Source organism: Bacteroidales bacterium, from assembly GCA_013141385.1.
Classification (GTDB): Bacteria; Bacteroidota; Bacteroidia; order Bacteroidales; family Tenuifilaceae; genus UBA8529.
Window position 1 is genome coordinate 115,343 of sequence record JABFRB010000019.1, and the last position, 57,671, is coordinate 173,013.

Consider the following 57,671-nt stretch of genomic DNA (forward strand, 5'->3'; position numbering starts at 1 on the left):
ATGTTAATTTTTCAACACTAACCCTTCCATTTATAACAGATATTGATAAGGTAATCATATTAATATCATTATTAATTGTTTTTGTTGTTGATTTTATACAAGAACAGGGGATAAAGGAAATAAAAGCATGGTGGGCATTTCCTGCAATTATAATTTTCTTGTTTTTTGTTTTATTGATTAATTTCGTAACGAGCGTAACGTCAACACCATTCATTTATACCTTGTTTTAGATAGGTTTTCCGAAGAATTAATTTTTTGAGTTCTTTAAAAGTCCTAAATTTAAAACCAATAATTGTTAGGTGGCTGTATTACAATAACTAATTCATGTAGAGTTAAGCAACATTTCAGTTTTATTGAGTTTTAACCTCAATTATTAATTTAAAAGTACTAGTTCGATACTTGAAAATAAGAACATGAATAAATCTAAATAATTACAAACTATGAGTAACGGTTTTTATAACAAAAACAAAACAAAAGTTAGAAAAATAATTATAGTGGTATTCATTATTATTATTGATCATATTTGTTCCATCTTTTTTATTCCTGAAAGTAGTTTTTACAACGACTTTAGAGTTCAACACTCATATTACCATCATTCATTATTACCTAATCAAAGTTGTAGAACTAATATTAATGTTCAAAATCAACTTAATGCTGGTATTCTGAATTTACCCTTTATTGCAGGTGAAGATTATGTTGTAAAAACAAACTCTCTAGGTTTTATCGATCACTCCGAACGAAATATTCCGCTTTCCACACAAAAAGACCGAATGTTATTCATCGGAGGATCTTATGTAGAGGGTTATGGTTGTACTTTCGATTCGTCTTTTGTAGGTCTTCTTTATAATAAATACGATCAAAACCAATATGAGATATTAAACGCAGGAGTAATAGCATATTCTCCTAAGCTTATTTATTTAAAAACAAAGTTTTTAATTGAAGTAACTAAATTAAAATTTAATAAATTAATTGTTTTTGCAAATACAGTTGAAATCTCAGATGAAATTATATACGAAAGTTTTGTCCCTAAAATCAGTAAAAATGATGCTGATTATAATTCACGCAAGAATAAGGCAATAAAGTACCTCCGAAAAAATTCTTTCTTATACTTCGCTCTTTCAGAAATTTATCGAGGAAGAAATTTTTTAAAAGATCCTACCAAACCATCCTCAACCTTGCCTCTTTGTGAAGATGTATGGCCTACTAAACAAGATTATATCAACCAAAGATTATATTGGGAAGATAGTGTAAATTATGAAAAATGGGGGAAAAAAGGATTTACTTTAGCACAAACCAACATTAGTTCTTTATTTGAATTATGCCGCAATTACAATATTGAAATGATTGTTGTAACCCATCCCTTACCCGAAGAGGTTCTTGAGCACCATATTGAATGTAAGTATGTTCAACTATGGGAAAATTATTGCAAGAAGTATAATGCCCAATTTATAAATCTGTATCCGGTCTTTATGAACAATTCACTTTCTCCAGAAGAAGTTGTAAACACTTATTATATTAAAGGAGACGGTCATTGGACTCACAAAGGTCATAAACTTGTGGCCGATTATCTTTATAACAATTTGAATATAAACTAAATAATTTATTTTATGAAAAATACAGATGTACAAAAACGCTGGGGAATTTTACTTGCGGCATTCTTTGTAAATTTGTTTCTTGGAGGTATTTATGCCTGGAGCGAAATTAAAATATCCTTAATAAAGGAATTGAATTGGAGTGCCGGATCAACTAAATTACCTTTTACCATAGCTTTAGTTATGTTTGTGGTATTAACCATCATTGGTGGTCGTCTACAGGATAAATATGGCCCTCGATATGTGGGTGTAATTGGCGGAATTTTATTTGGAATGGGCTTCATTCTTTCTGCATTTGCAGCAAATTACTTTATTATGTTATTAACTTTTGGAGTAATTTGTGGATCAGCAATGGGATTATGTTTCTCTACAACTATACCTAGTGTTATTAAATGGTTCCCTTTAAAGCAGAAGGGACTTGTTTTGGGTTTCGCTGTTTCTGGCCTGGGATTGGCTCCATTATACATGGACTTGTTAACAAACTATTTGCTGAAACTTTACGGAATACAAAATACATTTATCATTCTTGGAGTACTATCATCTATTTTCTTAGTAATATTTGCGTTTTTATTGACAAAACCTTCACCTGAAAACCTGTTTTCCGAAGAAAAACAGGTCGATTATAATTGGAAAACAATGCTTGGATCGAAATTTTTTTATGCTTTTTGGTCATTGCTTTTGCTATTTTCAGTTGCAAGTCTTTTAATTATTGGTTCTTTAGGAAGTATTGCTGACGCTCAAGCATCATGGAAAGCAGGATTTACCTTGGTTATTATTCTTGCAATATCTAATTTTATTGGGCGGGTGTTGAGTGGTTATTTTTACAATAAATTCGGTTTTAGCAAGGTTATTCTGACCATAATTTTCATCCAAATTGCTAATATATTGTTTTATTGGAGTTATACAACAGTTCCTCTCCTTGCTTTAGGAATTGCAATTACTGGGTTTTCTTATGGAGCACTCTTCACCCTGTTTCCATCATTAATGATCGATTCTTTTGGCTTAAAAAACTTTGGGCTAAATTTTGGGTTAGTCTATACGGCATGGGGAATAGCTAGTATTTTTGTTCCTATGTTTAGAAGTAATTTTATAGTTGCGACAGGAACCTTAAATATTCCTCATTTAATTGCAATCTTTCTTTTTGTAATTTGTATCAATATACTAATGAAATTAAAATCATTACAACCACTAAAATAAGCGAAGTGGAAAGAATAAATTATGTGTTTCCGCATGATAAAATCCTCAAAAGGTTCTTCGTTTTACTGAAAAAAATCAACTAGAAGTTTTGACAAGAATAATATGTAAAATAGAATAACAGTAATTCTGTTCGACTTACACGTAACAGGTCTTACCATTTAATGGCTTTCTTGTGTTTATAAACAGAGGAGGAAAGAGTTTGATATGAAAGAAATAAAATGCATATTGATTTTTGTTTTGTTTACTGCTTCAACTTACGCTCAAGTTAGAATATGTGGTAAGGTCTTTAATGAAACAGGAGAACCTTTAATTGGTGCAAACGTCTACGTTAAAGGTACGTATGATGGAGCCTCAACTGATTCTATAGGATATTTCAAATTCACTACTGATTCTACAGGTAAGCAATTATTGGCGGTTTCATTTCTGAGCTATAAGAACTTAGAAATTGAATTAGATTTATCTAAAAAAATAGAACCATTAACGATTACTTTGGTTGAATCAATGAAAGAATTAGATCCCGTTACGATTAATGTAGGTGCATTTGAAGCTGGCGATAAAAAGAGATCCGTTACACTTAAATTGCTTGATATTACCACAACACCGAGTGCTTTAGGGGACGTATTTGGAGCGTTATCGTCTTTTCCAGGTTCTCAGATTGTTGGTGACAAAGGAGGGCTATATGTTCGAGGAGGTGAAGGTTACGAAACAAAAACCTATATAGATGGATTACAGGCTACAAATCCATATTTTTCAAGTTTACCAGACCTACCAAGTCGTGGACGTTTTTCTCCTACTTTATTTTCTGGTACAGTATACGCCACGGGTGGTTATTCTGCCGAATTTGGACAAGCACTTTCCTCTGTAGTTAATTTAAATTCTATTGGAATAGCCGATGAAACGCAAAGTGCTGTTTCTCTTACGTCTGTTGGAGTGAATGCATCCCAAACTCAACGATGGGATAAATCTTCACTTGCTCTAACTGCAAATTATAGCAATTTGATTTTTACATATAAGATCTTAAAAAACAATATTGGTTGGGTAAAGTACCCAGAAAGCGTTGATTTTACTACCATTTATAGGCATAAACGTGGTAAATACGGGTTATTTAAATTATATGGTTTTGTTAATTTAAACAGTGCATCTATGCACTATAATCCAAGTGCTGATGAAGACGGCGGCACTGTTGTTAGTCTTAAGAACAAGGATATATACCTAAATACTATTTACACCGACAAATTATCAGACAAATGGAGAATTAGAGTAGGATTTTCTTTTACCAAAGATAATCTTAGTATTATGCAAGATACCTTCAAAGTCTCTGAACCCGTTTTCTCTGCTCATCAGAAATTAATCTTGACTAATAAATTAAATGATCATTTTTCTTTGAAATTGGGTGAAGACATATCAATATACTCTTTTAGTTTTAAATACTTTTCCTTTTTGGATTTAACCACTTTTAAACAAAGTTTTTTGGTTACTAATCCTGCTCTTTTTGCCGAATCTGAAATAAGTATAAATTCAAGGCTTGCTATTAGAACTGGGTTACGCGGTGAATATTTATCATTAATGAACGAGAAAAAACTCAGCCCTCGCATATCATTTGCCTATAAATATAGCAGAAATGCTCAGATATCCTTTGCGTATGGGCAATTTACGCAGCGTCCAGAAAATGAATATCTACTCTATAATAATAAACTTAAGTCAGAGAAAGCCTCACATTATATAATAAATTATCAATATGAAAAAAACAACCAGATTTTTAGAGTCGAGGGATACAAAAAAACATATAAGGATCTGGTAAAGTATTTAAACGAAAACAATATAGATCCATTAACTTACAACAATAGAGGATATGGGTATTCGATGGGCATTGATGTTTTTTGGCGCGATAGCAAAACTCTGAAAAATATGGATTATTGGATATCATACTCATATATCAACACAAAACGTGATTATAAAAATTATACTAAGGACGACACGCCTCCTTACATTTCTCCACATACCTTTTCCGTTGTTGTTAAGTATATGTTTCCTAAAATTGATACACATATTGGAATAAATTATACTTATGCTAGTATTAAAAACTGGTTTAATCCAAATTTGGGAGATAACATTCATGCTAAAGTTAAAGCATATAATGATATTAGTCTTAATATCATTTATATGACTTCGGTTTGGAAAAAACTTACAGTTTTGTATTTTAACGTAAATAATATTTGTGGATTTAATAACGTTTTTGGATATAATTACAACAAGGATACTTTATACCCTATTGTAAGCACACCCGAACGTTTTTTCCTTATAGGTGCCTTTATTTCATTTAAATAATTAAAAACTTTTAATCCTATGAAAAAACTATTTTTTCTTGCATTCTTTTTATTGTCTTGTATTTTAGGAAATGGGCAAGATGATAAGTTTTCTAAAGCAATGCTTGCTAACATGGAAAAAGCCAAAAGTGCGTATACTAGCTCTGATTTACAAGAGTTATCGGCTAATTATGAGCGCATTGCATTAGCAGAACAAACACAATGGACGGCATGGTATTATGCAGCTTATTATTATCTTGCTGCTAATTATATGGAAACAGATGTAGCGAAGAAAAAGAATTATCTTGACCATGCACAAAATTGTGTTGATGAAGGAGTAAAACTTAAACCGGAAGAATCAGAGCTTCTTGTATTGAAAGTAATGATTCTATATGGGCTAATGGCAGTTGATCAAACAATTGCAATGGAAACATATCCTAAAACAGTCGAATTGCTTGAGCAAGCTAAATCTTTAAACCCTGATAATCCAAGAATATATCTGACACAAGCTGAAGCAATATACAACATGCCAGTAGAATTCGGAGGTGGAAAGGAAAAAGCAAAATCGACTCTCCAGATAGCGAAAGAAAAATTTGATAAATATACTCCTGCAAATATATTAGACCCTAATTGGGGAAAAGAACGCTGTGAAATGCTTCTTGGAGAATGTCAAAAATAAGAGTGATAGACATTTGCTGATAAAGAATAACCTCTAAGTTCCAAATATTAGGGAACTCATAAGATATTCACAAAGTTGACTGCGAATATCTAAGACATACCAGCACATCATGGCCGAAACTATCAACAAGATAATATTGAAGTGCTTGTGGTGAAAATTGCCTTTCTGGTTCAAAGAGGCTACTTAACCTTGCTGGAAATTTCGTGAAAATGGTTTGTCTTTGAAAATGAATTTGTTTCCTATTAATTTTTCGTGTGTTCGATTTAAGAATAATAGTATGTTTATTGGCCGAGGTATATATTTTTTCGGTGCGATAGCGTAAGATTGGAATTGAACTTACAAACTCTGCAAGGTAAAAGGCGAGCTGTAGCTATTATACATGCTCGCCTTTCAAAAAAATTAATACAACAATATTGACAAAATATAAAGTCTCTGCTCCTTTGGAAGCAGATTGGTTAATATTGAATTCTTTTTAATATTGTTTGCCCTAATTCAATAAAATACGAACCTATCATAATAATTCATACCAAAAAGAACCGAGAGCACAGAGGTTTTTTGATTTTGCATAAATGCAAAATCAAAAATATGCAATACATCAAATCCTAAATTCTTTAATATAATTCCTCACTTCAAACTAACGTCAAAATATCTCCTTTTAAAAAAGAACGCCACATTCACCAGACCAATCATCACCGGAACCTCAACAAGTGGTCCGATAACTGCTGCAAAAGCTTCACCTGATTTTATGCTAAATACTGCGATGGCAACCGCAATGGCCAACTCAAAGTTATTGCTTGCTGCTGTAAACGAAAGGGTGGTTGATTGTTCGTAGGTAGCACCAATCTTTTTACTCATCCAGAACGATAGAACAAACATCACAATGAAGTAGATTAGTAATGGAATTGCTATTAACACTACATCTACGGGTATTTTAATAATATATTCCCCTTTTAGAGAGAACATCACAATAATTGTGAATAGAAGTGCAATCAGGGTTAACGGGCTGATTTTAGGTACAAATTTGGTATGGTACCAATCCTTGTCTTTTACTCTGATTAGGATGAAGCGGGTTAAAAACCCAGCAATAAAAGGGATTCCAAGGTAGATAAAGACACTTTTCGCAATTTGCCCAATGGTTATTGATTCAACACTGCTGTTGGTTGGAATACCAAACCATCCGGGAAGTACAGCAATAAAACAGTATGCGTAAACCGAAAAGAAAAGCACTTGGAAGATTGAGTTGAAAGCAACTAGTCCTGCAGCATACTGTGTGTCTCCCTTTGCCAAATCGTTCCAAACAATTACCATTGCAATACAGCGGGCTAGGCCAATCATAATAATTCCATACATATAGGGAAGATTGGCATTGTTCTCACCCGGAAACAACTTAAAAAAAGCTATTGCCAAAGCAAACATCAGAATTGGTCCAATTATCCAGTTCTGAACTAGTGATAATGATAATACCTTCCAATTACGGAAAACATCACCCAACTCTTCATACCGAACTTTTGCTAGAGGCGGAAACATCATTACTATCAAGCCAATCGCTATAGGTATGTTGGTTGTACCGCTTGACATGCTGTTCCAAAATTCAGCCACACTTGGGCTAAGCCAGCCAGCAAATACGCCAATAAACATGGCTAAAAAAATCCACAGGGTTAAGTACCTGTCGAGGAATTTAAGTCTTTTTTGTGAGGGCATATTTTTAAAATTTGAAAATAATACAATTTGAAAATTTGATAATGATGGATTAATGGGTTTTGGATGTACTAATGATTTTTGAGAAAATTTTGATTATTTCAGCTAAATCCACAAGCAATTGTTCGTTGAAAGGATACGAAGGAGAGTTTTTGCAGATTAATAGCCAATACTCTGTCTCATCGGCTTCTTTTGCTGCCACTTTGATTTTATGAATAAAATCGGCTTTGCTTTCAGCATTCTGTACCTCTCTTACATTCGCTCCAATCGAAGTCCCTGATTTTAGTAATTGTCTTGAAATTACAAATTTTCGATTCTCCTCAAGTATTTCGCAGAATTGTACAATATCAAGTGCAAATTGAAAAGTCTTATTAACTATAATATTATCCCTATCATTTCTCATATCATAGAAGTTAGATAGTTGATTACACAATTTTCAAATCCTCAAATTACCTAATTATCAAATTAATATGTTTTCAGCAACAATCACTCCCTGTACCTGAACAATCACACGAAGCCTCGGTACCTTTTAACAAACCGTTTAGAATTCCTGCAGCACATCCTACCCCAGATCTAACACTTATTGCTCCTTCGGGACAATTCTTTGCACATGCTCCGCACTCCATACACTGATCTCTATTCTGAATAAACGCTTTTTTATCTTTAAACTGAAAAACTTCATGCGGACATACGGTAATGCACATCATGCAACCAGTGCATTTATCTCGATTGAGTTGCAGTGTAACAACATCTTTTAAGTATTGCATAGTTTTCATATTATACCAGTTTCGAAATAATAAAAAGAATAATACCTATTGCAGCAAAAGCTATCTGAAGAGGAATAGACCATTTCATCTCCTTTTTAACCCCCGAAAGCGAAGTGTAGGTTGATGAACCAGTGAAATTCATTGCAGCAAACGAAGCAATGCTTATGCTGAAAAACCCCAAAGCGATAAAATTTAAATTTGATACATTAAAGAATTGTTTTATAACCAAAGTTGAAACTGTACCCCATATAGCCCCCTTTAAAGCAAAAGCACGAAAGGGGGTATAGGGTAGCATAAGTGGAGTAATCACAATCCCTGCAATGTAAGCCCACAAAACACTACATACCGAGAAAGAACCTGTTTCGATAATTCTGGAAAAAGAAAAGCCTGTTTTATCAATCCCTGATAGTATCAAAATTACACCAATAGCTATCATTAACTTATACTTGCCATACATCAAATCGACAGGAATAAGTTTTGCTCGTTCTTTCAATGTGAAATTGACTTTCCGCATGGAGGGAGTTGCTTTGTACCCATTTTCAATAAATGGTTTGATGTCGCAGGCAAGAACGGGTCCATAAATAACGCTAAACCCAGATTTTTCTTTCACTTCATGAGCAGCAACTCCGGGAGCACCTAATTGAGGCACAATAATTTTTCGGTGTTTTATTATTTGTTCAAGTGATGTGTTTTTAATACTTTTAATAATATTTTCTGTGCTAAATGTTTTCTTTCCTGCAGCACACCAAACGTTTATGCCTTTTGTATCAAGTACAAGTACCCAAGCATTCATGCCATGCAGAGCTCGACGAAGATGATCAAAGCTTAATTTATAATTAGCAGAAACAAAAATGTCCGAATCAGCATTGGGCGTTCCAATAGCATATAATCCTTGCTTCACGCTATAGTTCATCCTTCCTGTAGACCAACGCACCTTAATTGTGCTCCATAAATCTGAGCTACTCCAGAGGGTTGAAATCTGGTTTACTGTTCCAACAACAGTATCAACGGTTCCTATGATATACTTTTTATTCATGATGATTAAATTGTAATCAGCAAATAAAATCCTACAACAATCATAATTATTCCACCTGTATATTTCAACGCAATTCCGAGTTTTGTGAATGTTCTAGATGTTTTACCGAACCCAAGTCCAATTCCTATCATTATTGTAGTAATAGTTATACAATAGCCAAGTGCATAAGCAAACATCAATAGTATTCCCCAAATAAGGCTGCCTTTTACAAAAGAAACTGCAAGTACAATGGGGAAAACTGGATTGCAAAATGAACTTGAGGCTAGTGTCAACCCTCCAATGGTTAACCCAAAAATCACCGAAGAAAAAATTCCGCTTTTATGATTGGTAGGATTAAGTGAAATGTTAGGTATTTTAAACGAAAGTAAATCAAGAGTAAAAAGTCCGAAAAATATAACTATCAAACCAGCAATTATTTTCCAATATTTACCCAAAGATGCGCTTATCAACTCGCTTGCATAACCGATGATAGCTCCAACTACCATCATTGATATTATCATTCCAGTAAAAAAAAGCAAACTGTTTAATACTATTACTTTCGCTTTTCCCGTTGACCCGATGGAACCTGAATATCCTGCAACAATTGCGATTATAGAAAAATTACAAGCGCAAGTAAAAATGCTGAACAACCCGAATAAGAAAATCGCTATCAGCACAGTGTAATCTGCCTGATTAGAACTTAAAGTATGCCGTATCCACTCTTCCATTACTTCTTGGTTTGCTTACAACATGATTTAGTTTTTTCGGGGTTAGTTATTTTGATATCCCCTTTAATACCCGTTGTATCACAGCAACTTTGCTCAATTTTAGTATTTTTCTGAACTTCTTGGGCATTGTTTTTTCCAACAAGTTTAACACCTACTATAGTTACTGCAGAAAGGACAATTGCAGCAAATAAAATCTTCTTCCAAAGTTTTCCTTTAGGAGGTTCACAACAGTTGCTATTGCTATTGCAATTGCATTTAGCTTTTTCATTCATTTGAATTTCCATTATTTTATGGTTTATTTGAATTAAGGGTTGATAATTTAATCGCTACAGTTCAGTTATAGAAAAACGATGTTGTTTGGTTTTACTGTTAGCAGCACAGCCACATCCATGTTTTCCTAGTATTTGATTGTTATAAAATGCTTTAAACCCTTCACTTATCTCATCACGAACTCTACGAAAAACCACTAATTTTTCTTCGTCAGTTCCTGTTGCCTCGGCTGGGTCATCATATCCCAAGTGCCAGCGTTGCTTTACCTTTCCAATAAATGCAGGGCAGGTTTCGTTTGCACCACCGCAAACAGTAATCACATAATCCCATTCTTCGTTCAAAAATTTGTTAACATGTTTTGGATTTTGATGGCTAATATCTATTCCTATTTCGCTCATAACCTGAATTGCAAATCGATTGATTCTATAAGCAGGTTCTGTTCCAGCAGAAAAAACCTTTAAACTCTTATCGTACGATTGTAAGAAGGCTTCTGCCATTTGGCTTCGGCAGCTATTGCCTGTGCAAAGAATTAATATTTTCATACTATTTCATTTTAATAACTTGAAAATAAATTATAGAATAACTAATTTTTCAAATTACGACTTTTCCATTATTAAGTTTTATCCTATTACTACCATATTCTGCAGCCATAGGGCTATGTGTAACCATAATCACAGTGGTATTTTGTTTTTGGTTTATTTCTCTTAAAATACCAAGTATTTCTTCGGATAAATTAGGGTCTAGGTTGCCAGTAGGTTCATCGGCAAGCAATAGATCTGGGCTATTTGCCAATGCACGGACAATAGCAACACGTTGTTGTTGACCTGCTGATAGCTCCTTCGGGTAATGAGTGGTGCGATCATCCAAACCAACCCATTCTAGTAACTCTAACGCCCGTTTTCTATTGGCTGTTTTATCGCTGTTTTTTACATTTAATGCAATCATTATGTTTTCCAATGCAGTAAGGTATGGAACAAGAGCAAAACTCTGCATTATAAATCCCACGTGGTTACTACGGAAATTGGCAAGTTCTTCTTCATTTTGTAGGTCTATTTTCTTAAAGTTGTAAAACATTTCACCTGAAGTTGGATGCAGTAAACCACCTAGAATTAACAGAAGGGTTGTTTTGCCCGAACCAGAAGCTCCTGTAATGGTTACAAATGAACCTTTGGCTATGCCAAGTGAAAGATTGTCTACCGCATTGATAGCCCCTTCGTGGCGTTGGTATGTTTTTGTTAGATTTTTTAACTCTATAAACATAATTATTCCTCCTGCATGTTTGAGAATGGTTCGATTTTCCCTGCCATATAAGCAGGAATTACTGATCCAAGTATTGAAATGGTGATTGAGATGATAATCGAAATAAAAAATAGCATGTACAATGGGCTTACTTCAATTCCTGCAAATTGGGGCCCTAGCCAAATAGCCGCTAATGTTCCAACAATATATCCAGTAATTCCACCTACTATACCCATTATAACCGCTTTAAGAATGAGTATGAAATACACATGCTTTTTATGGTAACCAATCATACGAAGAATACCTATTTCTTTTCTACGTTCGTTTACATTTGCCCAAATGTAATTACCAATAGATATGCTACCTACGAATAGTATGATGATGAGAAATATCAGTGATATTTTATTCATCATGCGGTTAGTTTCAATTTGGGTTGAAACAATTTGCCCAATAGTGGTTATGCGTGTATCAGGTAAAATATTACGCATTTTGCTCAACAAGCCGTCTGAAATTGCACTACAACAACCCATAATTTCAATTGCGCTTATTTGCTCTCCTGTACCTAAAAGGGCTTGAACAGTATGTAGGTTTGCAAATACCCTATCATCATCAACAGTTCCTGTTTCGGGTAAAACCTTTACAATGGCAAAGGTTCTGTTTTCGATAGTAAGCGTACCATTTTCTTTTACACGGAGCCTTTGAGCAACAGCAGACCCAATAAAACAGTCGGATTCTGCAAGGGTATCAATTCCTTTACGCTGTAACTTCTCGTCTAAGTATTTTGCGGGTTGTGCATTGGGTTTAGGAGCACAACTTGCAGCTAACGGAGTTCCCAATAATCCACCTTTTTGCCAAATTGGCTTTGAGGCAATTTCGCTTTTAGGGAGGATACCCGTAAGCACAATACTTTCGTTGCCAATTTTTACCCTACGGGTTAATTTTGGCGACATATTATCAACACCAGACAGGGTAGAGGTTACAATTCTTTCAATATAACTTTCGGGAAAAGTAGGTGCATCAATATCGGCAGAGTAGTAATTGTCTACACTTGCTGCTTGAGGCAACACGAGAATGTTTGCGCCTAAGTTATCAAGATTCACGGCAACCGCTTTTTCCGATATTACTGAAATTGAGCGGATGCCAACAATTACTCCGATACCAAGTGTTATGGCGAGTAACCCCGAAATCAGTTGAGATTTGCGATGCCAAAGCTCTTTTAACGTTAAATCTATTAATGTCATGATTCTATTGCTTTTTTAACATGTTTATTTAACAGCCTTTAGAACCACAACTGGGTCCACACGTTTTTTTTACAGGAGTTTTTGCTGCTGTAACTAATTTTTCAACTTCGGGAATAGTTGTTGATGTTTCTACCACTTGCCCAAGTTTATTGAATACTATAGTAATTGATGCATTCGTTGATTTATCTATACTTAGCTGATTCATAAAACCAGTTTCGTCTGGGTCGTTCATATCTACTTCAACAAAAACGGCTTCGTCATTTAGCACTACAACTGCTACTTGGGCATTTTTTATTACCTCATTCCTATCAGCAAATGATTTTTTTGTAAATACAACTATTGATGGTTTACTTAAACCAATAGCCGTATACACCTCCTCCATTTTTGGAGTAGGGACAAGGGATGCAATTTTATCAGCAGTAGCTTGGCTGAGAATAAATCCCCCTGACAGAAGTCCTTTCGTGGATAATACTAGAATAATTGGAAGTGGTGCTCCTGAAAGTCTCCAAGCATCAACCAATTGTGCATTTGCAGCATCATCTCTATCCAGTTGAGCAATTACTGCGTTTTTATAGATGGTAACTGCACCTTTTGCTATTTCGATTGCTTTTTCGGTATCCATTGAGCCTGTTCCCATTACGACAACAAATACTGCTTTCCCATCTCTCTTTGCCCTATCAAGTTCGGATTGTAATTTTGTATTAACAGGTTGCACAGTCTGCTGACCTATTTCAGTTTTTTGCTGAAGGTTTTTATTATCATTAACTTTTTTATCATCAGCATTTGAATTGGTACATGCACTAACTGTTAAAGCATTTGCTATAAGTAGGCTTAATAGTTGCCATTTCTTTAGAATTCTCATATTATATCAATTTATAGGTTAAATTTTCTATTTTGATTCTGAATGACAATCAACATTACAATCAATGTTAATCAACTTTATGGGTTCAAAAAAACTATCGAACATTTGCAGGTATTTCTCAATTGAAGAGCCACAAAGGCAATAGTTAACCTTTAACCCATCAATCTCACCATAGATCAGCCCTAAATCTCTTAATTCTTTAAGGTGCTGCGAAACGGTGGTTCGACTCAGAGGTATAAAATCGGAAATATCACCCGAAATACAGGTTTTTGTTTCTGCTAGATATTGCAATATTGCCAATCTAGCAGGATGGGATATAACTCTAGCAAATTTCGCAAGGTCCTGCAATGATTCATCAAATTTTTTCGCTTTATTCATTTCTATTATTTCTAGTGTCGCAAACATACGACATTGTTTTTAATAAAAAAATTATTGAATATTAATTTTATGATATTTTTTTGAGAAAAGTAATGAATAGTGATATTTTATTCAATCTCAATACTTTGACAAACACTATAAATAGATTTTTTCCAACAACACGATTTTAACGATACCAATGAGTAATTAAATTATTTCTTAATTCTACTTTGACAGATTAGAAAAACACATGAAAAATCAACCTAATTTACCCCTGTCCCTAAAGGATAAGGGGTGAAAAAGCAGAAAAAGCAAGCACAAACGTAATCTGTCAAAGTAGAATTAAGATTGTTTTTTGACTCCCTTTTTGTGAAGAATAATATTTGCCTTTTCTACAGTAATCATACATCCCTTATTTAGGTCATCAAATATTGGTAGGATGACCTCAATAAATTTCTCGATTTTTTCCGACTCATCTAATATTTCCACAACAAGTGGAACTTTTTCGGTTAACTCCCAATTGGTTGGTGAATATATTGCACTGCTTGAGCCGTAGCCCATAATCCCTTTAAGAACAGTTGCTCCAGCAATTCCTTGCTGTTTTGCATTAAAAACTATCACCTCGTAAAGGGGTTGATGCTTGAATTTATCGGTTGAACTGATGAATATTCGTAATAGTTTGGCCTCACCTTTTATTTCCATGACTATAGAATTTTAGTGATAAGATTACCGAAATATGTAGCCATAAGCCCGAGAAATACACTTAGGCTAGTGTAGAGAGCAAAATAAAAAAAATCTCCATCCCTTAATAGAGCAATGTTCTCGTTGGCAAAAGTTGAAAATGTGGTAAACCCTCCACAAAAACCCACGGTTAGGAACATTCGCCAATCAGAATTCATTATATCCCCTTTCTCCGAAAGGCCAAAGAATAATCCAATTAGGAAACATCCGACAATATTGACAAGAAAAGTCCCGTAGGGAAATGCCGAAAGGATATGATTTTGAATATAACGAGATGCTAAAAATCTAGAAACCGTTCCTATAAAGCCTCCTGTACCGATTATAAGAATTAGTCGAAACATATATGCTGATATTTTACTTTAAAGATACAAAATCTAATGTAAGTAGGAGTTATCAGCTTTTAAAGACGGGCAAAGGCGAACTCCATCACCTATTCAAAAATAAAAAATCTCTTGAGTAAACTATGTTTTGAGTAAAAATCGTCACCTTAACTCTCTTTCAAATTCTCCTGGTAAAACTTAAACAATCGCTGCTTTATTTTATCCCTAGTATATCGGAATTCACTTAGTATTCGATCCTCAGAACCTGTAACCAAGGAAGGATCGTCAAAACCAATGTGAATACGATGTTTTACTTTACCATAAAAAATGGGACAAAATTCATTAGCACTGCCACAAACGGTAATTACATAGTCCCAATCCTCTCCAAGATAAACACTTACACTTTTAGGTTTATTTGAACTGATATCTATCCCAATTTCTGTCATAACTTTTATGGCATACTCATTAACACTTGCTGCGGGTCTTGTTCCTGCGGAATGAACTTCGAGAGAGGGGTCAAATGATTGCAAAAGACCTTGAGTCATCTGGCTTCGACAACTATTGCCTGTACATAAAACTAAAATCTTCATGATATTTTGAATCACTTAACATTTAATAAAAAAAGATAACAAATATATTTGAAAATCATATAACATAAAAGTCAATGAAAAAATAAATTACTCACTTACAATGCATTAAAACTCCGATCCTTTGTGCCGAGGGTAATCAATTGAGTAGTGTAGACCTCTACTCTCATGCATCTTTTGGGCATTTTTAATAATCAAATATCCAACATTAATTAGGTTACGAAGTTCACATAGATTTTGTGTTAATATCGACTTTTTATAGAGTTCTTCTGTTTCTCGATAAATAATCTCAAGGCGATGTAGTGCTCGCTCCAAACGAAGATTAGAACGCACAATTCCCACATAATTACTCATGATCTGCTGCATTTCCTTGTAACTTTGTGTAATTAGTACCATCTCCTCGGTATGGGTTGTACCCTCGTAGTTCCAATCAGGAATTTCCTCGTTAAAGTTGATTTTTTTAGCTGCTTCTAGTGAATGTTTTGCAGCCCTTTCGGCATATACAATTGCCTCAATTAGCGAGTTAGATGCAAGTCGATTTGCACCATGCAAACCAGTTGATGAGCACTCTCCAATTGCATAAAGACGATGAATAGAACTCTCCCCATCAGTGTTAACTTTTATTCCACCACAAAGGAAATGAGCGGCAGGAACAACAGGAATCATATCTTTAGTGATATCAATTCCTATCGAAAGGCATTTCTCGTAGATATTCGGGAAATGGTGCTTTATTTCGTTTGGATCCTTAAAAGTTGCATCAAGGTAAACAAAATCGTCCCCACGCATTTTCATCTCGTGGTCAATGGCTCGGGCAACAATATCACGGGGAGCAAGAGAGCCTCGCTTATCGTATTTACTCATCAATTCTTTACCATCCCTTGTTTTGAGTATGGCTCCAAATCCACGCATAGCCTCGGTAATAAGGAACGATGGACGTTCGCCAGGATGATAGAGTGAAGTTGGGTGAAATTGTATAAATTCCATATTCTCAACAACGCCTTTTGCACGGTATACCATGGCAATACCATCGCCAGTTGCGATAAGTGGGTTTGTGGTTGTATGGTAAATATTGCCTGTTCCGCCTGTTGCCATTACAGTAACACGAGCCAAGAATTTACCTACTTTTTGTGTTTTTAAATCGAGGATGTACGCTCCGTAGCAGGTTACATCGGGGTTTCCCTTTTTAATTTGTACCCCCATGTGGTGCTGTGTAATTATTTCAACAGCAAAGTAGTTTTCAAAAACCTGAATATTAGGGTGTTGTTTTACTTTTTGTGATAATGCTCGTTGAATTTCGAACCCAGTATTGTCTTTGTGGTGTAATATTCTATGCTCTGAATGTCCTCCCTCACGGGCTAAATCATACTGCCCATTTTGCTTACGATCAAACCTAACATCCCACTGAATTAGCTGGCTGATTTGTGCGGGAGCTTCCGATACGACCATTCTTACAATCTCTTCGTTACACAGTCCATCACCACAAATCAAAGTATCCTGAACATGCTTTTCGAATGTATCTGGATCATAAGTAACAGCGGCTATACCTCCTTGTGCATAGGCGGTATTGGTAACGTCGAGACTTGCTTTTGAAATTAGAATAACTTTCCCATGATCGGCTACCTTAAGTGCATAACTTAATCCCGCAATACCAGAGCCGATAATCAAAAAATCACAATTGTAGTTTGGCATATATGCCTATATTTTCTGCAAATATACACTTAACCGAAGGAAGGTGATGTGTACAGTGAAAAAATATTATTTGCGTTTTTGTGTCCTATAGTTAGATTCTTTATTCGTGGTTATTGGTGTACTTGGTAATTATTTGGTTTCGGAGATCAGTAAACATCTCGGTAACCCTATTCATCTTACCATTGGAGTAATTGGTTAAATGCTCACGTGCGGATTTAGGATCCTTTTTGTAAAGAGCCAATGCCTCATCCTCAATCGCCTTTTGATTGTTGAACATTTCTGCCTCAAAAGGATCGCGAACAGCACGAACATCCTTAACTATATCCTGAAAACGGAAGTTTGCAAGATTATCGACAAAATCTATTGCCCAACGAGCCGATTTTTCATCGTATTTGTTTGGATCGTAGGTATTATAGGTCTCAGCAACCGAAAGATTTCCTGAATAGATTGGTATATATGGGCTAAAGTAAGGATTATCGAGATAAACCCAGTATACGCCCCCAATTTCATTGGGTAGCCAACCACGAAGTTGCATTACCATCCCGTAGTGTCCACGGTGACGGGCAACTGGACGACGATATGTTTGCTTAATAAGTTTTCTCATTTCACTCCCCGGGAAAGGAGTTGCAAGTGGGCTTTTTACATATCCACCCTTTCCGTCGGGAACAAGCCATTCTGGGTACGATGTCATATCGTAGATTGTACCCTCAAAGGTTGAGCGTTGGAATGCCATTACATCTTGAACCGAAATTTTTTTCTCCGGAACTGCTGCAAATGGGTATAACGAAAGTGGCTCAACTACCTGATAGTATGGTTGCATCCCCTTAAATGGATTTGTAGGATCGAGCATTCTATCGGGCCAATTCTTTAAATTTGGAGTAAATGTATGATAGAATAGCCAGAAACGGCTTGTAGCGTACTCCTCAGGAAGTGGAGCATAAATATCTTGCCAAATAAATGGTTTCCCTGATTTTGGGTTATACCATCCACGATCAATAGCCTCCTGCATATAGTTTGCAGAAACCATGAAGTTCTCTTTATCCTTCGCATTTATCTCTTTAATGATGCTCCAGTTTGGAATCATAGTTCCTTGATCCTCTGGTAATCTTTGTGCTGCCCAAATTGCACCAAGTTTTTTGCTTTCAGGAGTCCAACCCGCACCAACGCCAAACACTTCAAAAACCCAAGCCTCTTCGGTATCAGCAATTACTAGGGTTTCAGAACCATCACCGCTTGAGGGGAGAAAACCATAGGTTGTTAGCAGATTACCAATGAATAGGGTTGCATCCTTTGCTTTTTTAAATCTTTGTAAAGCAAAAATCATTGCTTGCTCAATGGTCATTATTTGTTTACCATTTTCGAGGGTGCAAATTAGCTCATCCCTTTGTGCTGTGGTACTCTCGGCTATGCCAAGCTGATACTCATTTATATGTGAGTATGCCGATTGAAAATACCCATAAGTTTTTTCAACTTGGGGTATATATCCAAGTATTTTACCATCATCGTTTAGCGGACGATCAGCATCCTGAATTCCCCAAAAAATTGGAGCCATTTCACCTGCTTTATAGGTTTTGCCCGGAACATAGAAAATTCGTGAATCGGGGCCTGTATCGGTATGCGATATTATTACTGAACCATCGGCAGTAGCCTTTTTACCAACAGCAATAATTGTACACGAAAAGGCATTTGATGCTAGCAATGATGCCAAAAGTATTGTAACACAAATAATTCTTGGGGTTTTCATTATGCTATATTTTTAAGAGAATAATTAATGTTTAGTGACCATTCAGGTTTATATTTTAACAAATATTTTCTTTGAAAGTAAAGATTTCAAGTTATGGTAATCATTAAATATTAATACGTTAAGCCTTACTTGGTTCACGCAAAGTCGCAAAGCACGCCAAGGGATAAAAAACTAAAGGTTTTTTCTCTTTGCGTACAAACCATAGGTAAAATTTGGTGTATTCTAATCATAATATTTCAGCTATTTTTAACCGCATTCTTCTTTTATCTTCTTTGCTCCTTAGCGACTTTGCGTGAGAATATTTTTTATTGTAAATAGTTACAAAGTTTACAATATCTGAAAAACACGCTTTGTTCCAGTAAAATTGCCTCCTCCACCATGCTTTTTTGAAGAGAGATCTACTTTCAACCACTTTTCAAGTACGGTATAAATGCTATCCTGCATCTGAACCGGAAAACTGCTAATTCTTGTTTTATGGCTTCCTTCAGGGTTAATCATTAAAACTGCATTCGTTTTATTACCCGGATTCACTGCTGTTGATGACCATGCATCGTTCTGACCATAGATGTAAAGCATATTGTTCCCCGATTCTTTTACCCATGAATCAATATCCTTCATTATATCGGGATTGAATACCGCTTTGTGCCCATTGGGCATTGCAAAGTTAAAAATGATATTTGAAGTATCTTTCAAATATTTGCTGAACGGTTTAACCTGATACCCATACATCCCTATCTCGGTCATTGCTTGATAAAAGAATGGGCGGGTTTTTTCTATGTCCTCCTCATCAAAGAATGTAAACGGATTAATCATTTTCCAGTGAAGAAAGAGAATTTGGGTCGGTGATCCTTTTAATGGAATACTCTCGCATGATGAGCCCCATTGCCAGAAGGCAAAAGAATACTCTAAAACGCTTAAATCGTATGCCCTATCCAATCCCATTTTAAACTCCCAGTTATTCTTTTTTGCCAAGGCTTCAAACAATGGAAAAATCTCCTTTTTCTTTTCGAAAAGCTGTATCTGAAAATCGTAAATCTTAAGCCTACACTCATCAGTACCCACCTTGTTTAGGAAATCGTAAACCCTTGGATCTTCGCTCGAAAAATTTAGTGGAGCAACGTAGGGTACGCTAGCATCAACATCGTTGGGGTAAAACCGACGATGAAAAATTGTTGCCTGTCCGCTTTTGCTTATGCCCGTTGATACCCACTTGCCTTTGTAGAAAGGCTTAAAAGCCTCAATAATCTGATGCTGATCCGCAGCAGCCTGTTTCACATTTAAGTAGCTCCAAGGAATTGAATCCTTGGGACGGCTTCGATCAAAAAACCTATGCTCAATGGTTATCTGGTTTGCATCGAGAATTCGTGTAAGCTCATTGGCTTTTGAGGTATACATGGTGTAACCATCAATCACAACAACAACGGGTTTATTAAAATCTTTATGTGAATAGTAAGCCCTTAAGGGGAATGTTGGGCTGTTGGGATTATTATGATCGAGCGGCATTTTAAACCAAACAACGTAGGTTGATTTAAATAGCGTGTCATTGGCAATTGGTTTAATGCTATCGATAGTAGCAATTTGGGACAGCACTTCTTCTGGGGCTGAAATTTTTGGCTTGCACGATTCAAACAGTAAAAATAAGCAAGCAATTAGTGGGAGGTAGAATTTCATTCGCATACTTCTCTCATTTAGCAACACACAATCCTTCAAAGATATAATATTTAGATATTGAACCTCTATTTTAGTTTAAATTGATTAATGAGGTAAATGTTACTTTCCTTCGTTTGTAGGCAAAGGCATAAGCCCTCATCGAGTTCATATTTTTTTAGAATACCCCCAATAATCAATATTTCAAGCAACCGTTTTGCATTGGGTTAAACCAAGCTTGCTTTACAATAATCGCAAAATGCGATAATTTTATAGTTGGAGTTTCTAGGGGCGTTAAAGGGTACAGAGCATAAAAAATACGAAGAACCTAAGGTAAATGTCTTTTACGCAGGGTTCTTCGTTTCTTTGGTGGTTAATAATATTTTACGCTTGAAAAGCCCTACTACGTTCGGCCTCAACATCTCCTATTGTTTTAGCCAAGGGTTTTCCAAGAATTCTATGTCCTGTATCGGTAATTAGCAAATCTTCCTCGTTTCGAATACCTCCAAAATTGCGATATTCATTTACTTTTTTGAAATTAATAAAATCTTTGTTAGTACCATTCTGCTCCCACAAATCAATTAATTCAGGGATAAAATAAATGCCAGGTTCAATGGTTAAAACAAATCCTTCCTTAAGCTCCCTACCCAACCGCAATGATTTTAATCCAAACTGCTTGCTTTTAGGAACACCACAATAGCCAACGTATTGTTCGCCAAGATTTTCCATGTCGTGAACATCCAATCCCATTAAGTGACCTGTTCCGCAGGGGAAAAAGAGTGCATGCGCACCATTTGCAACAGCATCATCGGTATTGCCCTTTGTGAATCCCAGTGCTTTTAAGCCATCGAAAATAGTTCTCGCTACCTGTAGATGAACATCACGGAAGTGAACTCCCGGTTTTAGCATTTCAATTGCTCCGTTGTGCGCTGCTAGTGTGATACGATAGATTTCTTTCTGCTTTTCGGTAAAGGTTTTCCCAACGGGGAATGTGCTACTCATATCGCCTGCATACCCTTTTAGGGTTTCGAAACCTGCATCGAGGAGAAAGAGTTGGCCCTCCTGTATTACGTTTCCGTGATAATGGTTATGCAAAGTTTGCCCGTTTATTGTAGCAATAATTGGGAAGCTGATATCGCCACCTTCGGCAAGGGCAATCTCATAAACTTTAGCAGCAATCTGCGCTTCATTCATTCCCGGTCGTGCATATCGCATGGCTGTTTGATGCATCTCTGCGGTAACGGTTACGGCATAATCCAACTCGTTTATCTCCTCAACCGATTTAATATTCCGCTGCTCTCCAACGACTGTAATAAATGGAATGCTTGTTTTTGCATGAGCCTCTGCTGGGTTGATACCCAAAAAACTCAAAAGTTTAAGTTGATGCTCAGGTCTATATGGGGGCAAATAATTGATTTTGTTCTTGGGATAGCTGTTTATCTTTTCGGAAAATTGTGGTATATCCCCGGTATTCTTAACACCAATGGTTGAAGCCATATCCTTGATGGTTGGTTGAGAGCCCATCCAAACTATGCTATCGATTGTAAAATCATCGCCATAAATGAAATCGTTACCACTCTCGATATCCATTATGGCATAAAGTCCGGGTTTTTTCAGTCCAAAGTAGTAAAGAAATGTGCTATCCTGCCGAAAGTGATAGGTATTATCCTCGTAATTCATTCCACTCTCATCATTACCAATGAATAGTAGAACTCCTGCTTTAAACTGCGACCTTAGCTGGTTGCGACGGTCGATGTAGGTTTGTTTGCTGAACATAGGGTTGGCTAAATAATTAGGTTACATTTGCTTGCTGCTGTTAAGGAAGAAGATTTTAGAACAAGGATTAACGAGTTTTGATTTTAGAAGTTATTTGAAATTAAGCATCAGAATTCTAAATATCCGTGACTTGTTCATCTTTACTTCAAAAATCCTAAATCGTTAATCGATATTCGTAAATCAACTCTTTAAAGATTATAATAAGTAGCAACTTGGGTTAATATTTGTTTAGAGATTCTTAGAATAAATAATATATCTAATAAGCATAAACCCGAACTATACAGATTCATGCTCGGTTCTTTTGATAATCTCATTCTGTAATGCCTCGCCGAGATCGTTAAAATAGTCGGAATAACCAGCAACTCTAACAATCAGGTCTTGATGTTTTTCAGGATGTTTTTGTGCATCCCTCAGTGTTTCAGCATCAACTACATTAAACTGAATGTGATGCCCATCGAGTTTAAAGTAACTACGAATAAACCAAACCAGCCTATCCATGCTTTCTTCATCCTTAAAGAATGAGGGTGAAAACTTCTGATTTAGTAGCGTTCCTCCTGTTTTGATATGGTCGATTTTTGCAGCCGATTGAATAACACCTGTTGGCCCTCTCCTATCGGCACCCTGAACGGGGCTTATTCCCTCACTTAGCGGTTCTTTTGCTAAACGTCCATCGGGCATAGCACCTATTTTGCTCCCAAAATAAACGTGACTTGTTGTTGGCAGCATGTTAATTCTGAATACACCTCCCCGTGATGTTGGGCGACCATTCACCGCATTATAGAAGCTATTGAAAACCATTACTGCATGACGATCCGCATAATCGTCATTATTTCCCCATTTGGGTGTTTCATAAATCACATCGTAACGAAGCTGATCATACCCTTCGAAATTGGAATGCAACGCTTTAAGTAATTCCTTTATGCTGATTTTTTTATCTTCATAAACCTGCTTTCTTATTACAGTAAGGTTATCGGTAATACTACCCAGCCCAACACCCTGAATGTAACTAGTGTTATAACGTGCTCCTCCCGCATTGTAGTCTTTACCGTTTGCGATGCAATCTTCGGTAATAAGCGATAAAAGAGGAACAGGCATATATGTAGCCCAAAGTTTCTCGATGATATTATTCCCCTCAATTTTTATATCGATGAAATAGTTAAGCTGCTTTTCGAATGCGCCGTATAGCTCATCAAATGATTTAAAACTCTCGGGATTACCAGTTGTTAAACCTATCTGTTTTCCTGTCATTGGGTCTACTCCGTTGTTAAGAGTAATCTCAAGTATTTTATTCAGGTTGAAATAGCCCGTAAGGATATACGCCTCAGTACCAAACGCTCCCGTTTCAACACACCCGCTTGCGCCACCATTTCGGGCATCAACTAAGGCTTTACCTTGACTCAACAATTGCTGTATTATTGCATCAGTATTGAAAAACGACGGCTGTCCAAATCCTGTTTTGGCAATCCTAACGGCACGCTTAACAAACCTGTCGGGATTTTTCTTACTTATTTGAACCATGGAACTAGGCTGAAGCAAACGCATCTCCTCAATAACATCAAGCAGTAAATAGGTAAGCTCATTAACGGCATCGCTTCCATCCTCCTTAACGCCACCAAGGTTGATTAGAGAAAAATCGGTATACGTGTTGCTCTCCTCCGCAGTAACGCCCATTTTTGGGGGCGATGGGTGATTGTTAAATTTTACCCAAAACGATTGAAGGATCTCTGTTGCGCTCTCTTGGGTAAGAACTCCGAGATCGATTTCCCGTTTATAAAAAGGGAACAGATGTTGATCGAGTCTTCCCGGGTTAAATGAATCCCAAGGGTTTAATTCTGTAATTATACCAAGATGAATGAACCAGTAGTGCTGAAGCATCTCATGAAAAGTTGATGGTGCCTGAGCAGGTACTTTCCGGCAAATTCTTGCCATTTCGATTAACTCTTCCTTTCGAACAGGACTTTTTTCCCATAAAATCATTCTCTCCAGCTCATCGGCATATCGATTTGCAAAAAGGATAATTGTATCAGCAGCAATATCCATAGCCTTAAGCTCCTCTCTCCGCTCAATTGCTCTAGAATCGTTCTTAAAATCTAACTTGGCAATTGCCTGTTTAATGTCCTCCTTATAATCGAGCATCCCTTTTTGAAAAATCTTTTTGCTAGCTACGGTATGCCCAGGAGCTCGCTGTTCCTGAAATTCAGTAAATACCCCAGCCTCGTAAGCTTGTTTCCACTCAGGACTAAGATTTTCGAAAATTCTATCGCGTTGTGTCCTCCCTTTCCAGAATGGAATAATAGTATCATCATACACCTTACGGGTTGCAGCATCAACCTTAAATGATACTTTAGGGCGAGAGTTGATAATTGCCAAATCGGGTAGAGTATGTAAGCTTACCTCTGGGTAGGTTGATGTTGCTTTTGGTGCTGGGCCACGCTCCCCAACAATCAACTCCCCATCGTTAATGCATATCTTCTTATTAGCCATGATATGCTTAAATGCAAGCGCTCGCTGCACAGGAATGGAGTGCTTTTCTGCTTCGCCCGATTTGTAAAATTCGGTAACGAGTAAAGCCCTTTCGGGAGAAAAAGTATTAATTGCCCGTAGGCTTTGTTCTCTGAGTTTGATGATTCTATTGTTCATAACATTATTTTTTAATCTTTTAAAACCCCAACCCCTTAAATAAGGGGCTATAATTTGAGAGTCCCATATTGCAAGTCGGGAGGTTTAACCACCTACAGAAACTATTGGAACTACTTCTTTGAAGTAACTCTTAATCTGTTCTGCTTTCTGATTATCGTATGTTTCAGCATTGCTTAATGTATAATTCTTCCCAAACCGCTCGTATTTACTCTTTGCAATATTATGGAAGGGAAGAATATCAATCCTTTGAATTTGTGGATATTTACGAATAGTTTCTCTTAAAAGTTTTAGATTTTTATCGGTATCGGTAATATTCTGAATTAAAGGAATTCGAATGATTACCTTTTTATTCGATTTAACAATTAAGTCGAGGTTTTTGAAGATAATTGAGTTTGATACTCCCGTGTATTTCTTGTGTTCATCCTCAGAAATTAGTTTGATATCAAAAAGAAAAAGATCCGTTAATGGGATAATACTTTCCATAACCGTTTGTGTTGCAAAACCGCTTGTATCAATTGCTGTATGAATTTCCTTGGCTTTGCAAGCCTTTAGCAATTCTCTTAAAAACTCGGGTTGCGATAGTGGTTCTCCACCCGAAAAGGTAACGCCTCCCTTTGATTCATCAAATATTGAAATATCTTTTTCAACCTCTTGAAGAACTTCGCCAACGCTCATTCTATTGCCAATAGTCTCGACAAACTCAAACTCTTTATCGTCCAAACGATGAATGCGCATGCAGGTTTCTGCCTCGAACGATTGACTCTCGGGGTTATGACACCAAGCGCAACTTAACGGGCAACCTTTAAGAAAAACGGTTACACGTAACCCAGGACCATCGTGAACAGAGAAATGACGTATATCGAACACTAAACCATTCATTATTAAATATATAAGAGGGGTAAAAATCTTAAATGCAGGGATACACTAATCCGAAAAGGACTTTAGGTGTATAGAGGAATGGTTAAGAGATAAAATCAACAAATCCAACAGGAGAATAAACCTTTGCCGTTACTATGATAGAGTGTAGATGTAATTAAATTGATCATCCGTTGTTTTATTTGTACAAATATAATACTTCATTAATGCTGTTTGCAATGATATTAATCAAGCAACCAGATAATACATAGTCGAGTGCTCTATTATTCAAACGTTCCGAGTATATCATGTTGTAATACTTTTGATACTATAAAACCTTATGATAAGTACTTATCTAACATCGCAAATAATTTGTCCTGTAGAATTGGTTTAGATATATAATCATCACACCCAGATTCAAGGCAAATTTTTTCATCGTTTTCCATTGCATAGGCTGTTTGAGCAATTATTGGAATATCTTTATTAATCTTTTTAATCTCTTGCGTTGCTTTTAGACCATCCATTACGGGCATTTTAATATCCATTAAAATTAAATCTATGGGATTACTAGTGGATTTCTCGATGGCTTCTTTTCCATTTTCAGCACGCAATATCCTTACATTTGTTCCTTTTAATAATACTTCAATAAGTCTAAAGTTACTATCCTCATCCTCTGCAACCAGCAATGTTTTTCCAGTCCAGTTATACTCCATAAAATTTTTTTGAGTAGATTTAACTCTTTCCTCTTGGCTAACAATTACTTCAATCGGTATTGTAAAAAAGAATGTTGAACCGTGGTTTTTTTCAGATTCGACATAGATCTCACCCTCCAACAATTTAGCAATACTATTACATATTGCCAATCCTAATCCAGCACCACGATATAACTTTGTGCCATCATTTTCAATTTTAGCAAACCGGGCAAAAATTAACTTTTGCTCTTCTTGGGTTAAACCAATGCCGGTATCTTTAACGTAAAATTTAATGGTTGGCTTTGCTCGGCTACTATCGACAAGGTAGCCAAATTCAACATATCCTTTTTCAGTAAATTTTAAAGCATTATCAATAAGATTTGTAATTACTTGCTGTGTGCGAAAAGGATCTGTATAAATATAGAAAGATGGCGAATCAACACCAAGGTTCAGTCTCAAATCAATATCGGCATTGGTAATTGATACTTTCTTTTGTAAATAGATTGTACGGAGCTCTGTTAAAAGTTCATTGATATTGCATTTTTTCTTGTTTACTGTCATTTGTCCTGCTTCAATTTTCGCAATATCAATTATATCATCAATTAGCTGAAGCAGTGTGTTTCCATTATTTACTATTAAATGAATAATTTCTTCTTTATCCATTTCATTAATATCTTGTGCTTTAAGTAAAGTTGAAAATCCTATTATTGCATTCATGGGGGTGCGAATCTCATGCGACATATTTGCTAAAAATGCTGATTTAAGTCGATCTGATTCTTCTGCTTTGTTTTTTGATATCTCCAATTGAGCTGTTCGTTCATTCACAATTCTCTCAAGATGATTTCTATGGTTCTCAATTTCTTCTTTTTGTGATGTTATCTCTTCATTTTTCTGTATTATTTCATTTTCGGCTTCTTTCAATTTAGATATGTTAGAATCAATAGCAACAAGTTTTTCAATCCCACCATCCGAATTAAGAATGGGGGTAATTGTTGTTTGGATATAAATTATGCCTCCCGATTTTGTTTTAGCGGTTGACTCATATTCAACTGAATGTTTGGTATCAATACACTCCTGAATAGCCGCCTTAATTTTGGATACTGAATTAGGTTCAAAAACATCTGTGATCTGTGATAAATAAATTTCTTCTTTGGTATACCCGTATAGTCGGGTTAACCCATCATTAACCCATAATAGATGACCCTTTTCATCCATTATCATAATAGCATTGTCTGTTTCTCGGGCAACAATTGATAACTTTTCCAACTCTTCATTAATCTCCATGAGTATTTCGGATTTCTCCCGAAGTTCTTCACTTTGCGCAGCCATTTCCTCTGCTTGCGATTGGATTTCTTCTTTTTGTCGTCGTATCTCTTTTGTACGAGCAAATACAGCCCTTTCAAGTTTAAGTTTTTGATAGATTAATATTCGAGAATAAAACCTTATTGAGTAAATGAACAGTCCAATAATTATGAGGCTATAAATTATGTAAGCCCATATCGTTCTAAACCATGGGGGAAGAACTGTAATTTCAAATTTTGCTGTTGAACTTTCTTTATCAAAAATGTTTAGAGCTTTAACCCTAAAAATGTAATTTCCTTCTTTAATCTTTGTGTATTCTTTATATGTTGTAGTAGACCAGTCTGACCAGGAGTCATCAAATCCTTCTAGTTTATAGCTATATCTAGTATCCTCTTCTTTATCGAAAAAAGGTGCTGCAAAATCAAACCTGATGCTATTAAAGCGGTAATCAACGTTTTTAACTCTTTTGCCATTATTTGTTTCTCCCCAAGAGATAATACTATCTTTACCTGTGCTTACTTTTCTTATAAAGCAATTAAAATCTAAATCATAATTTTCAATATCTTTTGATGGATCGTATTTGAATAATCCCTCATTTGAACCAATCCAAATAGCACCATTATCATCTACATGCATTGCTGATATTGACGCCAACTCGGGTAATCGCCGGAAGGGTTTATAGTTCCATGAAAATCCGCCTTCTGTTAAGGGCACTAAATACCCAATACCTCCATCTCTTGTATTGGTTGAACTAATATAAATATTGCCATTGGGAGATTCTATAAAATTTTTAACTCCAATTTGCCCATTGCAAAAGAATCTTCCTAATTCGCAAAAAGGTTCAAATCTATCGTTTGAAGGGTTATAAACATATACTCCCTTTTCTGTTCCAAACACAACTCTTCCATTATAGTAAAATGGCCTACAGTCCTTTAATCCGGGCAATCCATCTGCCAGCTTATAATACTTAATTTGTTTTGGTTTTAGAATTGACCTATTGTTTACAGATATTCTTAAAACTCCATTCGTAAATGTGCCCAACCATAAGTCCCCATCTGAATCTTCGATAATACTTCGAATGTCGTCACATACACCCTCCCATTTGCCTTCGTTTATCCATTGACCATTTTCATACAGTAGGCTAATAAAATCTGTAAAACCATCGGTACTAAAAATCCTATTCGGATTTTTTTTAGATTGAAAGATATAAAAAGCGTGAAGGTTTCCTTTGTATATCTGCCTAGCAACATCACCTTGAATTTGATAAATTCCTGTTTGTGTTCCCGCTAGCAGCATTTCATTAAACCGCTCACTCTTATTCTTTAGGAGATTTTCATCATTTGGAATTTTGAAATGAGCTAACTCCCAGTTCTGACCTGTAGGTATGTTTTTAACAATTAACAACTCTGAACTTTTCGACTCGTCTTGTTCTGAATATATTGTTGGAGGTAATAAAAAGTAAATGTATTGATTTGTGGCAACATATAGGGTTTTATTAAATCGAGTTATATCATAAATATTCCCTTTAAGTCCATTGCTTTTATCCCAATATGAAATATCAAGACTTTGTTCAATTTTTGATATCCCCTGACTTAATGTTAACCATATATTTTTACTATAATCGGTTGTATTTCCAATAATTAGATCGTTCAGTAATCCCTTTTTCTCATTATACCATTGTAAAAGGTCTCCTTTAGGGCTTATCAATAACGCTCCCTTTCCCATTGAACATAAAAGATAATTTTCGCCAACTTTCTCCGCAGCATAAATATTATTACCTTGAATGAATTGATTGGGTGCTTCAAATGGCATCAATGAATTTTTGCTTTTGCCATATAAGTCAAGCAAATACAACCCTTTAGTTCGTGTTGAAATTAAAACTCTTGAACTATCAAATGGTAGTGCTGAAAGAAAACTATTTTCAATAAAAAATTTAGATTCTGGAATAGGAATCAAGGCCTTATCCGTGACTTTAACAATTCCCATTAATGAATGCAGAACATAATACTCATCATTAAAAACAAATGGAACATAAAAACTGCATCCCGCTTCGGGCTTAATCGTTTTAATTGTATTTGAAGCTTTCGAATACCGAAAAATACTCTTTTCAGTAAAGAAATAAATATCACTTCCCACCAAATTGGCATTCCATACACTTCCAATTTTCAAGGTTGAATCACCTAATAAATTTAAAAGACTTCTATATACTGTTTTACCATTATTGTCAGAATATAGGTAACCAAAATCATCAATAGTTGTAAGATAAACCCTCCCGTCTTTGTCCTTCACCAGACTATATACTTCCGTTTTTTTTAGATTTGGAATTCCCCTCCAGGTTGTCCCATCGAATTCGAGTACACCATAATCGGTAACACCAAAATACATAAAACCCCTATTATCCTGTATGGCACTAAAAATTTGTGGTGAAAAATTATATTCTTTAGGAAGATAATTACGAATTATCGGAAATCCTTTTTCTTGAGCCAATCCAGTTGTTAGCTGGAACAAAATTAATATCGAGTAAAAGATATATCTCATCTGTTTAAATTAAACTAACTATTTGTTTTACAACAGCAATTCTATTCAGTATAAACGAAGATTTGTTGTTACCTATGATGAACCCCAAAGGACTCAGCGAAGCTAAATGTCCATAATTTAATTATTCCTTTTGGTGTGCTTTTGCTCATGGACATTCCATAGTACTATCAACCTTTTCGTAACCCTCTATGTCCAATTTATACAAAAAAAACAATCCTTTATGCTAAAATTTATCAAAAGCCACTCATTTATATACAATTATTAATTAGAATTTGTTTCATTATAAAGGTTTATTCGTCAATATAAATATTTTCGAGTGTACAACTCCCTATTTTATTGAGATTATGACATGGCAAATAATTCTGCAATAATTTGATTAGTAGAATAAGTGAATCCTTGTATAAGCAACTTTAGTATTAATACTAAAGAAAAGGAACTACCTCAACTAAAAGAACTTAAAGTGCTAGTAACAGAGATACTATAAATGGAACTAAAATAGTGAGCACAATCCCATGAAAAAGTGAAATTATTGCATATTCCTTCCCCGATACTGTTGTTATAATAGGAAGTGTAGTATCCATACTTGTTGCACCGCCAGAGCAGATGGGTGCTATTTTTCCAAAAAAAGTTACCATTATTGGGGCTAGTAAAAGTGTCATAATCTCCCGCATTACATTTGATAACAATGCAACCACGCCAATTGTTTTGCTGTACGTTTCGGTTATTATTATACTCGACAAACTATAATAGCCATACCCGGCACCAACTGCTTGAACTTCTTTAAATGATAATCCGGGTAATATTAAAAAGATCAATGAAATCCCCAGTGCCGTTCCAACAATGGTTGTAAGAGGGATCAATATTATTTTAAGGTTAAAACTTTTAAGAACTTCAAATGCTTTTGAGTCCGCACCTATACCGATACCAACTAAAAACATCAGAAAATATAACGTATAACTGCTGTAATCGTTTTTAATTAAAAAATCGGGTAGAGCATTAGAATAACCTAACAATAGACCAACAGAAAAAAAACACAAAATAGTAAGACTTCCCCTCATTACCTTTCCTTGCTTTTAAAGAATTTAGTGTAAGTAAACCAAGCCAACAGAATACTGCCAACTACACCTCCAGAAGAAATTGCAAGAGCTTTTAATCCAAGCGTGGGTAAACTTTTCATAATCGTCTCATTGGTTCCAATACTAACTCCAAGCACAAAAAGTAAAAGGTAGATTGCCCACATAGTAAGCCTATTATTTATTTTAATAAGCATTGCTTTATGCCTTAAAAAATATCCAAGGATAATCCCCACAGTCATTATCGCAACAACTACTAACATAATAATTCTACCGTTTTATCTTTTTCTGCATGAAACTCCAGAGGGTTTCTATTGTCTTACTCCTAAATATATTTCACCAAAGAGGTGATGGATATTTCCTTTCACTCACAAGTTCTTTTAAACGACTCATAACCATTTGTTTGTCGCCAGGATATGTTACTCCAAACCATTCAGCCTTTGTTGGAAGAACTTCGCAGGTTGCTTTTTTATCAACAATTAGATTATTAACCGCAGTTGGTATATAAAACTCAGCTTTAGCATTTGTAATAGCACCCGAAAAAAATCCGCTCATCATATTTTCAATATGATTAAAGAAATCGGGAGTAAATCCCCAAAAGTTCATCGATACAGAAAGATTCTCATTAATCTCTACATTATTACCCTGTTCATTGCGAAAGCAAACTTTTCCGTTTATTCGTTCAATTTGTGTATGCTCAACTACCGTTTGAAGCATTGCTTTTTGATCGGTTGTACACACTCCCCTCGAAACAGAACCCTGCTCCGATAGCGTATTCCCTAATCTGTAACCAACCATAAAATAGCTGCCCTTTGCAAGGTTCGGGTTAGAAAGTGCTTTGGCAAGTACCTGGAATGAATCTGCTCCATAAAAATCATCGGCATTAATTGCAGCAAATGGTTCATTTACAACATTTCGAGCAACCCAAACTGCGTGAGCAGTACCCCATGGCTTAGTACGCTCGGCGGGGCAATTAAATCCCTTCGGGAGCATATCCAACTCTTGAAATACAACTTCAAAAGGTATTTTGCCAGTAAATCGTTTCCCGAAAACATCCATAAAATCCTTCTCGATATCTTTCCTGATTACAAAAACCACCTTTCCAAATCCGGCTCTCATGGCATCAAAAACCGAATAATCGATAATAGTTTCACCATTAGGACCAAGAGCATCTACTTGTTTTAGGCTACCATATCTACTCCCCATACCAGCAGCAAGAATAATAAGAGTTGGTTTCATTCGTACAAAATATTTAGTAAGTTAAATGTTAGTAAGTTACAATCTCGATTTTAACAAACACTATCGAGCGAATGAACCCCGTAGGGCTCGCCGAAGGCAAACACCCATGTTATGTTCATTGGTATTTGTGTTAATACACATTGTGGGTGTTTCATTTTAATATTCAATTAATTTATATTTCATTTATTTTCAGGCAAATGATAATTTATACCTTTTGCGAAAAAGTCGCAAAAGATAAGAATAATTTAGAATCCTATAAAATGAAATGATTCTTTACTCAATTCTCCTCCCCGCTAATCACGTCAATATATGTTGTTTCACCAATTGCAGGTTCATTGGAGGCTCTTGATCTGATCATTACGCATTTTTTGCCTTTCTTGTAACAGCTAACCATTTCTGAAAGCCTAGATGTATCGACTTGAAAACCCTGAATCACTAAATATTTTGATATTTGGTTTGCTACTTCTATCATTTCTGTTAAGCCATCGTACTTTAGCGTAACTTCTGTGGTTATTTTACTCCACTTAACAGATGAAGTAGTCCAGTCTTCGACAAATGGTTCCTTTTCTGAAAATACTACGTTAACACTATTTTTTATTTGATCAAGAATTTCGACATCACTTATGTCTGTCGCAGGAGTTTTTCCATCACCAGAACTAATGTCTCTAATATATTTCTCATCTCCATTATTAAAAATTAATGTGTCTCCAATAAAGTTAACCTTTAATTTAGTTGATGTTCCATCATCAAAATTGATAGTTAATTCATCCCCCTCAATAGTCCATGTGCCTGATGCGGCTAAGCGATCGTAAGTAAATGCTGAATAAACAAACTCACTATCTACTTTTTCGAGTTGAATATTTTCATTTTCTCCAATAACCGTTTTCCAATAACCCATTACCTGTTCTGGGCTAATTGTGTTCTTTTTCCCATTGCATGAGCTTATTAGAATAACCCCCAGAGCTATTATGATAAATTTTAATGCCGAGATTTTCATTTCAATATTTTTTATTGAATAAAAATAAGTCAAAATAATGACTTTTAAAATATTCCTGTTAATTAATGAAAAAGCCATTGTTTAAACTTATAACAATGGCTTAAATCAAAATATTTTTATAATTATTGCATCACTGGAATAGTGCCGTAATTTCTACCTATTAGAATTCCTGCTAAAACAGTAGCAAGGATTGCATAAATTGCTATTACCACTAACAGACTTACAACAAAATAGGAGGTTACCTTATCATCAGGGGTTTTCATCATCGGCTTAATGCCTATATAAAGTAAATAAAGCCCATAAATTCCAACTATAGCAAAAATGCCTAAAGCAGGAATTGCCTGGAAAGCACCCGCTAACATAACCGGTGTATATGAGTAAATAACAAGTTGCATCGCCTTACGGAGATCTTTGGTGGAGCCAAAGTTAGGTGCAAGAGCATCAATAATGTACGCAGAAATACATACACCAAGGAAAGTCGAAACGAATGTAATTATTGCTTGTTTAATACCCCAACTTAGTGATGGGCCAAAGATACTTACACCTATTACACCATAACCAATAAAGGCAGCAATAGCTGGGATCAATGCTAGTGGAATCAAATAAGTAACAATTAATGATATAGTTGATGTTGTTTCCTGCTCAACAACCGTCCACTCATCCTTAGGCTTAAGGATAATGCCTTTAACTCGTTCAACAATATTCATGATTTCAAATTTTAGGGTTTAGAATTAAAGTATAAATTTAAAAAGTATTATGAATGGGTACAATATATTAATAGTTTTTGTGACTCACAAAGAAAACAGATATTGTGTTGAATTATAGCTCTTCCTGACTTCTGACGTTTAGTGCGGTAGCAAACTCCCCGATTTTTCGTATTAGAGGATTAAAGTTCCTGAGAATTGCATAATTAGTCAAAAAAAGAATATGTTTTCTTTTTGGGTTCTCAAATAATTAAAATCAAATTGAGTGAGACTAAGCGAGAAAAATAGAAAATGAGCGTTAGTGCGGTAAAACACAAAATTCACAATTTTAATTGACCAATAACCAAATACATAAAAAACACTAACACGCTAAATTTCAAAAGCGTCAGAAGTCAGGACTCACAAAGAAAACAGATATTGTGTTGAATTATAACTCTTTTAAAAAAAGTTGCCCCCAGTAATTCCTAAATTGTATATTTGCCACAGAAATACTGAAAGAATGGCCTTAGTAATAAAGAACGAACCTCGCTGGTATGCAGCGTATACAAAACCCCGAAACGAAAAAAAAGTTTTTGAGAGATTAGAATCAACCGGGATTGAGGTATACCTTCCCCTTCAACGCCGTTTAAAGCAGTGGAGCGATAGAAAAAAACTAGTTGAAGAACCTTTATTCAGATCTTACATATTTGTTAGAATTACCCCAAAGGATTACTACAATGTTTTGAATACTTTTGGCATTGTTAGGTATATTACTTTTGAAGGAAAGGCTGTTCCAATTCCTGATAATCAGATAAATATCATCAAACAATTACTTGAACAGGATGTAGAGATTGAATCCGTTGAAGAAGAACTTGAACCAGGAGCACTAGTAGAAGTTAAATTTGGCTCATTTATTGGATTAATTGGTGAGCTGGTGGAACATAAAGGGAAGAAAAAGGTGATTATTCGTATAGATCATATATCCCATTCCTTACTCGTATCATTACCAGCCCAGTATATAACAAAAGCTGTGGCAAAATAGTTTTATGTACGCTTAATGGGGATTTTTTCTACTCTCCGGGAATGACGACCATCCTCAAAGACGCTTTCAATAAAAGTTTTTACAATCTTTTTGACCTCTTGAATATCAACAAACCTTGCTGGGATTGCACAAATATTTGCATTGTTATGTTGGCGAGCTAAGCGAGCAATTTCATCGGTCCAGCAAAGTGCTGAACGAATTCCTTGGTATTTATTTGCCACAATGTTTACCCCATTTCCACTCCCACAAAATATTATTCCAAAATCATATTCTCCATTTTCAACAGATTTTGCTAATGGGTGAATATAATCAGGATAATCCACACTTTCCTCGCCATGGGTTCCAAAATCCCAAATAGAATAGCCTAATTCTTCTAAGTAATTTTTTATACTCTCTTTGGTTCTATAACCCGCATGATCACAACCAAGAGCAATTTTGTATATCTTCATTTTTGAGTATTTTTGCAAAGATACTGAATTTACAGATCTATTTCAACCAAAATCAAATGGCAGGAATTTACATACACGTACCTTTTTGTAAAAAAAAATGCCTGTACTGTGATTTCTACTCCATTGGAACTTCAAACAAGATTTCCGAATTCCCTTTACTCATTGAGAAAGAACTTCTTTTAAGAAAAGATTTTATTGGTGATATTCCAATAGATACCATTTACCTGGGCGGTGGTACCCCGTCGCTACTATTACCCGAAGCGGTTTCTCATGTGCTAAATAGTATATCAAAAACCTTTTGCGTATCAAAGAATTCAGAAATTACAATTGAGACCAACCCCGACGATTTAACTAAAGATCTATTATTGAACTACTATGACGCAGGGGTTAATCGAATAAGCATTGGTATTCAGTCATTTATAGACAAAGAGCTTCTTTTTTTAGGTAGAAGACATAGTGCTTTAGCCGCAGAAAAATCAGTTGAACTTTCGCTAAATGCTGGATTTAAGAATATTAGCATCGATTTAATTTATGGACTTCCAGACTCTACAATAATTAACTGGGAATATAATCTTAGAAAAGCCTTTTCATTAGATATTAAGCATCTTTCCTGCTACCATTTAACCTACGAAAACAGCACTGTTTTATATCGCAAATTGAAAGAGAATAAAATCAAAGAGATTGATGAATCAGTAAGCGTTCAGCAATTCAATCGTCTTCGAGAATTGGCTAATCAGAAAGGTTTTATTCATTATGAGGTTTCAAACTTTGCAAAGGAGAGTTTCAATTCTCGGCATAATACTTCGTACTGGCAGGGAATACATTACCTTGGATTAGGTCCATCGGCACATTCTTACAATGGCATACAAAGGGAATGGAATCCAAATTCCTACCTAGAATGGGAATTAGGGATAAAATTAAATAAACCAGCAACCCAATTTGAAAGTATTGATACACGAACCCGTTTCAATGAATTACTGCTTACCCATCTGAGAACTACATGGGGTGTAGATCTTGACTACTTATCGAAGGAGTTTAGCAATGCGATGGTTGAGAAATTGCTTATTAACGCCAAAATTTATCTTAAAACTTCAACCCTAGTAATAAAGAATAACCATCTTTTAATCCCTTCTGAGCATTTCTTTATTAGCGATGGTATTATTAAAGATTTACTAGATGTTGACTAGGTATCTTCCGATAGAACTACTTTAATTACTGAACCATCTAAATTTACTATTGAAAATTTGGATCTCCTTGATCCATTCCAACAGCGGGGATTGTAAAACTAAATGTTGATCCTTTTCCAACAGTACTTTCAACCCAAATAGTTCCACCATGTCGTTCAACAAAATCCTTGCAAAGGATTAAACCCAATCCCGTTCCCTTCTCCATCGATGTGCCTATTGTTACTGGGTTCGAATCTATTTTGAAAAGTTTTAATTGATCCTCCAAAGATATTCCAATACCATTATCCTTAATTGAAACCCGAACAAAGGTCTTTTCTTTAAATGTATCAATTTGAATTTTTCCCTTTTGCGAGGTAAATTTAATTGCATTGGAAAGTAAATTTCTAATAACTGTGGTAATCATACTCACATCAACATATACAAAACCTTCCGAGGTAATTTTTGATTCAATGCTTATCTCCTTTTGCAGTGCATTTCCTTTTAAAAGCTCGATATTATTCGAAATGATTTCGCTTAAACTAATTAGTTTTGGGTATAGTGACATTCTGCCTGTTTGCAACATTGACCATTGAAGAAGATTTTCTAATAAGTTGAATGTGTTTTTTGAATATTTGTAAATCTGGTTAATAAAAAACTTTTGTTTCTCTGGAGTAAAAGACTCAAAATCTTTGGTAAGTAATTCCGACAAACCTAAAACCGTACTAAATGGATTTTTAAGATCGTGCGCAATAATTGCAAAAAATTTATCTTTTGTTGTATTTATTGATTCTAACATTTTTCTCTGAGCCTCCAACTCCTCTTTTTGCCTCCCTATCTCATTATTTTTAGAGGTTAACTCAGCCTCAAGTGTATTATAATCTCTAAGGCGAGAAATAAGATCGGTTAACATTACTCTTGTCATAGAGGGATTGGTATCCAGAAAAGAAAAAAAACATGCTTGATCTAAACCTAGGAGGATAGTAGGTTCCATTGCCGTTACAGATGTTGATCGAGGAGAGGAGTCTAACAGTGAATACTCTCCGAAATATTGATTTTGACGAAAAATTGCATAAACATGCTCATCCACATGGGCTTTCACACAACCCTTAACAATGAAATAAAGCGTATGATCAAAATCGCCTTTACTGAAAAGAGTCTCATTACAAATTAGTTGTCTCGTGGTTAATGCCTCCGAAATTTTAAGAAGCACATCATCATTAACTGATGCAAAAAGACCAATTTTTTTGAGAATCGAAATGCGAGAATTTATCTCTGAAGAGTACATTATCAATAAAAAATTTACAATCACTATCAAGATCCGTACCCTGCAAACATAATAATTTATTAGATAACGTGAGTTCGATTTAAGAAATATGATAATGTGTTTATTTGTAGAGACATATATTTACATAGTGTGGTGATGGAATTATGGAACTGGAGCGAAGCGGAACTCGACGAAGTCAAAATAAGAAATCAGATTTTTGCTTGTATCTTCCATCATTCCAATATTCCATTGATTCAAATAAAACAAATGGATTTATATATAGTTTAATACATTGTTTCTTGCGTCGAACTCACTTTAGATTCTTTAGTATTTGAGATATTTGTTAGTTCATTTTTTCAGTTTTACGAAACTTCTAAACTATCTTTTTATCTTTTAATAAAATATCGGAGCAGAAAAAGCAATCTATAAACTATTTTTGCTTATGTTTAGGGTTGATTTTTTTCTAAGTAAAACAGGAACCTATGAAAATAAAACTTAAAATCTGGCAGAAGATAATCATCTTCATTTTAGGTACAACTATTCTAATATTTACTACCATTTTTGTTTTCATCAGTCAATCCTCAAAAAAAATCATTTACAACAATGCGCTTGAGTACTCAAATGTTTTGGCAAAACAACATGCCAATCAAATAGAAGGCTGGCTAAATAGCGATCTTGTTATAGCCCGAACATTATCTAATGCACTTCTTGAATACAAATCGCTCCCACAAGAAAAATGGCTAGAACACTATCGGAATATGTATAATAGAGTTTACGCGGTAAACCCACAAGTCGATGCTTTATGGGATAGCTGGGAATTAAGCAACCTTGATCCTAGGTGGGATAAACCTTACGGACGCCAGTTTTATATTATTTATAAAGAGAATTCTGTAATTAAAACAAAAAGAGAATTAAGGAGTTTAACGGGTGATCCTCCAACCTATGGAGGAATGAAAAAGGCAATTGCAGAAAGGGTTGAGGAACCATACATTTCTGTACTGCAAGGGGGTAAAATGATGACCTCGCTTTCTTCTCCTTTAGTTGAAAATGGAAAATTCATTGGCCTTATTGGTCTCGATTTACTTTTAACCAGATTTCAGAATTTGGTTAATAATATCAAACCATATCCAAATAGTTTTGCTTTTTTACTTTCGAACAAAGGAGTATTTGTAGCACATCCTGACACCGCCTTTTATAAAAAGAATATTGCCAATAAACTCCCCGAACTTGTAAAAGAGTATAAGCTCTTGGAGAGGATTCAAAGAGGAGAAGAGTTTAATTTTACCTCTAAGAACAAAGCGGGAAATGTTTTTTATTACACTTTTGCTCCAATTGTTGTTGGCAAAACAACTTCGCCGTGGTCATTATGTATTGTTATTCCAAAAAACGAGATAATAGCCCAAGCAAATGCTAATTACAATATTAATTTCATTGCAGGAATAATTGGATTGCTTATATTAGTAATTGTCCTTATAGTTTTCACGAATTACTTAACCCGTCCAATAAACAAAATGACCAAACTTCTCCAAGAAGTTGCAACTGGAAAAATCGATAAAACACTAAATCTAAGCATTAACACTGGCGATGAAATTGAATTAATGTCTAATGCACTCTCTGAATCAATTGTTGGAATAAATAACAAAACAGAGTTTGCCCGTTTAATTGGGAGTGGAAATCTTGATGTAAATCTAACCCTCCTTAGTGATGACGATGTTCTTGGTAAATCATTAATTGATATGCGCGATAGTCTCATTAAAGCTAGAGACGAAGAGGAAAAACGTAAGAACGAAGAGGAAAAGGTTAAATGGGCAAATGAAGGGCTTGCAATTTTTGGCGAAATTCTACGTCAAAATAATAGCAACCAATCAAAATTAGGGGACGAAATTATTAAAAATCTTGTTTGGTATCTAAATGCTGCACAAGGAGGGCTTTTTGTCATAAACGACAAATCCGATCAGGTATTTGAACTTATAGCAGCTTTTGCTTTTGACCGAAAAAGATTTCTGAAAAAAACGTTCGCAAAGGGAGAGGGTTTGGTTGGTGCTTGTGCTGCTGAAAAGGATATTATTCATTTAATTGAAATTCCACAAGAATACATTGAAATTACTTCAGGGCTTGGGGGTGCAAATCCAAATACATTATTATTGACTCCATTAATTGTAGATGAGGAGGTTATGGGGGTTATTGAGATTACCTCCTTTAATCAATTTAAACCTCACGAAATAGATCTTGTTAAAAAACTTGCTCAGAATATTGCATCTTCACTTCACTCAGTAAAAATTAATGCGAGAACTTCGGAGTTACTTGAGAAATCTCAGCAGCAAGCTGAAATGATGGCTGCGCAGGAAGAGGAAATGCGTCAGAATATGGAGGAACTTCAATCAACACAAGAAGAGGCATCCCGAAAAACATTTGAACTCGAAGGTTTTGTAAACGCATTAAGTGGTGCTGCATTTTTGATGGAATATGATACTGATGGAAATATCATTACTGTAAATGACTCATATCTGAATTTACTTGGAAATTCTCGCGATAAAATTATTGGAACTCATCACTCAGCAGGACTTTTACTTACTGATATTCAAAAAATCAGCTACGATCAATTCTGGAATGAACTACGTGGAGGAGCCATTAAAAAACAAACCACCCGAATTTCTGTAAAAGGAACCGAATATCTACTTCTTGAGACCTATACGCCTATCTTTAGTCAAATGGGGGAGGTTATAAAAATATTAAAGATTGCAATTGATGTTTCAAATATATCGAACTAATCAACGTTAACTAAAAGCCTTGCTATTCGATAACAGGGCTTTTAGTTTATCTCTACTTGATAACCACTATAATTTCTAATATTTATTACATTTCCCTCATCGAATATCAAGTATTGACCCTTAATTCCAACAAGTTTTCCTTGTATTATAGCATTCTTATCAAAACTCATCGATTTTACCTTTGTTGGATAGTTAATCACAGGATATTCAATGTCATATTCGATATCTTCCTCAATCCTAAACATAAACTCTTTCCCTTCGATAAATTCAAGAGCTTTTGCCTTTTCGCTTACAAGTTAATCATCATTCCTAACCCCTTTTAGCATTGCCTGCCAATTTGTTTTATCTGCAAAAATTTTCTTTAACTCCACCTCAACTTCGCCTGCTCTAAACCGATTAGGTGTTCTACAAACAATTATCGACTTAGTTGCCCCTTGATCGAGCCATCGGGTGGGAATTTGATGATGCCTTGTTATACCAACCTTCAATCCTCCTGACCATGCCAAATAAACAAATTGATCGATAAGACAATGTTGATTAGCATATTCAATATCACGAGCAACACCCTCATGAGCTCTGCATAATTCCGGTCTTAGAACACAATCCTCTGTTTCAGGAGCACTGATAAAACAAGGGTAGCAAAACCCCTGTCCAAAAGATTTTGATGTTTTCCGTCCACACTTTACACAATAGATATTTCCAAGGAATCGGATGTAAAGATGATTTCCAATAAAACTATTCAAAGGCAGTTCCCCTCCATCAAGTTTAAGGCAATAATCAGCTATTATTGAGGTTTCAGTTCCTTTATTTTGAATTGTCATTTTCCGGAGCATTCCTGTTACCATATCTCTCTTTTTTGATATCTAAAGTAATGTCAGTTCGATGTAAGATGTCATCCTGAGCGAAGCGAAGGATCTAATTATCTAAAGAACAGATGCTTCACTTCTTTCAGCATGACAAAACAACAATCTATAACTATGCTTAAAATCAAAATATCATACTTAAACGAACTCACGTTAAAGTAACTGATTTTTATTCAAATTCCTCAAATATGATCTTTTAGATAATTTTTTTAAATTTTTATACATCTATTTATCAGCTAATTAGTGCTTTTTATCACGATCTGATTAAAATATTTTACTACCATGTATTGCATAGTATATATTTATGTGTTATATTTGCACTATCATAATACCTGTACAAACCGAGTAATTAATTTTATAGAATATGAAGAAAACGACAACGGTAAGTCTTAGCGGAAGCATCTTTACTCTCGAAGAGGATGCGTACAATGTGCTAAACGGTTACCTAAAAAGACTTGAATTTCACTTTTCGAAAGAAGAGGGGAAACAAGAAATTATATCAGATATTGAATCGAGAATTGCAGAACATTTAAGAGAAACTATTAAAACACAAAATCAGGCTGTCGACATTAATGATATTAACAGAATTATCAAAATTATGGGCGAGCCTGGTGAAATTGAAGGAGAAGAAAATATGAAAAATGATTATCAAAATGATTACAGATCGTATCGCCGGTTGTACCGCGATACTGACGACAAGATTATTGGTGGCGTTTGCGCCGGTATGGGCCATTACTGGAGGGTTGAGCCCTTGCTACTAAGAATTATTATTATTCTTTTAACTGTATTTGGTGTATTTCCAGGTCTCATCATCTACATTATCCTCTGGATTGTGATCCCGCCTGCCCTTACCAACACCCAGAAGCTTGAAATGAGAGGCGAACCCGTTACTGCCGATAATATTGGCAAATCATTTAATAAATAGTAACAACTTTAATACAATAACGCTATGGATTTAGATAATTCAAAAGCCCAAATGAGGAAAGGTGTGCTTGAACTATGCATACTTTCTATCCTCTCCCGTGGTGACGCATATACAACCGATTTGATTAACAAGTTAAAAGAGGCCAGAATGATAGTTGTAGAAGGGACTCTTTACCCAATGCTCACCAGACAAAAAAATGCGGGTCTCCTAAGCTATCGCTGGGAAGAATCGCCACAGGGGCCACCAAGGAAATACTATACTCTTACCGAAAAAGGTCACACCTATCTTACCGATCTTGATTCTGGGTGGAATGAACTGGTAGAAACTGTAAACGCAATTAGAACAATTCATTAAATACTGCCATGAAGAAAACAACCAAAGTAAGCCTTGGAGGTTTTACATATGATATTGAAGAGGATGCCTATATCCTGCTCGAAAATTATATCAATTCGCTTAAACAAAAACTAAGCAACGATAAGGATAGTCAAGAGATAATTAGGGATATTGAAGAAAGAATCGGTGAACTATTAACCGAAAAGAAAGGTAATGCAGAGGCTATTTCTATTGAAGTTATTCAGGAGATTATTGGAATTCTTGGAAAACCAGAAGAGATTGCCAATGACCCAAACGATTCAAGTCAAGCAAATTATAGCACTCGTACTCAAAAAAGATTATATCGCGATTCCGATCATTCCTACGTTGCGGGTGTTTGCTCTGGGTTAGGTGAGTATTTTGGAACGGATCCAATCGTAATGAGAATAATATTTATTGCGTTAACAATTCTTCAAGGATTCGGCCTACTACTATACATAATTCTATGGATTGCCGTACCAAGGGCAAATTCTCCAAAACAAAAACTTGAGATGAAGGGTGAACCAATTAATGTTGCATCTATTGAAAAAACAATTCGTGAGGAATATTCTCAGGTAAACGAAAGCCTAAAAAAGAAAGGGGTAGCAAGTTTCATTGAAAAACTGGTGTACTTCATTGGACGACTGGTATACTGGTTCATCCAAGTTCTTCTTGTTATTGTAAAAGCAATTGCCATAATTATTGCCGTTGTTTTAATTGTTACAATGCTAATTTTACTCTTTGTTGTACTCAATATAGTATTCTTTGGAGGGGTACTACTTAGCAGCGCCTTCCCCGAAATACATGGAATTCCACTTGATGAGGTTATAACATCGATGTTTGAGTTTAGCTCAAGTATTTGGATTACAATTCCTATTTTCTTAGTTATTGCTATTCCTATTTTCGCAATCCTTTACCTTGGAATTAGAATTCTTTTCCGATTTAAAGCTCGCGATGGTATTGTTGGTATAGTTGCAGCTGGAATTTGGATTATCTCTATTGCAATTCTAGCTATGACCATATTCTATCAGGCAAAGAGCTTTACAATTCGAAAAAACGTAATCGAAACGGTTAACCTTTCGCCAAAACTTCAAAAAGGAGAAACCTTAATAATTAAGGCGAACGAAATTGGAGATAGTTTATACACCTATCACAATCGGTCATTCATTTTTGAGGACTATTCGATTGAAAAGACAAACGGTCAAACAATAATTAAAGGACGGCCAAGCTTAACAATCGCAAAGTGCGATAAAGAATTCCCAGTAATTACGTTTACTAGGAAAGCAAGAGGAGCTAACAACCTTGTTGCTGAGATGAATGCAAAAAAGATAGCCTATAATTACTCCCTAAAGGATTCCGTACTAACCTTTGATTCATATTTCACAGTTCCCGCTGGAGAGAAATGGAAGTTGCAAGAACTATCAATCACATTACAAATACCAGAGGATTATAAAATATATATTGATAACTCGACTGAAAGCATTATGAATCTTAGACAGCCAGCATATAAGTACTGGCCCGATGAGATTATGGATAAGAAATGGTCAATGAAAGAAAACATATTGAAAGAACTTGAAGAATAGAATATTGATTGGTTAGATTTGAATTTTTACAAAAGCGAGAGTCCCCCTTAATTCAAGGGGGATTTTTCATTCAACAATATGGCGAATATATTCACCATAAAACTTTTCTGTTAATCTGGCATATCAGTAGAACAAAGGCGTTGAGGAATAAAACTTTTCGTATTGGGTGTTTTTTTATTGTCAATTATTTGGAACAAGGCAAAATTATATTACTTTTGCCCTGCCTTTTTTGGGCGATATATGATTGACCTATGGTGTAGTGGTAGCACAGCAGATTTTGGTTCTGTTAGCCTAGGTTCGAGTCCTGGTAGGTCAACAGAAAAATGCACAAACCCTCTTTAAACAATGTTTAAAGAGGGTTTGTTGTTTTTAGAGAGTTTATTTATGATTCATCTTTTCATCAAATGTTTTAATCGACCTTGATAGGATTGCCAATAATTTTTTTTCGTACTCTCATTTAGGAAAGAGGCGGCTACCATTTTTTCAACCAAATCAGATTTTGATAGCATCAATGACAAAATACTATTAACCGTTTTTTCATTTATTCCTGTATTCTCTGCAAGGATGGCAAATTGCTCGCTAATTTTCCCTTGAGCTAAATTTCTTGGTAACAGACCATCATTAAGCGCAAAATCTTTATCATCAATATGAATACGACTATTAAGCAGATCGTAAGCAGGGCTTAACCTATAATCGCCCATTGGCGTTTCTAACAACGAAAAGTTTTTAAAATGAGCATCCCCATTTGAAAATAGATAATTAAATACAAGCAGTTTCAAAAGTTTGGGCGATTCCAATTTATAGGCAGGTAAATGAACCTCCATTAATTTAAATAGATCCAGATAGTTTCCTAAATATTTATAATGGTCTCCATGAGTCTGTGGTGTTCTTCCTGCCAACGATGCAAAATCATCCTGTCCAAGTTTAGTTCCATCCTCTTTTACATCAAATCGCTTTGTAATATATGCCAGTGAGCCATTTTTAAAGAAAATCAGTGCATTTTCAGCGGTTTCTATTCCATAAACCTGTCGGGCAATTTGCATAGTTAAGTGCTCGTTAGCAGGCATTTGATCAGGCTTTTTACCTATGCTTGGGATTGGTTTTAAAATATAGGTGCCACGCTCTCCCTCATTGACAAGTCGTAACTTGTTTTTTTCGAGCAATACGGAAAATTTTTCCTGCACTCCCGAAATGGACATTCGCTTTCGGTTGTCGTCAAAAAGTTCATCTGTTTCAGGATTGCTTGCTGGTGAATCATAAGGCAATATATGATTTACCTTTTTACCTTGAAATACTCTGTTCAAACAGGTTTTGCTATAGGTATCAAAGCCTTCAGCCAATGTGCCGGGGCAATATTTTATCTTAGGTAAACTCATGTGTTTTCTATGCTAACAACCCGAACAGCACCAATACTATCATTTTTTGCAGTAGTAATTAATAATCCAAAATAATCATTTTGGTCGATTCTATTATACTTACACACTACCAGTTTATTAGAGCCTTCGGGTAGCATATTGTAAAAAAAAGGGAACAGGAATTTTGAATGATACTCTTGTTGGCTTTTAGGCAGTGTAAGGCTGATGCTGGGTTTGCTTCCGTTTTCAATCCATCCTGTGTTATATTGGAATGTGAACGAGCCATCATCATGCTGCGTTAACACACCTGCCTCCTCATCTTTATAAAATATTTTGGCTCTTCTCATTTGTTATGAGATAAATCCTTAACCTTTAAACACACCTCTAGCCCTAAGGCATCGGCTAATTTCTGTAGATTTCCAAGCGTAGGATTCCCCTTTCCACTTTCGAACTGCTTTAATGTTCTTAAGCCAACACCAGATAGTTCAGCCAAAGTTTCCTGAGTTACTTGAAGCGCTTCTCTTCTATTTTTTATGGTATTTATCAGCTCCTTAAAGTGCATTATCTTGCTCTTTTTTATGCAAAAATACAATTAATTTAATTAATTGCAACACAAAGTGCAATTTATAGCACTTTTCGGTGCGTTTATTGTTGTGGATGCTTAATAATAATTTGAAAGTGCAGTATAATGCACTATTTGGAGGAACACATCCAAACTAAAAAACACGGAGAAATTCGAAACTACATCAACAACCAACATGTAAAATCTAAAAAACTCAATGCTTAGTTGCGATTTAGGTAAAAACCAGAGGGAAATAGACTAATAATAATCACCTGAAATGATGCTTGATACAACGAATTAAAAAAGTAATATTTAAATCACACTACTTTTCAGATTCTAATCCATTTAATACATCCTGTGGATTTAATAATTCTTCAATCAATTCATGCACCCTAGTACAAGGATTATGGGTTGAATAGCGTTGGTCTGTATATTTTTGTTTTAACTGTTTTGCCCATTCTATTGCTTGCTCTTGATTTCCATAATTTTCTAAAAAAGAAAAAGTGCAGAAGTCGTTTTTCAAATATTTATATTTAACAAAACCCGATTTCTTTCTAATTTCTCTCTCAAGATATGCTTTATAGTCTGCTCTTTTTAACCCTGTATTTACAAATTGAAAATGCAGCAAAAACCATAATTCAAACGCCTCATTTGTCCAAGCGCAATTGACACTATTTGCATGTGCCTTTATTATTGCTCCATTAAAATTATCATCAGGAAAATCATCTTTATCAAACACAACCCAAACTCGGTCATATTTTCTACACGAAATATCACGTTGTCTAATTGCATAGTCAACTAATCCAATAGTATTTCGCCCAATACCATCAACTTTTAACTCAACCGTTCCTCTTGGTAATTTATCTTCCAATGCCTTAAAATAGTTAGGTTCCGTCTTTTCACCTTCACAAACAATAAGAAAGTAAACTAGTTTAGTACGAATCTCAACACTACGTTTTTTCTCCTCTCTTTCAAAACGTTTTTTTATAACATTATCAATCTTTGCTACTCTCGCCATTTGAAATTAATTTAGTAAAATCACCAATGAAAGGAATAGCACCATAGCGTCCCGCAATATAATCCTTTTCAAATGAACGATCATTGCGCACTTTGTTACCATTTGGTTCAATATATTCTACAAGAGAATATAAGTCTGTTGCTTCAAATCTATTCTTCTCCGTAAAATAAATTTGATCTCTTCTGAAACAACCAAAATTCAAAAGATTCGTGTCATGAGTTGCAAAAACTAATTGCGCATTTCGATTGTTATGAATTGGAGAATTAAACAATTTTACAATAGCCATTGTAAGCAAAGGATGTAATTTAGCATCAAGTTCATCAATTACAGTAAGTGCGCCTAATTTCAACCCATATGTTAAATGGCCAGCCATATCATACAATTTATTCGTACCTGCCGATTCTTGTTTTAACAAATCGAATTCATGTTTATCAATTACATTTCCGCTTTTATCAAACTTATTATGGATTGTTAAAATTCTACTGTCTTTTAACACAAAATCTTGAATTCCTAATCCCAAAGGAGATAAAAAATCTTTTATCCAAATAGTCAAGTCAACATCTTTTAGAAACCCTAGTGTTAAAGGTTTTCCTTTTTCATGTAGTAATCCAGAAAGGTTGCTTTGTTGATTAAACCAATTCATTATTTTTTTTGAAATTGTACCATTGAATTGATCAACAATAGATAGAAAAAGTGCATTATCTCTAGTCTTTTCTTCAAGACCGCTTCCTTCTACAAAATCTTTAGTTACTTCAATAGAATCATTAACTCTAATAAACAAAAGTTTCTCTTTTCTTATTTTACGTTCATATAACCATTCTGAATGAATAATCTTATTGCTAGCTTCAAATCCATAACGATAGCGAACGCCATTAATTAAGATTAGGATTTCAAAATGTGAGGGTTGATTTTCGGTTTCTGTACTTAATAAAAAAGGCACTACATCTATCTCTGAAGTAGAATTATTTTGGGCAGAGGTCATTAGTATCCATCTCATTCTATCCATCGCTTTAAGAAAATTGCTCTTTCCGCTCGAATTTGCACCATAAATTACTGCACTTCTCAATAATTTATAATTGCCTGATTCAATTACATTCTCTAGGTTTTCTTTAATGGCTGTAGCCTCAAGGCTAAGAGTTTTTTTATCTTTAAATGAAAGATAATTACCTACTTTGAATTCGATCAACATGATTTCGGTGTTTTTTGAGATTTACCCTCAAATTATACATCAAATATAATTATTTTATCAACACAATATTCTTTTTTGAGAAATAATCTCAAATTAATCATTCACTGCAACTAAATTAATTGTTGTAAAATCCAATTGGAACATTTCTAAAATATATCACGGTATTTGTTTTTAGGATGATCCACATGAATGCAATAAGTATAAAACAGATCCCCAAAAAATATTTGTAGAAATTATACCTATCGCACTATTTCAATAAAAAACGAGTAATAAAACCTATCGGCAGGGCAAATGCGGTAAATGGAAAAACCTGTGTTGCTTAGAATATCGAAGAATTTATCAAATCGTTCTGCCTCCTTAAAAACATCAACTGTATCATTCCAAAGGGTGTTGGCGTATGATATTTTATTTGCATAGTAAATCTCTATTTTCTTTGAAATGCTTGTGTCCCCTAAAATTGAGGATAAGGATACTTTTATATTCTCAATCCCTGAGTAATACTGGCATACAAGTATTCGCCCTCCGTCTGATAACATGTTGTTCAGGTGCTTAAAGAGACTCACCTTTTCGTCATGTGTAAAATAAAACAATACATAATTGAGGAGGATTAAATCAAACTTATCGTTTGATTGGTAATCGAATATGCTATTATTGTGAATTGTAACTCGTTCATTATCTTTAAACTTCTGATTAGTTGCAGCAGCAACCTCAGGGTTTAACTCAATTCCAGTAACAGAAATAGCAGGGTTATTAACTACTAAAGCATCAATATAATTACCAAAGCCACATCCAATGTCCAGCGCATTTTTTATAGCTGTTGTTTCACCAATGAGCGTAACGTGATTTACAAACTTCTGCTTTGTATAATTGTTGAAAGCGTTTTCGCCAGAACCCGTGTAGTAACTCTCGCTGAATGGGTTTTTTATTTTTTTTCCCACCTCAAGTTTTTCAAGGTTGATAAGTGTTTCGCATAAACGGATCTCATAGTCCAACTTCTTTTCACAAATCATCTTTTTCCATGCTCTACCTATGGATACTTGAGAATCGTTATGCTTATAGTAAGCGATTAGTTGTAATATAAACTGGTAGTGGCGCAACTGTGTCTTTAGTGGTCTAAACTGGTTTGCTTCGCAATACTTTGGAAGTAAGATTACTTTGTTTCTGGTAACAGTAACCATGTCCAATTGTAAAAGTAGGTGAGCAAAATCGGAACCAGATGCCATTAGTTCCTGCCACTGTTTCTGGTTGTTAGAAATTATTTTTAAACATACAACCCTCAAAAAATCCAAAAACATATTGTAGAAGGATAACTTACGACTAGGTAATGACATTGGAATTATATGGCGCAGTAAACCAATAAATCCTTCAAGTGATCGAGAATTTTTGAGAAAATTATTTGTAATAACTGATTTCTCTATTGTTTGGAGGGGAATTGCTTGAAATTGTTTCATTAATAAATTGGAATTTAATCTTTGATTTGTAACGTTTTATAAATTTTTATATGGCCTAAATTGCCTGAATTATCATTGAGATCATTATTATTGCTACTCATTGCGAGCAATGTGCTGTTTTTTATCAATAATACTGGTTAAAGCACGTCATCTAAAATCATCAAATTCCTATATAATAGCGCATTAACTATGGATTTATCTCCAAATTTTTTTGCGATGACCCTACTCTTAACTAAAAACCGATATCGTTCGGTTTTTTTTATTTTTTATATACAAGGTTCAATTATCTCAATATCAAATCTATTTCAAAGAAAATGGTAATCACAAATATCTTCTTACATTTTTACAATACTCTACCCATTGATCTTTGAATTTACCTTGCAAGAATTTTTCCTCGCCGAGAATTATTATATGATGAATAAGGGTAGCAATTACCAAAAACGCAATATTTAACCAATGTGGCACATAAATACACGAGGCAATACCCACCATTATTACGCTTACATATATCGGGTTACGACTAAATCGATATAAACCAGTAGTTTTTAGCGTTGTTTCCTCAGCAGGTAATCCTACTCTTAAGGATTCTCCAAGATTGGAGAGTGAAATAATAAATATTATTAGTGCAGGAATAAATATTAGCAAAAGGTTAATTATTAGCACAATGTTGCTAAACTCATAAGCATGAACAAACCGCTTCAGAAATAGGAAAATGATATTCCCAACAAAGGATAATTTTCCAATGTAAAATACTACGGGGTTGATTGTTGCAGTTCCGAATAGTTTCATTTGTAAAGATTTTAAATTTATAATTCAAAGTTACGGATCAATTGATAATGTATCACAATTCTAATGTGCAAATGAGAACTTTTTTATGCTCATTTTATCAGAATGGACTATAGTATTGAATTCTCCCTCGCCATTCGCACTTGCTTGGAATTTGGATACCACTCTCCTACTGATATTTACTTAAAAACAAGTATTATTTTGATCTGAGAACTTTTTGGCATAATTACCCCATCGCAAATTGCGATTTTAATAGTTTACATTAACTCATAGGGCATTGCTATGCTTGGATTGTGAATGGCTTGTATTTTAAAAGGTTTACTAATATTTTGCTACCCCGAAGATTTTTCAAGAGATACGTTAACCTCTCGTATATCAAAATAATCCATCATTTTTAAGCCCCAATCTTATAAGAATAATATTATCCTGTTTAATGCTTTGCATTAAATGGTGTAATTTATATTTTTGTAATAACCCTAATACTAAAACCCTATGTCACCAATAGTTCTTGGAATATTAGCATGGATTGTCATAATTATTCTGATAGTTAAATACCGGAAAAAGAAACAGGAATTACCTCAATGGCCTAGCGGCACTAAATTAACTGCAAATGATGTAACCCCGAATTCATTTACTTTATCGTGGTCGCCAATTTCTGATAAAAACGAAGTATCGTACGGGATTTATATAGATGGTGTATTTCAAAAAGAACAATCCACAACATCTGCGTTAATTAATGTGTATAAACCAGAGACTGTGGCAATTTATAAAATAGAAGCACGCTATAAAAATGGGACGTGGACAACGAATGGTCCTCTGTTGAGTTTTGCTACGTCTACACCAGTTGTTGATAATTTGCCATATTGGGTATCAGGAAGTGTTTTGAAGATCTCGTTAGTAAATGATATTTTATATTTAGAATGGCCCAAGGCAAACTCCAATAATTCAACTATTCTGAACTATCTGCTTTATCTTGAAAACGATGTTATTGCGATTTTATCCTCTGATAGTTTAAACTTTAAAATTCCAGGGTTGGCTTCTGGAAAAAAATATCGTTTTATTCTTAAAGCAAAGGATACAAATGGAACTATCTCAAAAAACAGTTTATTTGCTGAAGTTGATATTCCAGCAAGCAATCCGCAAGTGATAACAATACCTAAAGAAGATTTTACTACATCAAAACCTTTGAGTAATTCACTCGATTTTTTGTATAAAGGCGAAAATCCCATTCAAATTGGGGTTGCAGCAAATACTTTGGACGAAAAAAGAACCTGCCTGTTAAAGGGAAGGGTGAAAAACAGCAACGATCAATATCTTAAAGATGTGAGGGTTGAAATTATCAACCACCCAGAATATGGTTATACCCTAACAAATGAAAGCGGTGAATTCAATCTTTTGGTCAACGGGGGTAAGCAACACACAGTAATTTACACAAAGGAGAATTTTCTAAAGGTTCAAAGAATTGTAATTACAGGCTGGGAGTCTTATTATGTAATACCTGAGGTTGTGATGATTAACAGGGCTACTGAGTCTGTTAATGTTCAACTTGCCAATACAACTCAGATGACTTCAATCCACGGAGCAGCAAATACCGATGAGCATGGTTCACGATCTGCAAGCATATTTATTCCAACAGGAACAATAGCAAACAAGGTAAAACCCGATGGTTCACTTGTACCCATATCAACATTAAATATTAGGTTAACAGAATACACGGTTGGGTCTAACGGTGTAAAATCTATGCCAGGAGAACTTCCCCCAACTTCGGGTTACACATATGCAATTGAACTCACCGCCGATGAGGTTGATGCAAAGGTTAATGGTAAGGATATTGTATTTGATAGAGACGTTTACATTTGTGTAAATAACTTTTTAAATTTTCCTGTAGGAAATCCAGTTCCTGCTGGATATTATGATGATAAAAAACACTGCTGGATTCCTTCCAATGATGGGCGTGTAATAAAAATTTTATCGGTTTCTAATGGTGTGCCTCAAGCGGATATTGAAGGAACAAATCAATCAGCAACAGAGGATAAATTGAAGGAATTAAATATCTCGGAGGAAGAAAGACGAAAATGGTTAGATCACTTTAAGGTTGGCGATTCTTTTTGGAGAATTCCGCAAAGGCATTTTTCAGTTTGGGATTACAATTGGCCTTTTGGCCCGCCTCCTACTGCACAACCCTCTCCTTACCCTAAAGACCAAAATCCGAAGCCTAAACAAAATCCATGCCCCCAAACAAAGGGTTCTATTATCGGCATTCAAGATCAAGTTTTAGGTCAAAAAGTCAATATTTCGAGAACAGGGATGTCTCTTATCTACCAAAGCGATAGAGTTGAAGGGCATTATCAGAATTATTCTATAACATTTCCCATTAGCGAGAGTACAATTCCAAAGGAGTTGAAAAACATTGTTATTGAAATAAGTGTGCTTGGACGCACTTTTACTGATAACTTAGCACCAAAAGAAAACCAGACATATACATTTATTTGGGATCGTAAAGACTCTTTCGGTCGTGTTGTCCAAGGATCGCACCCTGTTGTTGTTAAAGTTGGTTACACATACGATGGCACATATCAGAAACCGGCTGGTTTCAATTCGAGTTTTGGGCAATCGTCCGGTCAAAAAATTACTGGAAACCGCACACGGCAAGAGATTACAATGTGGAATACGTGGAATGGTTGGATTGGCAACTGGGGCTCTCGTAATTTAGGCTTGGGTGGTTGGACGTTGGATGTTCACCACGTTTATGACCCAAGAAAAAAGGTAGTATACTTTGGCAATGGAAATATTAAATCTGCCGAACTATTAGGTCGAACTATTTCAACATTTGTGGGAACGGGGGTTTATGGTTTTTCTGGTGATAATGCCCCTGCAAATAAAGCACAGATCTATTCTGGTCAATCTACATGTATGGGGCCAGATGGAAGTATATATATTGCCGATTGGGGGAATAACCGGGTTAGAAAAGTATCTCCAAACGGTGTTATAACCACAATAGCAGGAACTGGTCAGCCAGGTTATGATGGTGATGGTGGTCCCGCCACATCTGCAAAAATCAACCAGCCACACCGTGTAGCATTAAGCCCTGATGGAACAATCTATTTTACAGACCTATCAAACAACGCAATACGAAAAATAGATACTAATGGCATTATCTCTACAATTGTAAAAAGCGAAAAAGGGTATGCAGGTGATAACGGACCAATTAAAGATGCTCAAGTAAAGGATCCTCGGTGCATAACATTGGGATTTGATGGTTGTATTTACTTCTCCGATTCAGGTAATCATCGTGTAAGGAAAATATCACCTGATGGAAATATTGTAACCGTTGCGGGTAATGGAGTAGCTACTTTTGGAGGTGATAGGGGCTTTGCAATATCAGCCTCTCTGAATAATCCTCAGGATGTTGTTCTTACAAAAGAGGGATATTTGTATATCTGCGATCAGGATAATTGCAGAATTAGGTGTGTATCTCCAGATGGAATAATTAAAACCTTGGTAGGAAAGGGAGTTGCTGGGTATTCTGGGGATGGAGGAAAAGCAGTAGATGCTTGTATTAACAAACCCGAAGGTATTGCGGTTGATACTGATGGAACAATCTATATAGCCGATTCCGAGAATCATTGCGTAAGGCGAGTTACACCAGATGGAATTATTACAACAATAGCAGGGGATGGCGTTTCGGCGTATTCAGGAGATAACGGGCTTGCAAAAAATGCAAGATTCGTTAAGCCTCATGCAATTGTAATTGCCCCTGACGACACCCTTTATGTTTCCGATTTGGATAATCATAGAATCAGAAAACTATCTGCACCACTAGCAGGATTTTCTTCTGGAGATCTTTTTATTCCCTCACAGGATCGATCCTTGCTATATGTGTTTAACAGCTATGGTAGACATCTGTCAACTCTTGATGCATCCACCAACAATATTATTTTAAAATTTCAGTACGATCCTAATGGCTACCTAATTGGAGTGTCGGATAACACAAAACTTTTACTTGGAATAGAAAGAGACAAGAATGGTTTTCCGCTCAGAATATCAAATTTATGGGGTCAAAAATTCTCTTTGCAGATCAATCAAATGGGGTATCTAAGCCAATTTCAGGATGATATTGGAAGATCCCTAAACTTTGAATATTTCCAAGGAGGGTTAATGTCCAAATTTACTGATCCTACTGGGCTCTCCAGTAAATATGAATTTGATAATTTAGGTAAACTAACTAAAGCAATTGACACTTCAGGAAATGCTAAAACCTTTTCCTCAAAACAATCGGGGAAAAATCATACCGTACAATTAACAACGGCAGAAGGAAACACGGAATTGTATTCCTATGAAGAACTCTCCAATGGTGAATCAAAAACAGTTAACACCAATTCATGTGGGAGCAAAACAGAGACCTATAGTAAAGACAACTCTTTTCAGCAAACTATTTATTCTGATGGGACTATTGTTGAGAAAAAATTCCTATCCGATCCTCAATTTGGTGTGCTTACACCCTATACCTCTGAAATAGTAACCAAAACTCCTAATGGATTAAAGAGTATTGTTAAAACCAAACGTAGCCTTGAATTAACCAATCCCAATGATATAAATAGCGTAAAATCAATCAATCATGAAATTGATAACAATGGAAATCTAACTACCATTTATTCAAACATTCCCGACAAGAAGAATATTATCAAAACAGCTTACGGTTCAGAAAAGATTACATGGTTTAACAATGATGGACTAGTTCATCAAGTACAAGATGAATTAGGTATTTTAACTAAATTTACCTACGATGAAAGAGATCTTTTGACCGAAACTAGCACTGAAGCGAGGAGCTTCAAAAGCAAATATAATGAAAAAGGATGGGTTGTTGAGCAAATTGACTCTTTAGGTAAAACAATAAAATTCGAGTATGACGAAAGGGGTCGAAAAGTAAAAGATAAATTCTACGATAAAGAAATAAAATATTCATTCAACAGTAACGATCTTTTAACTTCTATGGAGTTACCCGGAGGAAGGATACACTCCTTTACCTATAACTCACAAAATCTTAAAGAGTCATATCAACCCCCAAGCGAAAGTAATGAGAATAATAAAATTACATATCTCTATAATCAGCAGAATATCCTTACCGAAGTAAGATATGGTGCCGAAGCCAAAATAATGTTTGAACATGATTGCTCTGCTCGATTACAATCGGTATTAAAAGGAAATCGAAAAACTTCTTTTTTCTACGATAGCAACAGCGGGAATCTAAACAAAATAACCTCCCCAGATGGTATAGAAACTAGCTATAAATACGATGGAAGTACTCCTCTATCAATTGAATGGTTAGGCAATGTGAATGGAAAAATTGAATTTTCATATAACCCCGATTGTGGCCTTGCTTCGTATGTTATTTGTGGGCAACAACCAATAAGTTTTAAATATGATTCATCCTTTAGGATAACGAATATCGGAAATATTGTTATCCAATATTTCCCAAACAGGCCACTGGTTAAGGAGACTGCCTTAAATAGCATTAAGGAAAGTTTCGAATACGATAAATATGGAGGACTTTCCTCCTCTGCCTACAAAAACAATGAAAAAGAGTTGATTAGATTTACTTATCTGCGAGATATTTCAGGAAGAATTACTCAAATAAACGAAATATTAAATGGTAAAGAGAACATAAATAATTTTGAATACGATGACTTTGAGCGCATAATAAAATGGTCAATGAATAAAAAGGAAATGATTTTATATAGTTACGATGATAATGGTAATCGTCTACTATTTAGAAATCAGGGGGTTGAAATTAAAGCTGTTTACAACAAAATCGATCAAATTTTACAATTTGGCGGTATAAAATGCAAGTATAATGTTCGGGGTGATTTAACAGAAAAAACAGACGGCAATGGCATCACCAAATATCAATACGATGATACAGGCAATATTCTATCAATAGAATTGCCGGAAGGAAAAAAAATAGAATATCTTCTTGATGGTTCGGACAGAAGGGTTGCTAAAAAAATCAATGGCAAAATAGTCCAACGTTTCATCTATAAAGATGGTTTAAATCCAATTGCAGAGCTTGACGAAAACGGCAATATCAAAAGCCAATTCATTTACGCTACCAAAGTAAATATTCCAGATTATATGATTAGAGATAATAAAACATATCGATTTATCTCCGATCATCTGGGAAGCGTTCGCTTGGTTGTAGACTCAAATACTGGAGAGGTAATCCAAAAAATGGATTATGATATTCAAGGAAACGTCCTTGCCGACTCAAACCCAAAATTTCAACCTTTTGGTTTTGCAGGAGGAATTTATGATACTGACACCGGCCTAATTCTTTTTGGTGCCAGAACTTACAGCCCTTTGTTTGGATGTTGGATGTCAAAAGATCCAATATTGTTTGCTGGAAAAGACACTAATTTATATCG

General features: G+C 35.2%; 49 protein-coding genes and 1 tRNA gene (2 of these 50 running past the window's edge). 13 read left to right on the top strand and 37 right to left on the bottom strand.

From position 1 onward, the window contains the following. From HOO91_11375 to HOO91_11395, 5 genes are all read left to right on the top strand, one after another. A protein-coding gene (locus tag HOO91_11375; GenBank protein NOU18145.1) for an MBOAT family protein crosses the window boundary here: on the top strand, positions 1-230 show its end. 940 nt of this gene lie to the left of the window's left edge; only the last 230 of its 1,170 coding nucleotides appear in the window; the start codon falls outside the window, past its left edge; the stop codon is at positions 228-230. 210 nt (positions 231-440) lie between these two features. Beyond that, a complete protein-coding gene (locus HOO91_11380; GenBank protein NOU18146.1) occupies positions 441-1,595 on the top strand; it encodes a hypothetical protein in 1,155 nt (384 codons plus the stop codon). 12 nt (positions 1,596-1,607) lie between these two features. Next, on the top strand, positions 1,608-2,789 hold the full coding sequence (locus tag HOO91_11385) for an OFA family MFS transporter (GenBank protein NOU18147.1): 1,182 nt from the start codon (positions 1,608-1,610) through the stop codon (positions 2,787-2,789). A 204-nt stretch (positions 2,790-2,993) separates the two neighbouring features. Continuing rightward, complete coding sequence (locus tag HOO91_11390; protein ID NOU18148.1) at positions 2,994-5,117, top strand: TonB-dependent receptor; 2,124 nt, start codon at positions 2,994-2,996, stop codon at positions 5,115-5,117. An 18-nt stretch (positions 5,118-5,135) separates the two neighbouring features. Then, on the top strand, positions 5,136-5,774 hold the full coding sequence (locus tag HOO91_11395; protein NOU18149.1) for a hypothetical protein: 639 nt from the start codon (positions 5,136-5,138) through the stop codon (positions 5,772-5,774). Between the two features lie 624 nt (positions 5,775-6,398). Here HOO91_11395 and arsB read toward each other — a convergent pair. From arsB to HOO91_11525, 26 genes are all read right to left on the bottom strand, one after another. Beyond that, a complete protein-coding gene (gene arsB / locus HOO91_11400; protein NOU18150.1) occupies positions 6,399-7,475 on the bottom strand; it encodes an ACR3 family arsenite efflux transporter in 1,077 nt (358 codons plus the stop codon). Between the two features lie 49 nt (positions 7,476-7,524). Next, the gene (locus HOO91_11405; GenBank protein ID NOU18151.1) at positions 7,525-7,875 is read right to left on the bottom strand and encodes a four helix bundle protein; all 351 of its coding nucleotides are present in this window, start codon (positions 7,873-7,875) and stop codon (positions 7,525-7,527) included. Positions 7,876-7,948: 73 nt separating this feature from the next. Further along, the gene (locus HOO91_11410) at positions 7,949-8,248 is read right to left on the bottom strand and encodes a 4Fe-4S binding protein (GenBank protein NOU18152.1); all 300 of its coding nucleotides are present in this window, start codon (positions 8,246-8,248) and stop codon (positions 7,949-7,951) included. Between the two features lies 1 nt (position 8,249). Further along, positions 8,250-9,275 carry an acetyl-CoA synthase subunit gamma gene (locus tag HOO91_11415; protein NOU18153.1) on the bottom strand — a complete coding sequence of 342 codons (1,026 nt, stop codon included), beginning with the start codon at positions 9,273-9,275 and terminating at the stop codon, positions 8,250-8,252. A gap of 5 nt (positions 9,276-9,280) precedes the next feature. Continuing rightward, positions 9,281-9,982 (bottom strand): hypothetical protein, encoded by a 702-nt coding sequence (locus tag HOO91_11420; GenBank protein ID NOU18154.1) that lies wholly within the window; start codon positions 9,980-9,982, stop codon positions 9,281-9,283. Further along, positions 9,982-10,266 (bottom strand): hypothetical protein, encoded by a 285-nt coding sequence (locus HOO91_11425; GenBank protein NOU18155.1) that lies wholly within the window; start codon positions 10,264-10,266, stop codon positions 9,982-9,984. The genes HOO91_11420 and HOO91_11425 overlap by 1 nt, the downstream gene beginning before the upstream one ends. A gap of 42 nt (positions 10,267-10,308) precedes the next feature. Then, positions 10,309-10,794 carry an arsenate reductase ArsC gene (locus HOO91_11430; GenBank protein NOU18156.1) on the bottom strand — a complete coding sequence of 162 codons (486 nt, stop codon included), beginning with the start codon at positions 10,792-10,794 and terminating at the stop codon, positions 10,309-10,311. 49 nt (positions 10,795-10,843) lie between these two features. After that, the gene (locus HOO91_11435) at positions 10,844-11,512 is read right to left on the bottom strand and encodes an ABC transporter ATP-binding protein (protein ID NOU18157.1); all 669 of its coding nucleotides are present in this window, start codon (positions 11,510-11,512) and stop codon (positions 10,844-10,846) included. 2 nt (positions 11,513-11,514) lie between these two features. Beyond that, positions 11,515-12,732 (bottom strand): ABC transporter permease, encoded by a 1,218-nt coding sequence (locus HOO91_11440; protein ID NOU18158.1) that lies wholly within the window; start codon positions 12,730-12,732, stop codon positions 11,515-11,517. Between the two features lie 28 nt (positions 12,733-12,760). Then, positions 12,761-13,594, bottom strand: a complete 834-nt coding sequence (locus HOO91_11445; GenBank protein ID NOU18159.1) for a hypothetical protein — start codon at positions 13,592-13,594, stop codon at positions 12,761-12,763. Positions 13,595-13,621: 27 nt separating this feature from the next. Further along, a complete protein-coding gene (locus tag HOO91_11450; GenBank protein NOU18160.1) occupies positions 13,622-13,972 on the bottom strand; it encodes a winged helix-turn-helix transcriptional regulator in 351 nt (116 codons plus the stop codon). Positions 13,973-14,293: 321 nt separating this feature from the next. Continuing rightward, positions 14,294-14,653: a DUF190 domain-containing protein gene (locus HOO91_11455; protein NOU18161.1), complete on the bottom strand. Its 360-nt coding sequence runs from the start codon at positions 14,651-14,653 to the stop codon at positions 14,294-14,296. 2 nt (positions 14,654-14,655) lie between these two features. Then, positions 14,656-15,033, bottom strand: a complete 378-nt coding sequence (gene crcB / locus HOO91_11460) for a fluoride efflux transporter CrcB (GenBank protein ID NOU18162.1) — start codon at positions 15,031-15,033, stop codon at positions 14,656-14,658. Between the two features lie 146 nt (positions 15,034-15,179). Then, entirely contained in the window at positions 15,180-15,602 is a 423-nt protein-coding gene (locus tag HOO91_11465; protein ID NOU18163.1) for an arsenate reductase ArsC, read from the bottom strand. A gap of 105 nt (positions 15,603-15,707) precedes the next feature. Next, a complete protein-coding gene (gene nadB, locus HOO91_11470; protein ID NOU18164.1) occupies positions 15,708-17,288 on the bottom strand; it encodes an L-aspartate oxidase in 1,581 nt (526 codons plus the stop codon). A 100-nt stretch (positions 17,289-17,388) separates the two neighbouring features. After that, on the bottom strand, positions 17,389-19,032 hold the full coding sequence (locus tag HOO91_11475; protein NOU18165.1) for a peptidase: 1,644 nt from the start codon (positions 19,030-19,032) through the stop codon (positions 17,389-17,391). A gap of 327 nt (positions 19,033-19,359) precedes the next feature. Next, positions 19,360-20,709 carry a peptidase gene (locus HOO91_11480; protein NOU18166.1) on the bottom strand — a complete coding sequence of 450 codons (1,350 nt, stop codon included), beginning with the start codon at positions 20,707-20,709 and terminating at the stop codon, positions 19,360-19,362. A gap of 354 nt (positions 20,710-21,063) precedes the next feature. Then, positions 21,064-22,455, bottom strand: coding sequence for an aminopeptidase P family protein (locus tag HOO91_11485; GenBank protein NOU18167.1), 1,392 nt, complete (start codon positions 22,453-22,455; stop codon positions 21,064-21,066). Positions 22,456-22,731: 276 nt separating this feature from the next. Then, on the bottom strand, positions 22,732-25,095 hold the full coding sequence (locus HOO91_11490; protein ID NOU18168.1) for a glycyl radical protein: 2,364 nt from the start codon (positions 25,093-25,095) through the stop codon (positions 22,732-22,734). Positions 25,096-25,179: 84 nt separating this feature from the next. Further along, positions 25,180-25,974: a glycyl-radical enzyme activating protein gene (locus HOO91_11495; protein NOU18169.1), complete on the bottom strand. Its 795-nt coding sequence runs from the start codon at positions 25,972-25,974 to the stop codon at positions 25,180-25,182. 314 nt (positions 25,975-26,288) lie between these two features. Then, positions 26,289-30,482, bottom strand: a complete 4,194-nt coding sequence (locus HOO91_11500) for a response regulator (protein ID NOU18170.1) — start codon at positions 30,480-30,482, stop codon at positions 26,289-26,291. 455 nt (positions 30,483-30,937) lie between these two features. Beyond that, entirely contained in the window at positions 30,938-31,540 is a 603-nt protein-coding gene (locus HOO91_11505) for a lysine exporter LysO family protein (protein NOU18171.1), read from the bottom strand. After that, positions 31,540-31,818 (bottom strand): LysO family transporter, encoded by a 279-nt coding sequence (locus tag HOO91_11510; protein NOU18172.1) that lies wholly within the window; start codon positions 31,816-31,818, stop codon positions 31,540-31,542. The genes HOO91_11505 and HOO91_11510 overlap by 1 nt, the downstream gene beginning before the upstream one ends. 73 nt (positions 31,819-31,891) lie before the next feature. Then, positions 31,892-32,794, bottom strand: coding sequence for a nucleotidyltransferase (locus HOO91_11515; protein NOU18173.1), 903 nt, complete (start codon positions 32,792-32,794; stop codon positions 31,892-31,894). Between the two features lie 277 nt (positions 32,795-33,071). Then, positions 33,072-33,791, bottom strand: coding sequence for a hypothetical protein (locus HOO91_11520; GenBank protein NOU18174.1), 720 nt, complete (start codon positions 33,789-33,791; stop codon positions 33,072-33,074). Positions 33,792-33,913: 122 nt separating this feature from the next. Further along, positions 33,914-34,498 carry a DUF1282 family protein gene (locus HOO91_11525; protein NOU18175.1) on the bottom strand — a complete coding sequence of 195 codons (585 nt, stop codon included), beginning with the start codon at positions 34,496-34,498 and terminating at the stop codon, positions 33,914-33,916. Between the two features lie 496 nt (positions 34,499-34,994). On the opposite strand from HOO91_11525, the gene HOO91_11530 reads away from it, so the two are divergent. Further along, positions 34,995-35,516: a UpxY family transcription antiterminator gene (locus HOO91_11530; GenBank protein NOU18176.1), complete on the top strand. Its 522-nt coding sequence runs from the start codon at positions 34,995-34,997 to the stop codon at positions 35,514-35,516. Between the two features lie 2 nt (positions 35,517-35,518). Here HOO91_11530 and rpiB read toward each other — a convergent pair whose 3' ends face one another. Continuing rightward, a complete protein-coding gene (rpiB, locus tag HOO91_11535) occupies positions 35,519-35,965 on the bottom strand; it encodes a ribose 5-phosphate isomerase B (GenBank protein NOU18177.1) in 447 nt (148 codons plus the stop codon). Between the two features lie 56 nt (positions 35,966-36,021). On the opposite strand from rpiB, the gene hemW reads away from it, so the two are divergent. After that, entirely contained in the window at positions 36,022-37,152 is a 1,131-nt protein-coding gene (hemW, locus tag HOO91_11540; protein NOU18178.1) for a radical SAM family heme chaperone HemW, read from the top strand. A 46-nt stretch (positions 37,153-37,198) separates the two neighbouring features. On the opposite strand, the gene HOO91_11545 is transcribed toward hemW, so the two are convergent. Then, positions 37,199-38,416: a HAMP domain-containing histidine kinase gene (locus tag HOO91_11545; protein ID NOU18179.1), complete on the bottom strand. Its 1,218-nt coding sequence runs from the start codon at positions 38,414-38,416 to the stop codon at positions 37,199-37,201. Positions 38,417-38,877: 461 nt separating this feature from the next. Here HOO91_11545 and HOO91_11550 point away from each other — a divergent pair, with 461 nt between their 5' ends. After that, positions 38,878-41,166, top strand: coding sequence for a GAF domain-containing protein (locus tag HOO91_11550; protein ID NOU18180.1), 2,289 nt, complete (start codon positions 38,878-38,880; stop codon positions 41,164-41,166). A 41-nt stretch (positions 41,167-41,207) separates the two neighbouring features. Here HOO91_11550 and HOO91_11555 read toward each other — a convergent pair whose 3' ends face one another. Then, positions 41,208-41,411, bottom strand: coding sequence for a DUF2797 domain-containing protein (locus tag HOO91_11555; GenBank protein NOU18181.1), 204 nt, complete (start codon positions 41,409-41,411; stop codon positions 41,208-41,210). A gap of 51 nt (positions 41,412-41,462) precedes the next feature. Beyond that, positions 41,463-42,011, bottom strand: coding sequence for a DUF2797 domain-containing protein (locus tag HOO91_11560; protein NOU18182.1), 549 nt, complete (start codon positions 42,009-42,011; stop codon positions 41,463-41,465). A gap of 382 nt (positions 42,012-42,393) precedes the next feature. Between HOO91_11560 and HOO91_11565 the strand changes: the two genes are divergently transcribed. The 4 genes from HOO91_11565 to HOO91_11580 all read left to right on the top strand — a co-directional run bounded on the left by HOO91_11565 (position 42,394) and on the right by HOO91_11580 (position 45,204). Beyond that, positions 42,394-42,954 carry a PspC domain-containing protein gene (locus HOO91_11565; protein ID NOU18183.1) on the top strand — a complete coding sequence of 187 codons (561 nt, stop codon included), beginning with the start codon at positions 42,394-42,396 and terminating at the stop codon, positions 42,952-42,954. A gap of 24 nt (positions 42,955-42,978) precedes the next feature. Further along, complete coding sequence (locus HOO91_11570) at positions 42,979-43,308, top strand: PadR family transcriptional regulator (GenBank protein NOU18184.1); 330 nt, start codon at positions 42,979-42,981, stop codon at positions 43,306-43,308. Positions 43,309-43,316: 8 nt separating this feature from the next. Further along, positions 43,317-44,888, top strand: coding sequence for a PspC domain-containing protein (locus HOO91_11575; GenBank protein NOU18185.1), 1,572 nt, complete (start codon positions 43,317-43,319; stop codon positions 44,886-44,888). Positions 44,889-45,133: 245 nt separating this feature from the next. Then, positions 45,134-45,204, top strand: a tRNA-Gln gene (locus tag HOO91_11580). 73 nt (positions 45,205-45,277) lie between these two features. On the opposite strand, the gene HOO91_11585 is transcribed toward HOO91_11580, so the two are convergent. The 7 genes from HOO91_11585 to HOO91_11615 all read right to left on the bottom strand — a co-directional run bounded on the left by HOO91_11585 (position 45,278) and on the right by HOO91_11615 (position 51,252). Continuing rightward, positions 45,278-46,264 (bottom strand): HipA domain-containing protein, encoded by a 987-nt coding sequence (locus tag HOO91_11585; protein NOU18186.1) that lies wholly within the window; start codon positions 46,262-46,264, stop codon positions 45,278-45,280. Continuing rightward, positions 46,261-46,590: a phosphatidylinositol kinase gene (locus HOO91_11590; GenBank protein ID NOU18187.1), complete on the bottom strand. Its 330-nt coding sequence runs from the start codon at positions 46,588-46,590 to the stop codon at positions 46,261-46,263. Before HOO91_11590 ends, HOO91_11585 begins: the two co-directional genes overlap by 4 nt. Continuing rightward, the gene (locus HOO91_11595) at positions 46,587-46,805 is read right to left on the bottom strand and encodes a helix-turn-helix transcriptional regulator (protein ID NOU18188.1); all 219 of its coding nucleotides are present in this window, start codon (positions 46,803-46,805) and stop codon (positions 46,587-46,589) included. Before HOO91_11595 ends, HOO91_11590 begins: the two co-directional genes overlap by 4 nt. A gap of 322 nt (positions 46,806-47,127) precedes the next feature. Then, positions 47,128-47,823, bottom strand: coding sequence for an RloB domain-containing protein (locus HOO91_11600; protein NOU18189.1), 696 nt, complete (start codon positions 47,821-47,823; stop codon positions 47,128-47,130). Beyond that, on the bottom strand, positions 47,801-49,012 hold the full coding sequence (locus HOO91_11605) for an ATP-binding protein (protein ID NOU18190.1): 1,212 nt from the start codon (positions 49,010-49,012) through the stop codon (positions 47,801-47,803). Before HOO91_11605 ends, HOO91_11600 begins: the two co-directional genes overlap by 23 nt. A 239-nt stretch (positions 49,013-49,251) precedes the next feature. Then, complete coding sequence (locus HOO91_11610) at positions 49,252-50,463, bottom strand: class I SAM-dependent methyltransferase (GenBank protein NOU18191.1); 1,212 nt, start codon at positions 50,461-50,463, stop codon at positions 49,252-49,254. A gap of 321 nt (positions 50,464-50,784) precedes the next feature. Continuing rightward, positions 50,785-51,252, bottom strand: coding sequence for an isoprenylcysteine carboxylmethyltransferase family protein (locus HOO91_11615; GenBank protein ID NOU18192.1), 468 nt, complete (start codon positions 51,250-51,252; stop codon positions 50,785-50,787). A gap of 489 nt (positions 51,253-51,741) precedes the next feature. Here HOO91_11615 and HOO91_11620 point away from each other — a divergent pair, with 489 nt between their 5' ends. Continuing rightward, positions 51,742-57,671 carry the 5' portion of a hypothetical protein gene (locus tag HOO91_11620; GenBank protein ID NOU18193.1) on the top strand. Its footprint extends 577 nt past the window's final position, so 5,930 of the gene's 6,507 nt are visible here — the first part of the coding sequence; its start codon is at positions 51,742-51,744; its stop codon lies beyond the right edge, outside the window.

Coding starts and splice junctions, on each gene's coding strand:
- HOO91_11380 (NOU18146.1), top strand. CDS start 441: ATGAGTAACGGTTTTTATAACAAAAACAAAACAAAAGTTAGAAAAATA.
- HOO91_11385 (NOU18147.1), top strand. CDS start 1,608: ATGAAAAATACAGATGTACAAAAACGCTGGGGAATTTTACTTGCGGCA.
- HOO91_11390 (NOU18148.1), top strand. CDS start 2,994: ATGAAAGAAATAAAATGCATATTGATTTTTGTTTTGTTTACTGCTTCA.
- HOO91_11395 (NOU18149.1), top strand. CDS start 5,136: ATGAAAAAACTATTTTTTCTTGCATTCTTTTTATTGTCTTGTATTTTA.
- arsB (NOU18150.1), bottom strand. CDS start 7,475: ATGCCCTCACAAAAAAGACTTAAATTCCTCGACAGGTACTTAACCCTG.
- HOO91_11405 (NOU18151.1), bottom strand. CDS start 7,875: ATGAGAAATGATAGGGATAATATTATAGTTAATAAGACTTTTCAATTT.
- HOO91_11410 (NOU18152.1), bottom strand. CDS start 8,248: ATGAAAACTATGCAATACTTAAAAGATGTTGTTACACTGCAACTCAAT.
- HOO91_11415 (NOU18153.1), bottom strand. CDS start 9,275: ATGAATAAAAAGTATATCATAGGAACCGTTGATACTGTTGTTGGAACA.
- HOO91_11420 (NOU18154.1), bottom strand. CDS start 9,982: ATGGAAGAGTGGATACGGCATACTTTAAGTTCTAATCAGGCAGATTAC.
- HOO91_11425 (NOU18155.1), bottom strand. CDS start 10,266: ATGGAAATTCAAATGAATGAAAAAGCTAAATGCAATTGCAATAGCAAT.
- HOO91_11430 (NOU18156.1), bottom strand. CDS start 10,794: ATGAAAATATTAATTCTTTGCACAGGCAATAGCTGCCGAAGCCAAATG.
- HOO91_11435 (NOU18157.1), bottom strand. CDS start 11,512: ATGTTTATAGAGTTAAAAAATCTAACAAAAACATACCAACGCCACGAA.
- HOO91_11440 (NOU18158.1), bottom strand. CDS start 12,732: ATGACATTAATAGATTTAACGTTAAAAGAGCTTTGGCATCGCAAATCT.
- HOO91_11445 (NOU18159.1), bottom strand. CDS start 13,594: ATGAGAATTCTAAAGAAATGGCAACTATTAAGCCTACTTATAGCAAAT.
- HOO91_11450 (NOU18160.1), bottom strand. CDS start 13,972: ATGAATAAAGCGAAAAAATTTGATGAATCATTGCAGGACCTTGCGAAA.
- HOO91_11455 (NOU18161.1), bottom strand. CDS start 14,653: ATGGAAATAAAAGGTGAGGCCAAACTATTACGAATATTCATCAGTTCA.
- crcB (NOU18162.1), bottom strand. CDS start 15,033: ATGTTTCGACTAATTCTTATAATCGGTACAGGAGGCTTTATAGGAACG.
- HOO91_11465 (NOU18163.1), bottom strand. CDS start 15,602: ATGAAGATTTTAGTTTTATGTACAGGCAATAGTTGTCGAAGCCAGATG.
- nadB (NOU18164.1), bottom strand. CDS start 17,288: ATGCCAAACTACAATTGTGATTTTTTGATTATCGGCTCTGGTATTGCG.
- HOO91_11475 (NOU18165.1), bottom strand. CDS start 19,032: ATGAAAACCCCAAGAATTATTTGTGTTACAATACTTTTGGCATCATTG.
- HOO91_11480 (NOU18166.1), bottom strand. CDS start 20,709: ATGCGAATGAAATTCTACCTCCCACTAATTGCTTGCTTATTTTTACTG.
- HOO91_11485 (NOU18167.1), bottom strand. CDS start 22,455: ATGTTCAGCAAACAAACCTACATCGACCGTCGCAACCAGCTAAGGTCG.
- HOO91_11490 (NOU18168.1), bottom strand. CDS start 25,095: ATGAACAATAGAATCATCAAACTCAGAGAACAAAGCCTACGGGCAATT.
- HOO91_11495 (NOU18169.1), bottom strand. CDS start 25,974: ATGAATGGTTTAGTGTTCGATATACGTCATTTCTCTGTTCACGATGGT.
- HOO91_11500 (NOU18170.1), bottom strand. CDS start 30,482: ATGAGATATATCTTTTACTCGATATTAATTTTGTTCCAGCTAACAACT.
- HOO91_11505 (NOU18171.1), bottom strand. CDS start 31,540: ATGAGGGGAAGTCTTACTATTTTGTGTTTTTTTTCTGTTGGTCTATTG.
- HOO91_11510 (NOU18172.1), bottom strand. CDS start 31,818: ATGTTAGTAGTTGTTGCGATAATGACTGTGGGGATTATCCTTGGATAT.
- HOO91_11515 (NOU18173.1), bottom strand. CDS start 32,794: ATGAAACCAACTCTTATTATTCTTGCTGCTGGTATGGGGAGTAGATAT.
- HOO91_11520 (NOU18174.1), bottom strand. CDS start 33,791: ATGAAAATCTCGGCATTAAAATTTATCATAATAGCTCTGGGGGTTATT.
- HOO91_11525 (NOU18175.1), bottom strand. CDS start 34,498: ATGAATATTGTTGAACGAGTTAAAGGCATTATCCTTAAGCCTAAGGAT.
- HOO91_11530 (NOU18176.1), top strand. CDS start 34,995: ATGGCCTTAGTAATAAAGAACGAACCTCGCTGGTATGCAGCGTATACA.
- rpiB (NOU18177.1), bottom strand. CDS start 35,965: ATGAAGATATACAAAATTGCTCTTGGTTGTGATCATGCGGGTTATAGA.
- hemW (NOU18178.1), top strand. CDS start 36,022: ATGGCAGGAATTTACATACACGTACCTTTTTGTAAAAAAAAATGCCTG.
- HOO91_11545 (NOU18179.1), bottom strand. CDS start 38,416: ATGTACTCTTCAGAGATAAATTCTCGCATTTCGATTCTCAAAAAAATT.
- HOO91_11550 (NOU18180.1), top strand. CDS start 38,878: ATGAAAATAAAACTTAAAATCTGGCAGAAGATAATCATCTTCATTTTA.
- HOO91_11555 (NOU18181.1), bottom strand. CDS start 41,411: ATGTTTAGGATTGAGGAAGATATCGAATATGACATTGAATATCCTGTG.
- HOO91_11560 (NOU18182.1), bottom strand. CDS start 42,011: ATGGTAACAGGAATGCTCCGGAAAATGACAATTCAAAATAAAGGAACT.
- HOO91_11565 (NOU18183.1), top strand. CDS start 42,394: ATGAAGAAAACGACAACGGTAAGTCTTAGCGGAAGCATCTTTACTCTC.
- HOO91_11570 (NOU18184.1), top strand. CDS start 42,979: ATGGATTTAGATAATTCAAAAGCCCAAATGAGGAAAGGTGTGCTTGAA.
- HOO91_11575 (NOU18185.1), top strand. CDS start 43,317: ATGAAGAAAACAACCAAAGTAAGCCTTGGAGGTTTTACATATGATATT.
- HOO91_11585 (NOU18186.1), bottom strand. CDS start 46,264: ATGAGTTTACCTAAGATAAAATATTGCCCCGGCACATTGGCTGAAGGC.
- HOO91_11590 (NOU18187.1), bottom strand. CDS start 46,590: ATGAGAAGAGCCAAAATATTTTATAAAGATGAGGAGGCAGGTGTGTTA.
- HOO91_11595 (NOU18188.1), bottom strand. CDS start 46,805: ATGCACTTTAAGGAGCTGATAAATACCATAAAAAATAGAAGAGAAGCG.
- HOO91_11600 (NOU18189.1), bottom strand. CDS start 47,823: ATGGCGAGAGTAGCAAAGATTGATAATGTTATAAAAAAACGTTTTGAA.
- HOO91_11605 (NOU18190.1), bottom strand. CDS start 49,012: ATGTTGATCGAATTCAAAGTAGGTAATTATCTTTCATTTAAAGATAAA.
- HOO91_11610 (NOU18191.1), bottom strand. CDS start 50,463: ATGAAACAATTTCAAGCAATTCCCCTCCAAACAATAGAGAAATCAGTT.
- HOO91_11615 (NOU18192.1), bottom strand. CDS start 51,252: ATGAAACTATTCGGAACTGCAACAATCAACCCCGTAGTATTTTACATT.